55 protein-coding genes (1 of these 55 running past the window's edge) are annotated in these 56,120 nt (G+C 70.0%); 19 read left to right on the top strand and 36 right to left on the bottom strand.

Going from position 1 to position 56,120, the window contains the following annotated elements; genetic code table 11:
* Positions 1 to 151: 151 nt before the first annotated feature.
* Together PUT80_RS06705 and PUT80_RS06710 are read right to left on the bottom strand one after the other, a co-directional pair.
* Positions 152 to 643 (bottom strand): polyadenylate-specific 3'-exoribonuclease AS, encoded by a 492-nt coding sequence (locus tag PUT80_RS06705; RefSeq protein ID WP_037809860.1) that lies wholly within the window; start codon positions 641 to 643, stop codon positions 152 to 154.
* A gap of 20 nt (positions 644 to 663) precedes the next feature.
* The gene (locus tag PUT80_RS06710; RefSeq protein WP_037809856.1) at positions 664 to 1,425 is read right to left on the bottom strand and encodes a lysophospholipid acyltransferase family protein; all 762 of its coding nucleotides are present in this window, start codon (positions 1,423 to 1,425) and stop codon (positions 664 to 666) included.
* Between the two features lie 219 nt (positions 1,426 to 1,644).
* Here PUT80_RS06710 and PUT80_RS06715 point away from each other — a divergent pair, with 219 nt between their 5' ends.
* From PUT80_RS06715 to PUT80_RS06730, 4 genes are read left to right on the top strand one after another with little or no spacing between them, the layout of a single operon-like run.
* The gene (locus tag PUT80_RS06715; RefSeq protein ID WP_134668547.1) at positions 1,645 to 2,412 is read left to right on the top strand and encodes an alpha/beta fold hydrolase; all 768 of its coding nucleotides are present in this window, start codon (positions 1,645 to 1,647) and stop codon (positions 2,410 to 2,412) included.
* Positions 2,409 to 2,954, top strand: coding sequence for a hypothetical protein (locus tag PUT80_RS06720; protein WP_037809852.1), 546 nt, complete (start codon positions 2,409 to 2,411; stop codon positions 2,952 to 2,954). The genes PUT80_RS06715 and PUT80_RS06720 overlap by 4 nt, the downstream gene beginning before the upstream one ends.
* A gap of 10 nt (positions 2,955 to 2,964) precedes the next feature.
* Entirely contained in the window at positions 2,965 to 4,104 is a 1,140-nt protein-coding gene (locus tag PUT80_RS06725) for a glutamate--cysteine ligase (RefSeq protein WP_275291401.1), read from the top strand.
* A gap of 20 nt (positions 4,105 to 4,124) precedes the next feature.
* Positions 4,125 to 4,580, top strand: a complete 456-nt coding sequence (locus PUT80_RS06730) for a YdeI/OmpD-associated family protein (protein ID WP_275291402.1) — start codon at positions 4,125 to 4,127, stop codon at positions 4,578 to 4,580.
* Here the strand turns inward: PUT80_RS06730 and PUT80_RS06735 are convergent.
* Complete coding sequence (locus PUT80_RS06735) at positions 4,577 to 5,143, bottom strand: helix-turn-helix domain-containing protein (protein WP_043829116.1); 567 nt, start codon at positions 5,141 to 5,143, stop codon at positions 4,577 to 4,579. The genes PUT80_RS06730 and PUT80_RS06735 overlap by 4 nt on opposite strands.
* 109 nt (positions 5,144 to 5,252) lie before the next feature.
* Between PUT80_RS06735 and PUT80_RS06740 the strand changes: the two genes are divergently transcribed.
* Positions 5,253 to 6,041 carry an SDR family oxidoreductase gene (locus tag PUT80_RS06740; RefSeq protein WP_275291403.1) on the top strand — a complete coding sequence of 263 codons (789 nt, stop codon included), beginning with the start codon at positions 5,253 to 5,255 and terminating at the stop codon, positions 6,039 to 6,041.
* A gap of 630 nt (positions 6,042 to 6,671) precedes the next feature.
* On the opposite strand, the gene PUT80_RS06745 is transcribed toward PUT80_RS06740, so the two are convergent.
* The 7 genes from PUT80_RS06745 to PUT80_RS06775 form a co-directional block, all read right to left on the bottom strand.
* Entirely contained in the window at positions 6,672 to 7,541 is an 870-nt protein-coding gene (locus PUT80_RS06745) for an NUDIX domain-containing protein (protein WP_275291404.1), read from the bottom strand.
* 115 nt (positions 7,542 to 7,656) lie between these two features.
* Positions 7,657 to 8,583: an ROK family protein gene (locus PUT80_RS06750; protein ID WP_275291561.1), complete on the bottom strand. Its 927-nt coding sequence runs from the start codon at positions 8,581 to 8,583 to the stop codon at positions 7,657 to 7,659.
* 15 nt (positions 8,584 to 8,598) lie between these two features.
* Positions 8,599 to 9,075: a hypothetical protein gene (locus PUT80_RS06755; protein ID WP_043829110.1), complete on the bottom strand. Its 477-nt coding sequence runs from the start codon at positions 9,073 to 9,075 to the stop codon at positions 8,599 to 8,601.
* Positions 9,072 to 10,229 (bottom strand): ArsA family ATPase, encoded by a 1,158-nt coding sequence (locus PUT80_RS06760; RefSeq protein ID WP_275291406.1) that lies wholly within the window; start codon positions 10,227 to 10,229, stop codon positions 9,072 to 9,074. The genes PUT80_RS06755 and PUT80_RS06760 overlap by 4 nt, the downstream gene beginning before the upstream one ends.
* On the bottom strand, positions 10,230 to 10,667 hold the full coding sequence (locus tag PUT80_RS06765; RefSeq protein WP_037809841.1) for an SRPBCC family protein: 438 nt from the start codon (positions 10,665 to 10,667) through the stop codon (positions 10,230 to 10,232).
* Positions 10,668 to 10,694: 27 nt separating this feature from the next.
* Complete coding sequence (locus PUT80_RS06770; protein ID WP_134730186.1) at positions 10,695 to 11,489, bottom strand: metallophosphoesterase; 795 nt, start codon at positions 11,487 to 11,489, stop codon at positions 10,695 to 10,697.
* A 9-nt stretch (positions 11,490 to 11,498) separates the two neighbouring features.
* Positions 11,499 to 11,909: a hypothetical protein gene (locus tag PUT80_RS06775; protein ID WP_037809839.1), complete on the bottom strand. Its 411-nt coding sequence runs from the start codon at positions 11,907 to 11,909 to the stop codon at positions 11,499 to 11,501.
* 112 nt (positions 11,910 to 12,021) lie between these two features.
* Here PUT80_RS06775 and PUT80_RS06780 point away from each other — a divergent pair, with 112 nt between their 5' ends.
* On the top strand, positions 12,022 to 13,818 hold the full coding sequence (locus PUT80_RS06780; RefSeq protein WP_275291408.1) for a long-chain fatty acid--CoA ligase: 1,797 nt from the start codon (positions 12,022 to 12,024) through the stop codon (positions 13,816 to 13,818).
* 76 nt (positions 13,819 to 13,894) lie between these two features.
* On the opposite strand, the gene PUT80_RS06785 is transcribed toward PUT80_RS06780, so the two are convergent.
* The 3 genes from PUT80_RS06785 to PUT80_RS06795 all read right to left on the bottom strand — a co-directional run bounded on the left by PUT80_RS06785 (position 13,895) and on the right by PUT80_RS06795 (position 17,049).
* On the bottom strand, positions 13,895 to 14,353 hold the full coding sequence (locus tag PUT80_RS06785; protein ID WP_037809835.1) for a YbjQ family protein: 459 nt from the start codon (positions 14,351 to 14,353) through the stop codon (positions 13,895 to 13,897).
* A gap of 27 nt (positions 14,354 to 14,380) precedes the next feature.
* Positions 14,381 to 15,475, bottom strand: coding sequence for an FAD-dependent monooxygenase (locus PUT80_RS06790; protein WP_275291409.1), 1,095 nt, complete (start codon positions 15,473 to 15,475; stop codon positions 14,381 to 14,383).
* Positions 15,476 to 15,810: 335 nt separating this feature from the next.
* Complete coding sequence (locus tag PUT80_RS06795; protein WP_275291410.1) at positions 15,811 to 17,049, bottom strand: aminotransferase class I/II-fold pyridoxal phosphate-dependent enzyme; 1,239 nt, start codon at positions 17,047 to 17,049, stop codon at positions 15,811 to 15,813.
* 71 nt (positions 17,050 to 17,120) lie between these two features.
* Between PUT80_RS06795 and PUT80_RS06800 the strand changes: the two genes are divergently transcribed.
* From PUT80_RS06800 to PUT80_RS06810, 3 genes are read left to right on the top strand one after another with little or no spacing between them, the layout of a single operon-like run.
* Entirely contained in the window at positions 17,121 to 17,603 is a 483-nt protein-coding gene (locus PUT80_RS06800) for a hypothetical protein (RefSeq protein WP_037809830.1), read from the top strand.
* Between the two features lie 44 nt (positions 17,604 to 17,647).
* Complete coding sequence (locus tag PUT80_RS06805; protein WP_275291411.1) at positions 17,648 to 18,793, top strand: GDSL-type esterase/lipase family protein; 1,146 nt, start codon at positions 17,648 to 17,650, stop codon at positions 18,791 to 18,793.
* Between the two features lie 23 nt (positions 18,794 to 18,816).
* Positions 18,817 to 19,758: a 5,10-methylenetetrahydrofolate reductase gene (locus PUT80_RS06810; RefSeq protein WP_275291412.1), complete on the top strand. Its 942-nt coding sequence runs from the start codon at positions 18,817 to 18,819 to the stop codon at positions 19,756 to 19,758.
* Here the strand turns inward: PUT80_RS06810 and PUT80_RS06815 are convergent.
* The 13 genes from PUT80_RS06815 to PUT80_RS06875 all read right to left on the bottom strand — a co-directional run bounded on the left by PUT80_RS06815 (position 19,736) and on the right by PUT80_RS06875 (position 31,520).
* A complete protein-coding gene (locus PUT80_RS06815; protein WP_240691349.1) occupies positions 19,736 to 20,224 on the bottom strand; it encodes a hypothetical protein in 489 nt (162 codons plus the stop codon). The two genes, PUT80_RS06810 and PUT80_RS06815, sit on opposite strands and share 23 nt — an antisense overlap.
* Positions 20,221 to 20,736: a hypothetical protein gene (locus PUT80_RS06820; RefSeq protein ID WP_275291413.1), complete on the bottom strand. Its 516-nt coding sequence runs from the start codon at positions 20,734 to 20,736 to the stop codon at positions 20,221 to 20,223. The genes PUT80_RS06815 and PUT80_RS06820 overlap by 4 nt, the downstream gene beginning before the upstream one ends.
* On the bottom strand, positions 20,736 to 21,977 hold the full coding sequence (locus PUT80_RS06825) for an MlaD family protein (protein ID WP_134730198.1): 1,242 nt from the start codon (positions 21,975 to 21,977) through the stop codon (positions 20,736 to 20,738). The genes PUT80_RS06820 and PUT80_RS06825 overlap by 1 nt, the downstream gene beginning before the upstream one ends.
* The gene (locus PUT80_RS06830; protein WP_275291414.1) at positions 21,977 to 23,170 is read right to left on the bottom strand and encodes an MCE family protein; all 1,194 of its coding nucleotides are present in this window, start codon (positions 23,168 to 23,170) and stop codon (positions 21,977 to 21,979) included. Before PUT80_RS06830 ends, PUT80_RS06825 begins: the two co-directional genes overlap by 1 nt.
* A complete protein-coding gene (locus tag PUT80_RS06835) occupies positions 23,167 to 24,363 on the bottom strand; it encodes an MCE family protein (protein ID WP_134730200.1) in 1,197 nt (398 codons plus the stop codon). The genes PUT80_RS06830 and PUT80_RS06835 overlap by 4 nt, the downstream gene beginning before the upstream one ends.
* Positions 24,360 to 25,391, bottom strand: coding sequence for an MCE family protein (locus PUT80_RS06840; protein ID WP_037810110.1), 1,032 nt, complete (start codon positions 25,389 to 25,391; stop codon positions 24,360 to 24,362). Before PUT80_RS06840 ends, PUT80_RS06835 begins: the two co-directional genes overlap by 4 nt.
* Complete coding sequence (locus PUT80_RS06845) at positions 25,388 to 26,425, bottom strand: MlaD family protein (protein WP_275291415.1); 1,038 nt, start codon at positions 26,423 to 26,425, stop codon at positions 25,388 to 25,390. The genes PUT80_RS06840 and PUT80_RS06845 overlap by 4 nt, the downstream gene beginning before the upstream one ends.
* Entirely contained in the window at positions 26,422 to 27,777 is a 1,356-nt protein-coding gene (locus tag PUT80_RS06850; RefSeq protein ID WP_275291416.1) for an MCE family protein, read from the bottom strand. The genes PUT80_RS06845 and PUT80_RS06850 overlap by 4 nt, the downstream gene beginning before the upstream one ends.
* The gene (locus tag PUT80_RS06855; protein ID WP_009075203.1) at positions 27,774 to 28,634 is read right to left on the bottom strand and encodes an ABC transporter permease; all 861 of its coding nucleotides are present in this window, start codon (positions 28,632 to 28,634) and stop codon (positions 27,774 to 27,776) included. The genes PUT80_RS06850 and PUT80_RS06855 overlap by 4 nt, the downstream gene beginning before the upstream one ends.
* A 1-nt stretch (position 28,635) precedes the next feature.
* Positions 28,636 to 29,427, bottom strand: a complete 792-nt coding sequence (locus PUT80_RS06860; protein ID WP_037353718.1) for an ABC transporter permease — start codon at positions 29,425 to 29,427, stop codon at positions 28,636 to 28,638.
* A 123-nt stretch (positions 29,428 to 29,550) separates the two neighbouring features.
* Positions 29,551 to 30,315, bottom strand: a complete 765-nt coding sequence (locus PUT80_RS06865; protein WP_238607592.1) for a glucose 1-dehydrogenase — start codon at positions 30,313 to 30,315, stop codon at positions 29,551 to 29,553.
* A 13-nt stretch (positions 30,316 to 30,328) separates the two neighbouring features.
* Complete coding sequence (locus PUT80_RS06870) at positions 30,329 to 31,210, bottom strand: 3-oxoacyl-ACP reductase (protein ID WP_037809817.1); 882 nt, start codon at positions 31,208 to 31,210, stop codon at positions 30,329 to 30,331.
* 124 nt (positions 31,211 to 31,334) lie between these two features.
* Positions 31,335 to 31,520 carry a ferredoxin gene (locus tag PUT80_RS06875; RefSeq protein WP_037809816.1) on the bottom strand — a complete coding sequence of 62 codons (186 nt, stop codon included), beginning with the start codon at positions 31,518 to 31,520 and terminating at the stop codon, positions 31,335 to 31,337.
* 103 nt (positions 31,521 to 31,623) lie between these two features.
* Here PUT80_RS06875 and PUT80_RS06880 point away from each other — a divergent pair, with 103 nt between their 5' ends.
* Positions 31,624 to 32,787 carry an acyl-CoA dehydrogenase family protein gene (locus tag PUT80_RS06880; RefSeq protein WP_037809815.1) on the top strand — a complete coding sequence of 388 codons (1,164 nt, stop codon included), beginning with the start codon at positions 31,624 to 31,626 and terminating at the stop codon, positions 32,785 to 32,787.
* 116 nt (positions 32,788 to 32,903) lie between these two features.
* Positions 32,904 to 33,932, top strand: coding sequence for an acyl-CoA dehydrogenase family protein (locus PUT80_RS06885; protein ID WP_275291417.1), 1,029 nt, complete (start codon positions 32,904 to 32,906; stop codon positions 33,930 to 33,932).
* Here the strand turns inward: PUT80_RS06885 and PUT80_RS06890 are convergent.
* From PUT80_RS06890 to PUT80_RS06905, 4 genes are all read right to left on the bottom strand, one after another.
* Positions 33,916 to 36,756 (bottom strand): bifunctional GNAT family N-acetyltransferase/acetate--CoA ligase family protein, encoded by a 2,841-nt coding sequence (locus tag PUT80_RS06890; RefSeq protein WP_275291418.1) that lies wholly within the window; start codon positions 36,754 to 36,756, stop codon positions 33,916 to 33,918. The two genes, PUT80_RS06885 and PUT80_RS06890, sit on opposite strands and share 17 nt — an antisense overlap.
* Positions 36,757 to 37,187: 431 nt before the next feature.
* Entirely contained in the window at positions 37,188 to 38,360 is a 1,173-nt protein-coding gene (locus PUT80_RS06895) for an acetoin utilization protein AcuC (protein WP_275291419.1), read from the bottom strand.
* 356 nt (positions 38,361 to 38,716) lie between these two features.
* Entirely contained in the window at positions 38,717 to 39,430 is a 714-nt protein-coding gene (locus PUT80_RS06900) for a DJ-1/PfpI family protein (protein ID WP_275291420.1), read from the bottom strand.
* 72 nt (positions 39,431 to 39,502) lie between these two features.
* Positions 39,503 to 40,342, bottom strand: a complete 840-nt coding sequence (locus tag PUT80_RS06905) for a sulfurtransferase (protein ID WP_275291421.1) — start codon at positions 40,340 to 40,342, stop codon at positions 39,503 to 39,505.
* 109 nt (positions 40,343 to 40,451) lie between these two features.
* Here PUT80_RS06905 and PUT80_RS06910 point away from each other — a divergent pair, with 109 nt between their 5' ends.
* From PUT80_RS06910 to galE, 3 genes are all read left to right on the top strand, one after another.
* The gene (locus tag PUT80_RS06910) at positions 40,452 to 41,174 is read left to right on the top strand and encodes a metal-dependent transcriptional regulator (RefSeq protein ID WP_078870312.1); all 723 of its coding nucleotides are present in this window, start codon (positions 40,452 to 40,454) and stop codon (positions 41,172 to 41,174) included.
* Positions 41,171 to 42,355, top strand: a complete 1,185-nt coding sequence (gene galK / locus PUT80_RS06915) for a galactokinase (protein ID WP_275291422.1) — start codon at positions 41,171 to 41,173, stop codon at positions 42,353 to 42,355. The genes PUT80_RS06910 and galK overlap by 4 nt, the downstream gene beginning before the upstream one ends.
* A 90-nt stretch (positions 42,356 to 42,445) precedes the next feature.
* Positions 42,446 to 43,426, top strand: a complete 981-nt coding sequence (gene galE / locus PUT80_RS06920; protein ID WP_134668602.1) for a UDP-glucose 4-epimerase GalE — start codon at positions 42,446 to 42,448, stop codon at positions 43,424 to 43,426.
* Positions 43,427 to 43,610: 184 nt separating this feature from the next.
* On the opposite strand, the gene PUT80_RS06925 is transcribed toward galE, so the two are convergent.
* Complete coding sequence (locus PUT80_RS06925) at positions 43,611 to 44,723, bottom strand: DUF4192 domain-containing protein (RefSeq protein WP_275291423.1); 1,113 nt, start codon at positions 44,721 to 44,723, stop codon at positions 43,611 to 43,613.
* A 204-nt stretch (positions 44,724 to 44,927) separates the two neighbouring features.
* Positions 44,928 to 45,779: a M23 family metallopeptidase gene (locus tag PUT80_RS06930; RefSeq protein WP_275291424.1), complete on the bottom strand. Its 852-nt coding sequence runs from the start codon at positions 45,777 to 45,779 to the stop codon at positions 44,928 to 44,930.
* Positions 45,780 to 45,870: 91 nt separating this feature from the next.
* On the opposite strand from PUT80_RS06930, the gene PUT80_RS06935 reads away from it, so the two are divergent.
* Complete coding sequence (locus PUT80_RS06935; RefSeq protein ID WP_275291425.1) at positions 45,871 to 47,007, top strand: sensor histidine kinase; 1,137 nt, start codon at positions 45,871 to 45,873, stop codon at positions 47,005 to 47,007.
* Positions 47,004 to 47,645 carry a response regulator transcription factor gene (locus PUT80_RS06940; RefSeq protein ID WP_238608397.1) on the top strand — a complete coding sequence of 214 codons (642 nt, stop codon included), beginning with the start codon at positions 47,004 to 47,006 and terminating at the stop codon, positions 47,643 to 47,645. The genes PUT80_RS06935 and PUT80_RS06940 overlap by 4 nt, the downstream gene beginning before the upstream one ends.
* Here PUT80_RS06940 and PUT80_RS06945 read toward each other — a convergent pair.
* Positions 47,621 to 49,351 (bottom strand): Xaa-Pro dipeptidyl-peptidase, encoded by a 1,731-nt coding sequence (locus PUT80_RS06945; protein WP_275291426.1) that lies wholly within the window; start codon positions 49,349 to 49,351, stop codon positions 47,621 to 47,623. The two genes, PUT80_RS06940 and PUT80_RS06945, sit on opposite strands and share 25 nt — an antisense overlap.
* A gap of 124 nt (positions 49,352 to 49,475) precedes the next feature.
* On the opposite strand from PUT80_RS06945, the gene PUT80_RS06950 reads away from it, so the two are divergent.
* A complete protein-coding gene (locus tag PUT80_RS06950) occupies positions 49,476 to 50,999 on the top strand; it encodes a DUF4139 domain-containing protein (RefSeq protein WP_275291427.1) in 1,524 nt (507 codons plus the stop codon).
* Positions 51,000 to 51,003: 4 nt separating this feature from the next.
* Here PUT80_RS06950 and PUT80_RS06955 read toward each other — a convergent pair whose 3' ends face one another.
* Together PUT80_RS06955 and PUT80_RS06960 are read right to left on the bottom strand one after the other, a co-directional pair.
* Positions 51,004 to 51,435 carry a CBS domain-containing protein gene (locus PUT80_RS06955; protein WP_037809798.1) on the bottom strand — a complete coding sequence of 144 codons (432 nt, stop codon included), beginning with the start codon at positions 51,433 to 51,435 and terminating at the stop codon, positions 51,004 to 51,006.
* Between the two features lie 98 nt (positions 51,436 to 51,533).
* Positions 51,534 to 52,943, bottom strand: a complete 1,410-nt coding sequence (locus PUT80_RS06960) for a PLP-dependent aminotransferase family protein (protein ID WP_275291428.1) — start codon at positions 52,941 to 52,943, stop codon at positions 51,534 to 51,536.
* Between the two features lie 81 nt (positions 52,944 to 53,024).
* On the opposite strand from PUT80_RS06960, the gene PUT80_RS06965 reads away from it, so the two are divergent.
* Positions 53,025 to 53,603 (top strand): TIGR03086 family metal-binding protein, encoded by a 579-nt coding sequence (locus PUT80_RS06965; protein WP_275291429.1) that lies wholly within the window; start codon positions 53,025 to 53,027, stop codon positions 53,601 to 53,603.
* On the opposite strand, the gene PUT80_RS06970 is transcribed toward PUT80_RS06965, so the two are convergent.
* On the bottom strand, positions 53,596 to 54,498 hold the full coding sequence (locus tag PUT80_RS06970; RefSeq protein ID WP_134668620.1) for a neutral zinc metallopeptidase: 903 nt from the start codon (positions 54,496 to 54,498) through the stop codon (positions 53,596 to 53,598). The two genes, PUT80_RS06965 and PUT80_RS06970, sit on opposite strands and share 8 nt — an antisense overlap.
* A 107-nt stretch (positions 54,499 to 54,605) precedes the next feature.
* Here PUT80_RS06970 and PUT80_RS06975 point away from each other — a divergent pair, with 107 nt between their 5' ends.
* Positions 54,606 to 56,120, top strand: partial view of a prolyl oligopeptidase family serine peptidase gene (locus PUT80_RS06975; protein WP_275291430.1) — the 5' portion only. The gene runs 495 nt beyond the window's last position; 1,515 of the gene's 2,010 nt are visible here — the first part of the coding sequence; the start codon lies at positions 54,606 to 54,608; its stop codon lies beyond the right edge, outside the window.

Here is a 56,120-nt window from a genome sequence, read left to right on the forward strand (position 1 = left end):
AACCCCGATACGAAGCTCCCCTGCGGTTCGGGGGTGCTTGTCAAGGCATCTTTCCCGCCTTGACAAGCACCCCCGAACCGTCAGCACAATCAACCTTCGGGGTGCCCCACGCAACCCCAAGCGATGTCGCCGCCAGGCGACGAGCCGACCCTCACCGCCCCCGACGAAACGCCTCCTCAATAACCCCCCACCGCTGCAAATTATGCCGAGCATCAGCCAACGCATCGTGCTGATCCCCAGGCGCAGCAGGCAACTTAGGCTTCCCCGCGTCCTCCCACCGCTGCCTCAAATCCCGGGTGAACCGGGGCAACTGCCGAGGCAACGCAGGCATCGGCCCCCACAGCTGCGCCAACGCCACATGGTCATAAGCCGCGAACCAGGCCCACAGCTCGATCCCCCCAGGCGGCTTCCCGAAGAACTCCAGCAGATCCGCCCGGATCCGCTCCCGGCTCCGCCAAGCCGGATCCGCAGGCGAGGGCAGCTTGGGCAGCACATTCTCCCGCACCCAAGCCCCGGCCCGCCCGGGGTCGAAATCAGTGGACACGGCGTAGAACTCGCGTCCGCGCTCGTCAACGACACCGATCGACACCAGGTCAATCGTCACGCCGTCCTCAATAAACTCGGTGTCGTAGAAAAAACGCACCGGGGAACTCTAGTGGGGCGCTACCCGGCCTTCGTCTCCGGCACCCGATCGGCGTCCAGCGCCCTCGGCTGGGCCGGCACCGCGGGCTTCACCCCGGCCGCCTCGGCGGCGAGCAGTTCCTTGGCCTTGGCCGCGTAAATGTCCACGTACTCCTGGCCGGACAGCTCCATCAGCGCGTACATGATCTCGTCGGTGATGGACCGTTCGATGAACCGGTCGCCGGCCAAGCCCTCGTAGCGGGAGAAGTCGAGCGGCTTGCCGAAACGCACCTCAAGGCGCCGCGGCCACCACATCTTGGAACCGATCGGGTTGACCTTGTCCGTGCCGACCATCGCCACCGGGACCACCACGCCGCGCGATTCGAGCGCGATCCGGGCGACGCCGGTCTTGCCCTTGTACAGCCGTCCGTCCGGGGAGCGGGTGCCCTCGGGGTAGATGCCGAGCAGGTGCCCGTCCTTGACCAGCCGGATCGCGGTGTCGAGCGCGGCCTGCGCGGCGTTGCCGCCGGAGCGGTCGATGGGGAACTGGCCGACGCCGGTGAAGAACCACTTCTTGAGCAGGCCCTTGAACCCGGGCTCGGTGAAGTACTCCGACTTCGCCGGGAAGGTGACCTTGCGCTTGACCCGCAGCGGCATGAAGAACGAATCCGCGACCGCGAGGTGGTTGCCGGCAAGGATGGCGCCACCCGTCTCGGGGATGTTTTCGGCGCCGACGACTTTCGTGGGCCACAGCGTCTTCAGCAGCGGCCCGATGAACACCCACTTCATCAGCCAGTACAGCACCGGGTTCCAGTCCTTTCCTGCCCGCGCGGGCCCCGGCAGGTCAGCGTACGGAACAAGCACCGGCCCGCACAACGCGAGAGCGGGCGGTCACCCGGGGGCAGCGACCGATCTCACAGCGGAACCGGACGGATCCTCGCTTCCGCGACTAGGCCACACAACCCGGCTTCGGCGTGAGAGCATGGAGAGACTCCACCGCTTCGATTCGGAAGGGCGTTCGTGATGGGCGTGCTCGCCGGCGCGGAACCGTTCTCCCACCCGGGTTCCTCCGGGGCCGGCTTCCTGCTCTGCCACGGATTCACCGCGACGCCCGACGGCATGCGCGCCTGGGGCGGGCACCTGGCCGCCGAAGGCTTCGCGGTGCGCTGCCCGCTGCTGCCCGGACACGGCACGCACTGGCGCGACCTCAACCGCACGACCTGGCAGGACTGGTACGCCACCGTCCGCGAGGCGCTGCTGGCCCTGCGCGCGGAATGCGACCAGGTGTTCGTCGGCGGGATGTCGATGGGCGGGACGCTCAGCCTCCGCCTGGCCGAGGAGTTCGGCGCGGACATCTCCGGCCTCGTGCTGGTCAACCCGTCGGTCACCCGGCTGAGCCTGGACGCCAAGGTGCTGCCGCTGCTGTCGAGGGTGGTCCCGTCGATCCGCGCGATCGGCAACGACATCGCGAAGCCCGGCGAGGTCGAACTGGCCTACCCGCGCACCCCGGTGCGGGCCGCGGCGAGCCTCGCCCGGCTGTGGAAGATCGTGCGCGCCGACCTGCCGAAGGTCACGCAGCCGGTGCTGCTGCTGCACTCGCGAGTCGACCACGTCGTCGAACCCGAGAACTCGCAGATCGTTCTGGACGGCATCTCGAGCACGGACGTGACCGAGGTGGTGCTGGAGAACAGCTTCCACGTCGCGACGCAGGACCACGACGCGGAACTGATCTTCAGCCGCAGTGTCGACTTCGCCCGGCAGCTGCGGGCGGGACAGGTGGGTGCCGGATGAACCGGGGGAAAGGCGCGGACGGGCCCGAGGACGTCGACGCCACGTTCGCCGAGATCGTGGCCGACCTCCGGGCCGAGGGCGTGGGCGTGTTCCTGGACGAGGACCCGTTCTCCGGCGCCGGTCCCAAGGCCGCCGAGCCCGAGGCGTCCTCCGGAGCCGAACCCGAAGCGGGCAAGACCAAGCCGAAGCCCGCCGCGGACCCGCCCGCCGCTCCCCCCGTGTCGTCCTCGGAAGGCTGGCGCACCGGCGGCACCGACTGGGACACCACGATGTTCTCCGGCGACCCGGCCGAGGACGACGAGCACTACGTGCCCCCGGAGCCGCCGCCGCTGCCGCGCTGGCGCAAGGGCGCGTTCATCGTGCTGCTGTTCTTCGTCGTCGGACTCCTGCTGCTGATCGTGCCGAGCCTGATCGGGGTCGGCCCGGCGCTCGCCACCCCGCTCGGCATCCTCTCGCTCGCCACCGGCATCGCGCTGCTCCTGCTGCGCGTGCGCCAGGGCCCGCCGCCCGGCGCGGACCCCAGCAACGGCGCCCAGGTCTGACCGGACGGGCATGCGGATCGACTTCCGGGCGTCCCGGCGTTCCACCGTCGGCGCGGAATGGGAACTCGCGCTGGTGGACCGGCGCAGCGGCGAACTGCGGTCGGTCGCGGAGGAACTGCTCGCCGCGGTCCGCCCGGACGGCGCGCCCGAGCATCCCCGGATCAAACAGGAACTGCTGCTCAACACCATCGAGGTGGTCAGCGGCGTCTGCCACACGGTCGGCGAGGTGAAACACGACCTCGCCGAGGCGCTCGACGAGGTGCACCGCGTCGCCGACCCGCTGGGCGTCGAGCTGTTCTCCGCGGGCTCGCACCCGTTTTCCTCGTGGTACCGCCAGAAGGTGACCGACAAGGAGCGCTACGCCAAGCTGATCGACCGCACCCAGTGGTGGGGCAGGCAGATGCTGATCTACGGCGTGCACGTCCACGTCGGGCTCGACCACCGGGACAAGGTGCTGCCGGTGCTCGACGGGCTGCTGCGCTATGCGCCCCATCTGCAGGCGCTGTCCGCGTCGTCGCCGTACTGGTCCGGCGAGGACACCGGGTACGCCTCGAACCGGGCGCTGATGTTCCAGCAGCTGCCGACCGCCGGGCTGCCGTTCCAGTTCCGCGAATGGGCGGAGCTGGAAGGCTACGTCGAGGACATGTTCACCACCGGCGTGATCGACCATTTTTCCGAGATCCGCTGGGACATCCGCCCGGCCCCGCATTTCGGCACCATCGAGATGCGCGTGTGCGACGGCCTGCCGACGCTGCAGGAGGTCGGCGCGATCTCGGCGCTCACCCAGTGCTTGGTGGACGATTTCAGCGACCGGCTCGACAAGGGCGAGACGCTGCCGGTGCTGCCGCCGTGGCACGTGCAGGAGAACAAGTGGCGCGCCGCCCGCTACGGCCTCGACGCGATCGTCATCCTCGACGCCGCCGGCCGCGAACGGCTCGTCACCGAAGACCTCGCCGAACTGCTGGACCGGCTGGAACCGGTCGCCAAGCGGCTGGACTGCGTCCGCGAACTGCGCGATGTCGAGAACATTCTCCGAGTCGGCGCGAGTTATCAGCGGCAGCGGGCGGTCGCCAAGCAGTACAACGGATCCTTGAAGGCCGTGGTCGCCGCGCTGGTCACCGAGATGCGCGAGGGCGTCCCGCACGTTTAGCTGTGCCCCGGGAGGCAGCGATGTCGCATACGTTCAGCACGCTTGTCGAGCTCAACGGCAAGACCGCCACCGGTTTCCGAGTCCCGGCCGACGTTGTCGAGGCGCTCGGCCAGGGACGGCGGCCGAAAGTGCGGGTGACGATCGGCCCGCACACCTACCGCAGCACGGTCGCGGTCTATTCCGGCGACTTCATGCTGCCGCTCAGCGCGGCGAACCGGGAGGCGGCCGGGGTCGCCGCCGGGGAGACGGTCGAGGTCACGCTCGAAGCCGACCTCGCCGAGCGGACCGTCGAGCTGCCGGACGAGCTGGCTTCGGCGCTGGCGGCACGGCCCGGTGCGCGGGCGGCGTTCGACAAGCTTTCCTTTACCGCCCAACGGGAACGGACTGACGCGGTCACCTCGGCCAAGCGCGCCGAGACCCGGGAGCGGCGGATCGCGAAGATCGTCGCCGAGCTCGCCGGGGACGGGCTCCCCTAGCTGATCGTGACGCCGGGTTTGCCGAACCCGCCGAGCACGGTGTCGACGACGCGGGTGGCCAGCGCGTCCGGGTCGGCGGAGTCTTGGTCCTGCGCTGCTTCGTGGATGAGCGCGCAGTAGACGCGACGCGCCCAGACCAGGTCGACGCCGGGCCGCAACGCGCCGCTTTCCTCCAGCCGCCGGAAGAAGACGTCGCATTGGGCGAGCACGTCCGGGGTCAGGACGCCTTCCTCGGCCGGGTGCGCGTTCATCGCGAAGCCCCACCGGAGCTTGACGCTCAGCACCTTCGCGGTGACCTGGTAAAGCGCGACCAACGGCGGCGTGACGTCGGGCCGGACGCTGGCGAGCGCGTTGTGGAACTGCTGCGTCGCCCACAAGGTCATCGCGTCGACCAGCGCCTCCCGGCTGGCGAACCGGCGGTGCACCGTGGTCCGCGAGACGCCCGCGGCCTCGGCGATCTGCTCCATGGTCGCCGCCGGGTTGTCGCTGAGCACCCGTTCGGCCGCCTCGAGGATCGCCTGGGCCGTCCGTTCCGAGTCCGCGCGCAGGGCCCGTTTCTCCATGCTGGCCAGTTTACGCCATGGTTGCCATTCGGTTCATAGTTGCGACACTGATGTTGCAACTGCTAGCTTAGCTGCATCGCCTTTGACACGACTTTTTGGGGGTTTTGCGATGGACCTGCAGCTGACCGACAAGACCGCAGTAGTCACCGGAGCGAGCCGGGGAATCGGCCTGGCCACGGTTTCCGCGCTGCTCGGTGAAGGAATGCGCGTGGTGGCCGCGGCCCGGACGATCACGCCGGAACTCAAGGAAACCGGCGCGGTGCCGATCTCGGTGGACCTCTCCACACCCGACGGTCCCGGACGGTTGATCGACCAAGCCGTCGCGGAACTCGGCGGATTGGACGTCCTGGTGAACAACGTCGGCGGCGGCGACAGCGCCAGCGGACAGGCCGGTGGTTTCCTGTCGATCGCGGACCAGCAGTGGACGGACCTGCTGGAACTGAATTTCCTCGCCGCGGTCCGGGCTTCCCGTGCCGCACTGCCCCACCTGATCGAACGCCGGGGCGCGATCGTCACGGTGTCCTCGAACGGCGCGCGGATTCCGCATTCGGGCCCGATCGCTTACACCACCGCGAAAGCCGCGCTGACCGCTTTCGGGAAGGCATTGGCGGAAGATTTCGGCCCCCAGGGCGTACGAGTCAACACGGTCTCGCCTGGGCCGGTGCGCACCGCGCTGTGGGAAGGCCCGGACAGCTACGGTGCCGAGCTGGCTTCGTCGATGGGGTTGGCGCAGGAGGATCTGCTGGCCGCGCTGCCCGCCGGTGCCGGGATGCTGACCGGACGGCTGATCGAACCGGGTGAGGTGGCTACGTTGATCGCGTACCTGGCGTCGCCGCTGGCTGCGAGCATCACCGGAACGGACCACCTGGTGGACGCGGGCTCGGTGAAGACCGTGTGACGGCTAGCGCTGGCGGGGCGGATGGCTGACTTGGCTGCTCGCGATTTGTCGCTGCCACCACGACACGAGCCGGAAGGCAGCCGCTCTTGGCTAGCTGCTCGATGCCTCGCGAGGGCGCTTTGCCGCGCGATTCACGATCGGCTGCGACGGGCGTGATCACGCGGAGCATTGCCGGGCTATGGACGAGGGCGTGTGGCGTTCGCTCAACCGCCGCTTCCGCCTCGGGATTCCCGACCGGCCACGCCACTCACCACCGCGGAGGCAAGCCCCGCCGCCCCACCGCACAGCAGCCGCATCCACACGACATCCGCTCAACGCCAGCAACAAGACTCCCGGCCCGACCACGCCACGCACCACCACGGAGGCAATGCCCGCAGCCTCACCGGACAGCAACTGCCTCCACGCGACACCCGCTCAGCCCCAGCAACAAGACTCCCAGCCCGGCCACGCCACTCACCACCACAGAGGCAACCCCCACCGCCCCACCGCACAGCAACTGCACCCACGCGACACCCACTCAACGCCAGCAACAAGATTCCCAGCCCGGCCACGCCGCTCTCGACCAACCACCACCACGGAGGTGATCCCCGAAGCCACACCAAACAACAGCCGCGGCCAAGCGAGCCCCGCTCAGCCGCCCAGTTCCCGCAGCAGCGTCCCCGGTCCGAGCACCAACGCGCCGAGATCGCCGACCCGGCCGCGCAGTTCGCGGTCGGCCGTCACCACCACGACGTGGTCGTCCGGGCGTTGGCGGGCGGCGGCGGTCACCTCGACGATCTTCGAATCGCCGTCCGTCTCCGCCGCGACGACCTCGACTCCGGGGATCGGCTCGACTCCCCTGGCCTTGCCCTCCACCACCAGCACCACCCGGGGCCACCAGGACCACGCCGGGCCAGCGCCGATTCCGGTCACGGCGTCGCGCAGACCTTGTTCGGCCGGACCGGTCAGCTGGTCGCGCAGTCGTTCCGCGGCGGCGTGGCGGTCGCGCCACCAGCCGTCGGGGCGGGAGCCCATCACGTTCGCCGCGTCGACGACCAGGACCAGTTCGCGGCCCAGCTGCTCGCGCAGCACCGGCCAGGCGGCGGCGAAATCTCGGTGGAGGTCCAGGGCAGCCACCTCGTCCGGAGGGACCCAGCGCATCTCGGCGCTTTCCTCGTTCGCGACCTGGGCTTGCAGCGCGCTGTCGGCCAGGCCGAGGACCGTCGTGTACTGCCATTCGCCGTGGTCCAGCACGGACGCAGACATCGCGCGGAACGCGGACGCGGGGATGGCGGCCTCTTCCCACGCTTCCCGGGCAGCGGCCTCGTGCACGGTCTCGCCGACTTCGAGCGCGCCGCCGGGCAGGGCCCACGTGCCGCCGTTGTGCACCCACGATGCGCGCTGCTGCAACAGCACCCCGCGGCTGGGATCGCACAACAACAAGCCGGCCGCGCCGAACGCGCCCCAGTGCTGCCTGCCGCAGGAGCACCGCACGAAGCGGTTGGCGGTCATCGGCGTCACCCGGCCCAGCCTTCCACAGAACGTCGTGCGTGTTAATCCCGGTGAGAACCGCACGAGACCCCTCGCCCTGCGGAACCTCGTGCGCGCCTAGGCCGGTTCTAACCGGCGTACGCACTCACAACGTGTCCATCGCCAACGCCGCCGCCCCGACGATCGCCGTGTCGTCGCCCAGGTGCGCGGTCCGGATCCGGGCCAGCGGACGGTGCCGTGCGCCCGTGATCGCTCCGGAGTAGTGCTCCCGGGCCTCGTCCAGGAACAGCGGCGCAGACTCCGACACTCCCCCGCCGATCACGATGATCTCCGGGTCGAAGACGTCCGCCACCAGGGCCAGTCCCTCGCCCAGCCATTTCGCCAGTTCCGCCATGGCGCGCAAGGCGATCGGGTCGCCGTCGCGGGCCGCGCGGGCGACTCGGCGGCCGGTCACCGAACCGGGGTCGCCGGCGATTTCCCGGGACAGCACAGTGGACCGGCCGGGGTACCGGGCGAGCAGTTCGACGGCGGTCGCGGCCAGCGCGGTGCCGCTGCAATAGCGCTCCCAGCAGCCGTACTTGCCGCACGGGCACGCGCGGCCGTTGCGCACCACCGTGAGGTGGCCGAGTTCCGGCGCGACCCCGTGGGCGCCCCGGTAGATCTCGCCGTCCAGCAGCAAACCCGCGCCGATTCCGGTGCCCAGCGCGACCAACGCGGCCACCCCCGCACCGCGGGCGGCGCCGAAGCGGTGTTCGGCGACGACCGCCGAATTGACGTCGTGCTCCAGCGTCACCGAGAGGCCGACGCGCTTCGCGATCCGGTCCGCCACCGGGGCGTTGCGCCACGCGAGATGCGGCGCGAACATCACCGAGCGCCGGTCGCGGGTCACGAAACCGGCCACGGCCAGGCCGACCGCGGCGACGTCGTGCCGGTTGCGCAGGTCTTCGACGACCCCGGCGATGGCGTCTTCGAGCGCGCTCTCCTCGCTCGGCGTCCCGACGCGCGCCGTGTCGAGCAGCGAGCCGCGCTCGTCCACGACGCCGGCGCGCACGCTGGTGCCGCCGACGTCCACCCCTACGGTCAGCAATCAGTTCTCCCGCTCCGGCTGCCAGTCCGCGCGCTTGCGGACGGCGATGTGCTGGACCCGCGACGCCGCCTCCGAAGAGGACGCCGCGGTCGCGGGCGGATGCGCGACAGGCCGGAACCCGGGCATGTGCACGCCCTCCTCCGGCTCCCACCGGTCCGCGAGCACCGCCCGCAGCAGCGCGACGAGCTGGGCGGCCTGTTCGAGGACCCTCGCCACGAACTCCGGCCGCTCGCCGCGCACGACGGCGACGATCGCACACAGCGGGCACCACCCGCATCCCGAAGTGCTGTCCTCCACACCGGACCCGCCCGGCGCGCCCGGTTCCTCCGGCGAGCCGTGCCCGGCGGCCATGACGCCTTCCAGCCACGGCGCGGCCCGTTCGATCACCATCTCGACCAGCAGCCGGATCTCCTCGGCCAGCTTCAGGCCGTCCGAAAAAGACCCCGCCGCGTGGTCGTCGCCGTGTTCTTCGCTCATCCGGCCCCCCGGTTCCCGGCCAGGCTGACCACCAGGCCGTCGGCGTCGGATTCCGCGCCGGTGATCCGGCACGGGCGCAGCGTCTCGGGCAGGGCGACCAGGCGGCGGAACCCGTCCACGGTGATCGCCAGGTCGTCGTCGACACGAGCCAGGTCGACCGCCGAATCCCGGTCCAGCGGGAGCGCGACCCGCAGCCGGAAACCGTCCCCGTCGGCGGCCACCGACAACAGCGGCGTGACCGGTTTCCCGTTGCCGGACAACGGATCCCGGGTGCCGTACAGCTCGCGGGCCAGTTCGGCGAGCGCCTCGGCGCCCACCGGTTCGCTCGCCCGGTGCTCGACGCGGGCCAGCTCGCCGGGGCCGAATCCGGCCTCGGCCAGTTCCGCGAGCACCGCGTCCTGCTGGTCCCGCCGGGTGCGCAGCCATTTCGCCGCCGATCCGCGCCAGAATCCGGGCGCGGGCATGAGCCGGTTGGCGATCAGGCCGTCGACCGCGATGCCGCGCAGCGCCAGCGACGTCAGCGTGCGCCGCGCCTCGGCGACCACCACTCGTTCCGGCGTCAGCACCAGCCGCACTGTGGTCACGCGCGGGTCGGTGAGCAGTTCGCGCAGCGTGTCGAGATGCGCGCCGAGCCGACGCACCGAAGCCGCGACGCGCCGGTTGCCGAACACCCGGCCCAAGTAACCCGATACGGCTTCCGGCAGCGAAAGCAAACGCAGCGTCTCAGCGGTCGGACCGCAGTCGACCACCACGGTGTCCCACGGCCCCTGCGAAGCCAGCCGCCGCACCTCGCTCAGCGCGAGCAGTTCGTCGACGCCGGGCAGCACGGTCAGCTCTTCCGCGTCCAGCACGTCCAGACCGGCTCCGGCCAGCACTTTCCGCAGTTCGCCGCGCAGTTCGTGCCAGGTGCGGTCGGCCAACGCGCGCGAGTCGACCTGCGCCGCCCAGAGACCGGCCGGGGTGCCGTCGCGGCGGAGGTCCACTTCGGAGGGTTCGGCGCCGAGCGGCGTGCCGAACGCGTCGCCGAGCGAATGCGCCGGGTCGGTGGACACGACCAGCGTCTTCCTGCCGCGGCCGGCGAGCGCGGCAGCGGTAGCCGCGGCGAGCGTCGTTTTCCCGACACCCCCCTTGCCGGTGAACAGCAGGATGCGCATCTAGCCCTCAGCCCTGCGCTTGAGCTCCTTGAGCGCGGTGTCCATGACCATCTTCTCCGCCTTGCGCCGCAGCAGCCCGATCATCGGCAGCGCCAGCTCGACCGACAGCGTGTAGGTGACGCGGGTGCGCCCGCCGCCGAGCGGCTCGAGCGCGTACCGGCCGTTCTGCGCCTTCTGCATCTGGCCCTTGACCAGGTGCCAGCTGACGCCGAGACCGGAATCGTCCCAGTCGTATTCGAGCGTGTACACGTCCTTGATCGGCCCGGCGTCGAGGGTGAGCTTCACCTGTTTCGCCCGGCCCGCGTCGTCGGTCGCGAGCACCTCGGTCTCGCGGACCGCCTTGGCCCACTCCGGGTACGCGGGGAAATCGGAGATCACCGACATGACCCGCGCGGGCTCGGCGTCGACCTCGATGGACTGCGTGGACTGCTCGGCCATGGGACGAAGCGTAGCCGGACCGCACGGTCACCAGCGCAGCACGTAGGGCTGCCCGGTCTCCTTGAAGTGACCCACGTTACGGCACTCGGTGTGCCCGACCCGGCGCCGCACGGCCAGCGGCTGGTGCACGTGCCCGAACACCGACCAGCGCGGACGCTGCCGCCGGATCAGGTCCAGCAGCGCCTTCGAACCGAGTTCGGCGCGGCGCGCGACCACGTCGTAGGTCAGTTCGGGCACCGCGGGAGGGATGTGCGTGCACAGCACGTCGACCTCGTCCAGCAGCGAAACCGCCGCGTCGAACTCCTCGCGCGCCCGCAGGTACGGCCGCCACGCCGCGCCCTTGCGCGGACGCGGGAGCACGCCGTCGGGCAGCACCGCGCCGCCCGCGAAGCCGAACCGCAGCCCGCCGATGGTGACGACCTCGCCGTCGACCAGGTGGACGCCCTCGCCGGCGAACTCCGGCCACGCCGAAGGCGCGTCGACATTGCCGGGGATCGCGTACGTCGGCGCCGTCATCGACGCGAACAACGTGGAGTACTGCTCGCGGACCGCTTCGTCGACCGCGGCGGCCGGGTCGTCCAGGGTGGCCCACAGCGTGCGCGAATAGGCGACCGTCTCGTCCCGGGTGCCTTCGCGGCGCAGGCGGGCGAACTCGCCGACCTTCTCCGCGCCGAACAGCACGCCCATGATGCCTTTGTCGTGGTCGTGGTAGTCGACGAAGTCGAGCAGGTCGCCCAGCACGACCAGCGCGTCCGCCCCGTCCCCCGCCCGCTTCAGCGCGTCGGCGTTGCCGTGCACGTCCGAAACGACGTGAACCCGCACAAGAGCCTCCTACTCGACGGGCCGGGGCGGGATCCCCGGCTCGCGCCCGTCCTCGAGGATCTCCTTCAACCCCAGCGCCACGTCCTTCGCCGCGCGCGCCCGCCGGTCGAATTCGCGGCGCAGTTCGCGCGGGCTCAGCTCGCGCGGGACGCCGCCGGGACCGGCAGGCGTGGCCCGCAGGAAGTAGTGCAGCACCGTGCCGTCGAGAACAGGTTCCAGCCAGACCTCCATGGTACCGATCAAGGCGCCCGTGACGGTCCAGCGCAGGCCCTTGTCCCCCCGGTCGGTGTAGACCTGCAACTCCAGGTCGGGCCAGTAGCGCCGCCACGAACGGGGGTCGGCGAAGGCGGCCGCGACGGTCGACGGGGGCACGACGAGGAAGGTCTCGTCGACAAGATCGAGAGCTGGCGGTTCGTGCACCCGGACACGATGTCACGACCTCGCCGCGCGCCCCGTGCCAGCATGGTCTTAAGGTCTACGGCACGCTAAGTTGACTGGCGGGTAACCGCACGCGTCGAACACGGAGGTCCACGTGCGCGAATACAGCGCCCCCGCCGGGAAACCGGTGACCGACGACGAGAACCTGGCCGATGTCGTCTGGGCGAACGCGGAGCGGTTCTCCGACGTGGTCAGCTTCCGGAGGCAGGTCGAGGGCACCTGGCTGGACGTCACCGCGAAGGACTTCGCAGACCAGGTCGCGGCCGTGGCCAAGGGCCTGATCGCGGCGGGCGTCGGGCACGGCGACCGCGTCGCGCTGATGTCCAAGACCCGCTACGAGTGGACTCTGGTCGACTTCGCGATCTGGGCCGCGGGCGCGGTCACGGTGCCGATCTACGAGACCTCGTCGCCCGAACAGGTGTACTGGATCCTTTCCGACTCGGCGGCCAAGGCCGTCGTCGTGGAGACCGGCGCGCACCGCAAGGCGGTCGACGAGATCAGCGGGCGGCTCAGCGCGCTCGAGAACATCTGGCAGATCGAGGGCGGCTCCCCCGCGGTCGACGAGCTGACCGCGCTGGGCGCCGGGGTCTCCGACGAGGACCTGCACACCCGCCGCCGCGGCGTGACCGCGAACGAGACGGCCACCATCGTCTACACCTCGGGCACCACCGGGCGGCCCAAGGGCGTCGAGCTGACCCACCGGAACCTGCTCGCCGAGATCCGCGCGGACATCGAGGCCTTCCCGGAGCTGATGGAGCAGGGCAACTCGCTGCTGTGCTTCCTGCCGCTGGCGCACATCCTGGCCCGCGCGATCGCCATCACCGCGCTCACCGCCCGGGTCACCCTGGGCCACACGCCGGACGTGAAGAACCTGGTCCCGGACCTCGGCACGTTCCGGCCGACGTTCGTGGTCGCCGTGCCGCGCGTGTTCGAGAAGGTCTACAACACCGCCAAGCAGAAGGCGCACGCCGACGGCAAGGGCAAGATCTTCGACGCCGCCGAGGCCACCGCGGTCGCGTACAGCGAGGCGCAGGAAAAGGGCGGCGCCGGACTGGGTCTGCGCGCGAAGCACCTGGTGTTCGACAAGCTGGTGTACGGCAAGCTCCGCGCCGCGTTGGGCGGCCGCTGCATCGCCGCGGTGTCCGGCGGGGCCCCGCTGGGCGCGCGGCTGGCGCACTTCTTCCGCGGCATCGGCGTGCCGGTGTTCGAGGGCTACGGCCTCACCGAAACGTCGGCCGCGGCGAACGTGAACACCAGCGCGGCGTTCCGCGTCGGCACCGTCGGGCGTCCGGTCGCGGGCACCTCGGTGCGCATCGCGGAGGACGGCGAGGTCCTGCTCAAGGGCGACGTCGTGTTCGGCCGGTACTACAACAACCCGGAGGCGAGCGCGGAAGCCCTCACCGACGGCTGGTTCCACACCGGCGACCTCGGCGAGCTGGACGCGGAAGGCTTCCTCAAGATCACCGGCCGCAAGAAGGAGATCATCGTGACGGCGGGCGGCAAGAACGTCGCCCCGTCCGGTCTCGAGGACACCATCAAGGCCTCGCCGCTGGTGAGCCAGGTGATGGTGGTCGGCGACCAGCGGCCGTTCATCGCCGCGCTGGTGACGATCGACGAGGAGTACTTCCCGGCCTGGAAGTCCCAGCACGGCAAGCCGGAAGCGGCGACGGTGTCGGAACTGGCCGAGGACGCGGACCTGCGCGCGGATATCCAGGCGGCGGTCGACGAGGCGAACAAGCAGGTGTCGCACGCGGAGTCGATCAAGAAGTTCACCGTGCTGGCGAACGACTTCACCGAAGTCGGCGGCGAGATCACGCCGAGCCTGAAGCTGAAGCGGAACGTGGTGAACAAGAACTACGCCTCCGACATCGAGGCGCTGTACCGGAAGTGACCCGGCCCCGCGAAAACGGGCCCGCGCCGATCGCCGGCGCGGGCCCGTTTTCCGTCTGTCGCCCGGGCTCCTGGAGTCAGGCCTGCGGCGGCTGAGCCTGGTACTGCTGCTGCGGCGCCTGCGCGTACTGCTGCTGCGGGGCGGCCTGCTGCTGTTGCTGCGGCGGCTGTTGCTGCTGAGTGCCGTCCGGGACCACGTACACCGCAGTGCCGTAGGCGGCGATCTCACTGGCCGTGCCGGCGATCTCGTTGCAGTCGAAGCGCAGCGCGAGCACGGCGTTGGCCCCGTGCTGCATGGCCTCCTGGCACAGCCGGAAAAGAGCTTCGTGGCGCGAGTCGGACAGCAGCTTGGTGAGGCCCTTGAGCTCGCCGCCTCCCATCGCCTTGAACCCGGAACCGATGTTGGAGAACATGTTGCGGCTGCGGACGGTGAGCCCGAAGACCTCGCCGAACACGCGGACGACGCGGTACCCGGGCAGATCGTTCATGGTCGACAGCAGGATCGGGAACTGCTGCGGTGGCGCGGCTTGAGTCATGCGCGGATCGTATCGTCGGCGGGCCGCTCACGCTGTGATTCGCGCGGTCCAGTCCAGATGATGCCGATATGCCCAGCCTCGTTCCTCGCCGACGTCCTGGCCCGCGCTGGCCGCCACGAGCTTCTCGACCCGGGCGCGGCGCAGCCGGTCGTAGGCCGCGAACGCCGCGGGCGCGTCCGGCAGATCGCGCAGGCACTGGCCGAGCACCACCGCGTCTTCCAGCGCCATCGACGCGCCCTGTCCCGCCGCGGGCGACGCTGCGTGCGCGGCGTCGCCGGCCAGCACCATCGACGGCGTCGACCACACGCGGGTAGTCGGCAGGTCGTAGGAATGGCCGCCGTGCACGTCGTCGCCGGTCGCGGCCACGATCGCGGCGCACGGCAGCGGGTCGTCCGCGAACGCGGCGTGGGTGAACTCACGCCAGCCTTCCGGGGTGACGGCGGCGATCTCGGCGCGCGAGCGTTCGGAGTCGGGGACGCGGGCGAACCAGAACGTCGCGCCGTCCGGGTCGGTGGTGTAGCCGAACGCGGCGCGGCTGCCGCGGAACATCCGGTAGCTGCCCTGCGCGGCAGGAAGTCCTTCAGCGCGGGTGTAGCCGTAGACCACGGTGAGGCCGGTGAAGCGCGGCGGCTCGGCCTGCGGGTCGATGAGCGTGCGGACGACGGAATGCAGGCCGTCCGCGCCGACGAGCACATCGCCGGACGCGGTGGTGCCGTCCTGAAATGTCGCGGTGACGCCGTCGGTCGCGGAAACCAAGCGCTTGCCGTGGACGATTTCGACGCCGCGGCGTTCCGCTTCCTGTTGCAGCGCACGGTAAAGCGCGGCGCGGGTGAGGGTGCGCGGGCCGTCGAGTTCGCGGTCGAACTCGTGCGCGCCGAGCGTGGTTCCGTCCGGGCCGACGAGTTCCATGCCGGTCGAGGGGAAGGACGCCTCGATCACCGGGGTGTCGGCGTCGATCGCGCGCAACGCGTTCATGCCGTTGTGCATGACGACGAGGAACGCGCCCGCGTCCGCTCCCCCGCTGGGATGCGCCTCGTAGACGACCGGCTCGTGCCCGGCGCGCTGCAGCGCCATCGCCGCGACCGTGCCCGCGACTCCGCCGCCTGCGATCAAAACCCGCATCGTGCCCCCCTGGAAACGACCGTGCCGCCGCCACCGTAGCGGGTGGCGGCGACACGGAACCAGCGAAGATCAGGCGCGCTGCGCGACCGCGAGCCGCTGGGGCGAGGTTTTGCCGTCCGTGAGGGCCTCCCTGAGGGAATCTGATTCCCTCAGGGAGGCCCTCACCGACAAGCAGAAACGGTCACCCGGGTAGGAAACCGGTCATTTCGCCGCCTGATTGCGTCCTTTGTGGACGGTCAGCATGCCGGGACCGCCCGGGCCAAGTCCCTGGCAGGGGAATCAGATCCCCTCAGACCTGAAGACGCATTTCGCGCGCGGCTTGCGACCAGCGAAGATCAGGCGCGCTGCGCGACCGCGAGCCGCACGCAGACGGCGAGGGCGCGAACGGCCTCCTCCACCTCGGCCAGCTCGGGGAAGGTCGGCGCGATGCGGATGACCGCGTCGGCCGGGTCGTCGCCGTGCGGGTGGGTGGCCCCGGCCGGGGTCAGCGCGACGCCCGCCTCCTTGGCCAGCCGCACGACCTCCTTCGCGGTGCCCTCGGGCACGGTCAGCGAGACGAAGTATCCGCCGGTCGGCTTGGTCCAGGTCGCCAGGTCGCTCAGCTCCTCGGTGAGGATGCGCTCGACGGCGGCGAACTTCGGCGCGATCACCTCCGCGTGCTTGCGCATCAGCGCGCGGACGCCGTCGGCGTCCTTGAGGAACATCGCGTGGCGCAGCTGGTTGACCTTGTCCGGGCCGATGGTGCGCTTGCTCAGCACGCTCTGCCACCAGGCGAGGTTCGCCTCGGACGCGCCGAAGAAGCCGACGCCGGCCCCGGCGAAGGTGATCTTCGAGGTGGAGCCGAACACGAACGCGCGGTCCGGGTTCCCGGCCTCGGCGCAGAGCGCGAGGATGTCGGCCAGCTCCGGCTCGTCCTCGGTGAGGTGGTGCACCGCGTAGGCGTTGTCCCAGATGATCCGGAAGTCCGGCGCGGCGGTGGGCATCGCGGCGAGCCGGCCCGCGACCTCGGCGCTGAAGGTGACGCCGGTCGGGTTGGAGTACTTCGGCACGCACCAGATGCCCTTGACCGCGGCGTCCTCGGCGACCAGCCGCTCGACGACGTCCATGTCCGGGCCGGTCTCGGTCATCGGCACCGGGACCAGTTCGATGCCGAACCGCTCGGCGAGCGCGAAGTGCCGGTCGTAGCCGGGCACCGGGCACAGCATCGCGATCCGGGGCTCGTCGGCCCAGCGACGCGGCGCGCCCGGCAGGGTGCTGAGCATCGCCTGCGCGATCGTGTCGTGCATCAGCTCCAGGCTCGAGTTGCCCGCCGCGAACAGCTGCTCGACCGGCACCTGCAGCGCGTCGGCGAAGATGCGGCGCAGCTCCGGCAGCCCCTTGAGCCCGCCGTAGTTGCGGGTGTCGGTGCCGTCCTCGGCCTTGTACTGGCCGTTCGGCAGCGTCAGGAGATCCGCGGAGAGGTCGAGCTGCCGGGGCGACGGCTTGCCGCGGGTGATGTCCAGGGACAGTCCGCGCTCGACCAGCGCGGTGTAGTCGCGACGGGCAGTGTCGACATCGACAGGAGCTGTGGTCATACCACCACGCTAAACCGCGAGCGCAAGCCAGTTCGGGTGACCCCCGGCTCTCGTGGGCTAGCGTGGGGCCCGTGCGGTACCTGGTGCATGCCGAGCAGCGGCAGTTCTCCTTGCGGGACAAGGACGCCTGGCGTCCCGGCGACGGCGGGTGGACCGACGAGGCGGTGTCGGCGCACCGCGTCGCGGTAGAGCCGTCGTCGCTCTCCGTGGCGACCGCGCGCTCCGACTGGGTCGAGGTCGATGTGTCGGTGAGCACAGCGATGCCGCCGGTGCTGCCGGACGCGTCCCACGTGGTGGAAGCCGATCTCGACGTCCCCGGCGGAGTGGCGACGCTCGCCGGACCCGCCGATTACGCCCGCCAGGAACACCGGATCGCAGTCCCGCCCGGGCGGTACCGGGTCCGAGTGTCCTATGTGGAGAGCGGCCCGCCGGACGCGGAATGGCACGACCACGAGTTCGGCGAGCATTTCCGGTACGTGCTGGACCTGTGGCCGTCCGCCGGGGCCGCCCCGGTCGCGGTGCTGCGCGCGGGCCCCGGGGTCTGGGACGGCTGATATCCCGTTGGCGGCGAGGGGCCGCGGACGGCAGACTCGGCGGCATGCAGTGGATCACCACCGAGATCGGCGAAGAGTTCGTGCGCGGTGCACTCGATCTGGAACGCACGCCGCAGGGCTTGCTGCCGCACCGGCTGACCGCGCGGGCGCGGGCGCAGAACACCGACAGCAGGCTCGCGATGGCGGAGACCCAGCCGTCCGGCGTGCGCCTGGCGTTCCGCACCGAGTCGACGGCGATCGAACTGGACACCCACCGCACGAAGGTCGGCTACGTGGGCGTGCCGCCCTTGCCGGACGGCCTCTACGACCTGGTGCTGAACGGGCGTCCGGCAGGTTCCGCGACCGTCTCCGGCGGCGACGAACTGATCCTCGACATGATGACCGGCGAGGGTGAAACCCGCCCCGGCCCGCCCGGCACGGTCCGGTTCTCCGACCTGCCTTCGGGCGTCAAGGACGTCGAGATCTGGTTGCCGCACAACGAAACCACCCGGCTGGTCGCGTTGCGCACCACCGCCCCGATCGCTCCGCTGCCGCCCGCCCGGCGCGTCTGGCTGCACCACGGCAGCTCGGTCAGCCACGGCACCGGCGCCGCAGGCCCGTCGCAGACGTGGCCCGCGCTGGCCGCCGCTGCCGCCGGGGTCAATCTGATCAACCTGGGTTTCAGCGGGAGCGCGCTGCTGGACCCGTTCACCGCTCGGGCTCTTCGCGACACACCCGCCGATCTGATCAGCGTGAAGCTGGGAATCAACATCGTGAACGCGGACCTGATGCGGTTGCGCGCTTTCGGCCCGGCGGTGCACGGGTTCCTGGACACGATCCGGGAGGGCCATCCGGACGTTCCGCTGGTGGTGGTTTCCGCGCTGCTGTGCCCGATCCACGAGGACACGCCGGGGCCGGGAGCGCCGGATTTCAGCACCGGAACGCTCCGGTTCAAGGCCACCGGCGATCCCGCCGCCGTCGCGGAGGGAAAGCTGACGCTGAAGGTGATCCGGGAGGAACTGGCACGGGTCGTCCGGGACAGGGAGGATCCGGCACTGTCCTACGTGGACGGACTCTCGCTGTACGGGGAAGAGGATTTCGCCGCGCACCCGCTGCCGGACGCGCTGCACCCGGACGCGGCGACGCACCGGTTCGTGGGCGAACGGTTCGCCAAGCAGGTGTTCGGACCAGGCGGTCCCTTCGCCGGCTGAGGTGCGCTGCTAGTTTTCGAACCATGGCAGACCACACTCTCCGGACACAGCTGACCCACCCCGATCGCGGCGTCCTGCTGTTCGGCATCACGCCGCCCCGCCTCAGCAACACCCCCGAGCGGATCCGGGAGATCACCGCCGCCACCCTCGCGCGGCTGAGCGACCTCGACGTCGACGGCCTCGCCCTGTACGACATCGACGACGAGAGCGACCGCAACCCCGAGGAGCGGCCGTTCCCCTACCTGCCGACCCTCGACCCGGTGCGCTACCACGCGGACTATCTCAGCGAGTGGGACCGTCCGGCGGTCATCTACCGGTGCGTCGGCAAGTACCCCGAGGCTGAGCTGCGGGACTGGCTGCGGAACGCCGACGCCGACCGTGTGCTGTCGGTCTTCGTCGGGGCTTCGTCGAAGGGCAAGGAGGTGCACACCCGGCTGTCCGAGGCACAGGCGTTGCGCCGGGAAGTGCGCCCCGACCTGCTCCTCGGCGGCGTCGCGATCACCGAACGGCCCGACGAGCACCTGCGGCTGATCGCCAAACAGCAGGCGGGGTGCGCGTACTTCATCTCGCAGGTGATCTACAGCGCCGACGCGGCGAAGAGCATGGTCTCCGACTACTTCTACGCGTGCCGTGAGCAGGGCCTCGACCCGAAACCGGTCCTGTTCACGCTCTCGGTCTGCGGTTCGGCGAAGACGCTGGCGTTCCTCAAGTGGCTCGGCGTGCACGTCCCGCGGTGGCTGGAGAATTCCCTGCGCCACGCGGACGACACGCTGGCCGAGTCGTATGACCAGTGCCTGGCGAACGCCCGGGAACTGGCGGCGTTCTGCCGCAAGCTCGGGATGCCGTTCGGGTTCCTCGTGGAGAGCGTGTCCATCAGGAAGGTCGAGATCGAGGCGTCAGTGGCTCTCGCGCGCGAGGTGAGCGGGTTGCTCGGCCGCAGCGCTACAGCGGATCCAGCGCGGTGATCTTCCACCGTCCGTCAGTCCGATGCGCAGTCACCGACAACTGCCCCACCGACGACTGAGGCGCACCACCACCCGGCAAGATCGTCTGCTGATCCAGGAAAAGCAGCAAACTCGCATCATCACCGTGCAGCGAACGAACCCCGATCGCCCGCACCGTCGTGGTCCGGACGAGCTTCTCAGTCGCCGCACGCTGCCGAGCCGCGGTGAACTGGCTCTGGTACTGACCGACCGCCGAACCAGTCAGCACGTCAGCCGCCGCGCGCGCAGTACGGTCCAAATTCGCGTAGTCGTAGGAAAAAAGCGCCTTCACCGCAGCACTGACCTGGTCGGTAACCTGCGACGTCGCCTCCGTATCGACCATCGCCTCGTCATCCTCAGGCTGCAGCAACGACGCCTGCACCCCGAACCACACCGCGCACGCCAGCGCGACTGCGGTCACTCCCGCGGCGATCGTCCGCCGGTTCACGAGCCCACCGCCTGGATGCCGCCGATTTTCCACGTGTCGCCGTCTCGCGCGAAGTCCACGGCCAAGCGCGCCTGCTTCGCCGAAGGTGCGCCGTCGCCGGTGCTCACGCGGACGTTCAGGACCGCGATCAGCCGGGCGGTTCCTGCCGAAGGATTCAGGTCGGTGACGGCGGCTTGCACCAGGGAAGCCGTCGACACGGTTTTGGTGCGTTTGGCGCGGTCGATCTGCAGTTGCCGGTCGCCCGAGAGGTCCTTGCCGTACTGCCCGGTCGTCGCGGCGATCCAGCGGTCCACGTCGACCGCGCTCGTGCGGTAGTCGATCGTGTTGAGCGTGACCAGTTCCGTGCTCGCGGCGGCCAGCACGGCGTCCCGCGCGCGGCCGCGGGCGAGGCTGTCGTCCTGCGCCGCGCTCCACCACGACCAGCCGAACCACGCGGCGGCCAGCACCGCGACGACGGCCAGCGCGGTCAGCACCCGTCCGCTCAGGAAGGAACCCTCAGCCGAATCAGCCATCACGAACCGCCCAGCAACGCCCCGAGCCCGCCCTTCAACGGCGCGGTCAGCTGGCCCAGCAGACCCGGCAGCTGCTGCTGCGAACCCTGGTCCGAAGGCGCGGAAGCCTTGGGCGCGGCCGGAATCGCGGGCGGCTTCCCGGCGTACGGCGCGTTCTGCGCACCCCGCACCTCGGTCGGGCTGCCCGGCGGCTCCGCGCAGTAGGCGTTCATGTTGACCGGCGCTTCGCTCGTGTCGTTGGCCGGACGCTGTTTCGTGCCCTCGTACCCCTTCGTGCACGAATGCGGATCGAAGAAGTTGAACACCACGCCAAGGTGCCCGGTGCCGTCCGGCGAGGTCGACGGCGAGAACGCCGAGATCACCGGATACGCCACCAGCAGCTCCTCGATCGCGTCCTTCCGCATCGACGTGACCTGCGCGGTGGTGAGCGAGTTCGCGAACAGCACCCCGAGGTCGGTCCCGGACGTCGCGAGCACGTCGCTGATCTGCCGGCTCAGCTGCGGAGCCTCGTCGATCACCTTGCGCACCGCCGGATCCGACGACTTCAGCTGCCCGGCGATCGTCTTCAACCCGGACGCGAACGCCGTGATGTTCTGCGCCTGCCGCTCCTGCGTGGCGAAAACCGTGCGCGAATTCGCCAGCAACCCCTGCGTGTCCGGCACGTACTGGGCGGCCGTCGCGGTGAGCGAACTGGTGCTGTCCAACAGTTTCTGCAGCTGCGGACCGGAACCGGCGAACGCGTCGTACGTCTCGTCCACCACGGTCTTCAGCGATTCCGGATGGACGCTCGCGACCAGTCCGTCGAGATGCGTCAGCACCGAATCCGGCGTCGCGGGCAGCGACGCGCGGTCCTGCGTGATCACCGCGCCGTCCTCCAGGTACGGCCCGGATTCGCGGTCCGGCAGCAGGTCCACGAACTGCTCGCCCACCGCCGACCGGTTCGCGACCTGCGCGTGCAGCGCCGACGGGATGTCCGGGCCGCCGGAGTCGATGTCGAGCCGGACGTCGATGCCGTGCGGGGTGAGCGTCATCGCCCCGACCCGGCCGACCGTCACGCCGCGGTACGCGACCTCGGAGTTCACGAAAACCCCGCCGGAGTCGGGAAGCTGGAGCGTCACGTGATAGCCGCGGTTGCCGAAAATCCGGTCGAGACCGGCGTAATGCCCGCCCGCGTACGCCACCGAAACGACGGCGATCGCGAAGAACACCAGCAGCTGGATCCGGACCTTGCGCGTGTTCATCAGCCGCCTCCCACCAGACCGCCGAGCAATCCGCCCAGCACCCCGCCGTAGCCGGGCTTCGTTCCGCCCGTGGCCGGGGTGTTCGGCAGCGGCAACGGCAGCTGCGGCATCCCTTGCCCGGCAACGGGCGGGGCGGCGCCGGACGTCGAGGGCGTCGGCAGCTGGAACGGCGGCTGCGACGAGTTCGTGAAGTTCTGCACGAGCTTGTCGAGATCCAGGTTGATCCGCGCGTCGACGTTCGCGTAGTCGCCCTTGATCACGTTGCCCGCGTAGTCCGGGAACGGGTAGGTCAGCAGGATCCGCAGCGCGTTCGGCAGGTCCTGGCCCGCCGCGCTGAGCTGGCGCAGCGTCGGCTCCAGCGCCTTGAGGTTCGCGACGAGCTGGTCGCGGCTGCGGTTCACCGTGTCCACCGCGACGCCGGACAGCTTGTTCAGCGCGTTCAGCATCCCCACCAGCTGGTCGCGCTGGTCGGCGACGATCTTCAGCCCGGGCGCGAGTTTGTCCAGCGCGGTGGCGAGGTTCTGCTTCTGCCCGACGAGCGTGGTGGACAGCTTGTCCAGCCCGTCGATCGCGCGCAGGATCTCGCCCTTGTGCCCGTCGAGCTGGGTGGCGAGTTCGTCCACCCGGGACAGCAGCGCGCGCATCTGCGGTTCGTTGCCCGACAGCGCGTCGTTGAGTTCGTGGCTGATGTTCTGCAGCTGGTCGACGCCGCCGCCGTTGAGCAGCAACGACAACGCGCCCAGCACCTCTTCGATCTCCGGGTTGCGGTTCGTGCGCCCGAGCGGGATCTGCGCGCCGTCGGCGAGTTTGCCCGCGGGTTTCTCCGCGGTCGGCGCGCTCAGCTGCACGAACTTCTCGCCGAGCAGGCTGGACTGGCGCAGTTCGGCGTGCGCGTTGGCGGGCAATTGGACGTCGCCGTTCACCGTCATCGACACGAGCGCGGACCGGGTGTCCGGGGTGAGCGCGATCCGGTCGATCCGGCCGACCGCGACGTCGTTCACCTTCACGTTCGCCTGCGGCACCAGGTCCAGCACGTCGGTGAACAACGCGGTGACGTGGTACGGATGGTCGCCGACGTCCGGGCCGCCGGGCAACGGCGTCGAGTACAGCCCGTTGAACCCGCCGTCGCTGCACCCGGCGAGCACCAGCACCCCGGCGAGCACGCCCGCCAGCCGTTTCCGGAGGCGTTTCACTTGCCACCTCCGGGTTTTTGCGTCAGCACGTCCGACAGCGGCAGCGGCAACGGCGGCAGCTGGCCGTTCTGCAGGGAGTTCAGCGCCTGCGGGATCGACGGCAGCTTGAGCGTGCCGTCGAGCACCGGCGCGAGCTTCTTGCAGATGTTCCCGAGCGTGTCCGGCAACGGTTTCGGCGTGCCCGCGCTGATCAACCGGCAGACCGTGAGGATCGGCGGGTTGGTGATCTCGTTCAGGTTGTCGCGCACCGCGATCGTGCCGGACGCCGCGTCGTAGGTGTTGATGAAGTTCGTCGCCCCGGTCGGCGCGATGTCGAGCACCTCGGCGAGCGCGGCGCGCTGGTCCACCAGCACCTTCGTCAGCGACGCCAGTTTGGCCACATTGGACGAAAGCCCGTTCTTGTTGTCCGCCACGAACTGTTTCACGTCCTGCAGCGACGTCGACAGCGATTCGAGCGCGGCCCCGACGTCGTGCGAATCGTCGGCGAGGAAGCCGCTGACGTCCGCGAGCCGCTGGTAGAACTCGTTCAGCTGACTGTCGCTTTGGGACAGTGCGGAGGTGAAGGAGTTCAGGTTCTTCACCGTGGAGAACAGGTCGTCCTTCGAATCGTCGAGCGTGCCGGCCAGTTCGGCGAGCCTGCTGACGGTCGAGTTCAGGTCCTTGCCGTTGCCCTTGAGGTTGGCCGCGGCCGTGTCCAGGAGATCGGAGAACGCGCCGTTTTTGTTGGCCCCGTTGGGTCCCAGCGCGGTGGACAGCTTGTCGAGGCTCGCGTAGAGGTCGTCCAGTTCGACCGGCGTCGCGGTTTTGTCGCGCGCCAGCACGGTTCCGCTCGCGAGCGTCGGACCGCTGTCGTACGCCGGGGTCAGCTGGACGTACCGGTCGCTCACCAGGCTCGGCGACACGACGACCGCGCCGACGTCCTTCGGGATCGGGACGTCGTCGTTCACCTTCATGTCCACGCGCACCGCTTGGCCTTGCGGCGTCACCGCGGTGACCTCGCCGACCGCGACGCCCAGCACCCGCACGGACGAACCGGCGTACAGGCCGACGGTCTTCCCGAAATACGCCGAGATTTTGGTGCCGCCGGTGTCGCGCAGCACCAGGTAGATGCCCGCGGTGAGCAAAAGCGCTGCCACACAAGCGAAGCCAAGCCAGGTGACCAGACTCCGTCCGGCGCGAGTTTCGACAGTCATCGTCCACCCACCCCCTGGTCAGGCGCGGAGATCGGCGGCGTGCAGCCCTCCGGGTTGATCGAGATCCCGCCCGCCGTGATCGTCGGCGGCAGCAGACCGCACAGATACCCCTCGAACCAGCGCCCGTTGCCGGTCGCGTTCGCGCCGACCCGGGCGAACGGGGCCATCAGCTGCAAGCTCCGGTCGAGGTTGCCCTGGTTGCGCTGCAACACGTCGGTCACCTTCCCGAGCGCGGCGAGCGTCGGCCCGATCTGCGTGCGGTTGTCCGCGACCAGCCCGGACAGCTGCTTCGAGATTTCCTGCGTGCCCTTGAGCAGGGTGCTGATCTGCTCGCGGCGCTGCTGCAGTTCGCTGAGAAGCAGGTTTCCGTCGCTGATCACCTGCTGCAGCTGCGCGTTCCGGTCGGACAGCGTCTTCGAGATCTTGCTCGTGTTGGACAGCAGCGCGTGCAGATCGGCGTCGCGCGAGGACACCGTCTTCGACAACGCCGACAGCCCGGACAGCGTGTCCTTCAAATACTTCGGACTGTCCTTGAGGGAATCCGACAGCGCGGTGAAGCTCTGCGCGAGCTGCTGCGTGTCGATGTCGCCGACCGTCGTGGACAGCTGGTTGAACGCGTCCTGCAACTGGAACGGCGTCCGCGTGCGCTGCACCGGGATCGTGGCGTCGGGCGCCTGCGTGCCGCCGCCCTTCGTGTCCAGCGCGAGGTACTTCTCCCCCAGCAGCGTCTTGATCTCGATCGACGCCGTGGACGCGTCGCCGACCCGCACGCCCTTCACCCGGAACTTCACTAGCACCTGCTTGTGCCCCAGCTCCACCGACGTCACCTGCCCGACCTTGACGCCGGCCACCTGCACCTCGTTGTCCGGCGCGAGCCCGGCGGACTCGGCGAACGCCGCGGTGTAGGTGGTGCCGCTGCCGAACATCGGGATGCTGTCGGAAAAGTACGTCACGGCGGTCACCAGCACGATGAGCACGAGCGTGACCGCGCCGACGCTCGCCTGGTTCCGGTCCTTCAGTCGTTTCACGGGCCACACCTCGGCGCGCGTTCGGTGCCGGGGATCGGCACGATCGGCAGCGTCACGTCCAGCGAGGAAATGCCGATGGTGCCTTCGATCCCGCACAGGTAGTAGTTGAACCAGCTGCCGTAGCTCAGGGTCCGGGTGAACTTCTCCAGGTTCCCCGGCAGCACCTGCAGCAGATGCTCGACGAGCGGCTGCGCGTCGTCGAGGTTGTTCGCCAGCTTCCCGAGCTGGGTCACGTCCTGCTGCACGGCGGGACGGGCGTCGGCGAGCAGCCCCGCGGTCGCGTTGGTGAGGTCGCCGAGCGCGCCCACCGCGTCGCCGATCGGCTTGCGCTGCTCGGCCAGCCCGCTCACCAGCCGCTGCGTCTGGTCGACGAGGTCGCCCAGCTGCGGGCCGCGCGCGTTGACCGTGCTGAGCACCTGGTTGAGGTTGTCGATGACCTGCCCGATCACCTTGTCCTTGCCCGCGATCGACGTCGTGATCGACGCGGTGTGCGACAGCAGGCTGGTGATCGTGCCGCCCTCGCCCTGGAACACCTGCACGATCTCCGCGGAAAGCTGGTTGACCTCCTTCGGGTCCAGCGCCTTGAACAGCGGCTTGAACCCGTTGAACAGCACGGTCAGGTTCAGCGCCGGCTTCGTGCGCTCCGGCGGGATGGTGTCGCCGGGAGACAGCGTGTCGCCGCCGCTGACGTCGGTGCCGAGCGAGAGGTAGCGCTGGCCGACGAGGTTGCGGTACTTGATGGTCGCGGTCGCGAGCGAGGGCAGCTTGTACGCCGATTCGACGAGGAACCGCACCTCGGCGTAGTTCTGCTCGCCCTGGTCGACCCCGATCGTCTCGACCTGGCCGACCTTCACGCCGGAGATCCGCACGTCGTCGCCTGCTTGCAGGCCGGACGCGTCGGTGAACTTCGCGACGTAGGAGGCGGTGTTGCCGAAGTTCGTGTTCGCGATCGTGGTGGCCAGGATCCCGGTGAGCAGCACGGTGACCACGGCGAAAATGCCGATCTTGATCAGCGCGGGTACGAACGACCTCATTTCAGCTCCACCTCCGCCCCGCGGTACAGCGGCCCGACCAGCAGCGCCGACCAGCCCGGCACGTTTTCCGGCGCGGTGTTCAGCGTCGGCGAGGCGAGCAGGTCGAGCAGCTTCTGCTCGTCGGCCGACCCGATGATGCTCGGCGCGCCGCCGGTCGACCCGGACCCGCCGGGCAGCGGGCCGTTCGTGAAGTCGCTGGGCAGCGTCCCGTCCGGATCGTGCGGCGGCGCGGGCTTGCTGGCCCCGTCCTTCACCGCGCCGTCCGGCGGATACTGCGGCCAGCGCCCGGGTTTCGGCACCTGCGGATAGCAGCGCGGCCCGCGTTTGTCGTCGTACTTCGGCTCGTCGACGCCGGGCAGGTACTTGCCGCGGCTCGCCGAGAACTCGATCGTCACGCGGCTGACCTCCGGATGCGCGGTGCCCTTGCCGAACGCCAGCTCCGCGTTCGGCACGGTCCCGGCCAGCTGCTTGAGCAGGCACGGGTACTCCGGCGCGTACTTCGCGAGCACGTCGAGCGTGGGCTGCACGGCGGTGGTGAGGCGGATGATGTTGTCCTTGTTCACTTCCAGGAAGCGCGTCAGGTCGGTGGCGGTGCCGGTGACCGAGGAGTACAGGTCGGTCAGGCCGCGCTGTTTCTTCACGATGGTCTGCGTCGTCGTGGTGAGGTCCGCCAGCGCCTGCAGCGCGTCCGGCGCGGCCTTGTCGTAGATGCCGGAAACGTTGGCCAGCCCGGTGATGTCCGCCTTGAGATCGGGCAGCGACGGGTTGAGCTTGCCGAGGTAGTCCGACAGCTGGGTCAGCGTCTCGCCGAGCTTCTTGCCGCGTCCGTCCAGCGCGGTGGACACGGCGTTGAGCGTGCTGGACAGCTTTTCCGGCTGCACCGCCTGCAACAGCGGCATGACGTGGTTGAGCACCTGCTCCAGTTCGATCGCGGTGCTGCTGCGGTCCTGCGGGATGACGTCGCCCGCCTTGATCGGCCGCTGCGGCCGCTCGGGCAGTTGCAGCGCGACGTACCGTTCGCCGAACAGGGTTTTCGGCAGCAGCCGCGCCGAAACGTTCGACGGGATCACGTCGGTCTTGTCCGGCTGCAGCGCCAGTTCGAGCTCCGCGTGGTCGCCGACCGGCCGCACGTCGCGGATCTCGCCGACGAGCATGCCGCGCACCTTCACGTCGCCGCCGACGCGCAGCTGGCTGCCGACGTGGTCGGTCTCCAGCTTCACCATCGTGACCGGCGTGAACACCTTGCGGTACGCGGCGATCGTCGTGGTGAAGAACAACGCCGCCACGACCAGGAACACCAGCCCCAGCAGCTGGTACTGGAGCCGTTTGCGCAACTCTCGACGGGTGCTCATCCGGATATCCGCACTGTCGTGTTCGCGCCCCAGATCGCGAGGCTCAGGAAGAAGTCCAGCACCGAGATCAGCACGATCGACGTGCGCACCGCGCGGCCCACCGCGATGCCCACCCCGGCCGGCCCGCCGGACGCGGTATAGCCGTAGTAGCAATGGGAAAGGATCACCAGCACGCTGAACACGATCACCTTGGCGAACGACCACAGCACGTCCTCCGGCGGGAGGAACAGCGTGAAGTAATGGTCGTACGTGCCCGCGGACTGGCCGTAGAGCCAGATGGTGATCTGCCGCGACGCGAGATACGAGGACAGCAGGCCCACCGCGTACAGCGGGATCACCGCGGTCACGCCGGCGAGCACGCGCGTGGTGACCAGGTACGGCATGCTCGGCACGGCCATCACTTCGAGCGCGTCGATCTCCTCGGAGATCCGCATCGCGCCGAGCTGGGCGGTGAACCCGCAGCCGACGGTGGCCGACAGCGCGAGCCCGGCCGACAGCGGAGCGACCTCGCGGGTGTTGAAGTAGGCGGAAATGAACCCGGTGAGCGCGGCGGTGCCGAGCTGGTTCAGCGCCGAATACCCCTGCAGGCCCACGATGAGGCCGGTGAAGAGCGTCATGCCGATCATCACGCCGAGCGTCCCGCCGATCACCGCGAGCCCGCCGGTGCCGAAGCAGACCTCGGTGAGCAGCCGCGTGGTTTCGCGGCCGTAGCGGCGGATCGTGCGCGGCGACCAGGCGAGCGCCCGGCCGTAGAACGACAGCTGTTTCCCGAGTCCTTCGAGGCTCGCGCCGGGGCGCGCGATGATCTCCAGCGTCCGGTCGGACGCGCGCGTCTGCTCGATCGGTTCGGCCGTCATGTCACAACGCCTTCGGGGGCACGACTTTGAGGTACACGGCGGTCAGCACGACGTTGATCAGGAACAGCAGCAGGAAGGTGATCACCACCGCCTGGTTCACCGCGTCGCCGACGCCCTTCGGCCCGCCCGCCGGGTTCAGCCCGCGGAACGCGGCGACCACGCCCGCGACGAAGCCGTACAGGAACGCCTTGATCTCGCTGATCCAGAGGTCCGGGACCTGCGCGAGGGCGTTGAAGCTGGCCAGGTACGCGCCGGGCGTGCCGCCTTGCAGGACCACGTTGAAGAAGTAGCCGCCGAGCACGCCGACCACGCTGACCAGGCCGTTGAGCAGCACCGACACCACGATCGCGGCGAGCACCCTCGGCACCACGATGCGCTGCACCGGGTTGACGCCGAGCACTTCCATCGCGTCGATCTCTTCGCGGATCTTGCGCGCGCCGATGTCCGCGCAGACCGCGCTGCCGCCCGCTCCGGCCACCAGCAATGCGGTGATCAGCGGGCTCGCCTGCTGCACGATGGCGAGCGCGCTGGCCGCGCCGGTGAAGGACTGCGCGCCGATCTGCGTGGTCAGCGATCCGAGCTGCAGCGCGATGACCGCGCCGAACGGGATCGCGACCAGGGCCGTCGGAAGAATGGTCACGCTCGCGAAGAACCAGCACTGCTGGATCCATTCGCGGAACTGGAACGGGCGCTTGAAGATCGCCCGCAGGACCTCCCAGGACAGCGTGGCGAGCCTGCCGACCTGGGTCAGCGCCGCGGTGCCCGGGAGAGTGACCGAGCCGCTTCCGCCCACCGCACCTCCCAGTAGTCACCCCCGAGTCTTGCCCATCCCCGCCCGCCGATTTCGGTTAGCGGTGTTCACTCCCGTCCCTTCAGCCCCCGGCGGTCACCCTAGGCGCACCAGCACCCGACCTGCTCACAATTTCAGCGCGTGCGTGGCGGTGGCCCCGCCGTCGGCGACGAACTCGCCGCCGGTGCAGTACGAACTCTCGTCGCTGCCGAGGAACACCAGCAGCGGCGCGATCTCGTCGGCGCGGCCCACCCGGCCGAGCGCGACCTTCTTGCCCACCCAGGACACGTCCACGTCCGCGCCCGCCGCGTCGGACACCATCTTCGTGTCGATCATGCCCGGGTGCACCGAGTTGACCCGGATCCCGCGCGCGCCCAGTTCCAGCGCGGCGACCTTGGTCATCCCGCGGATCGCGAACTTGGTCGCGGTGTAGGCGACGAGGAACGGCATCCCGGCCAGACCCTCCACAGAGGACACGTTGACGATGGAGCCGCCGCCGGCCCCGGCCATCGGTTCAACGACCGAGCGCATGCCGAGAAACGCCCCGATCTGGTTGATCCGCACGACGCGTTCGTATTCGGCGAGCGGCGTCTTCGCGAGCTCCGAGAAATACAGCACCCCGGCGTTGTTGACCAGCACCGTCGGCGGTCCGAACTCGGTCACCGTGGTCTCGACCGCGGCGGTCCAGCCGTCCTCGTCGCTCACGTCGAGATGGCAGAACACCGCCGCCTCGCCGAGTTCCGCGGCGAGCGCTTTGCCCTCGTCGTCGAGGACGTCGGCGATCACCACCTTCGCGCCCTGCGCGACGAACGCTCGCGCGGCGGCGGCGCCCTGTCCGCGGGCCGCGCCGGTGATGAGGGCGACCTTGCCGGACAGCCGGTGCTCAGTCATGCGTCCTCCGGGTTCAGGGGAGCGAAAGCAGATCGGTCGCGGCGAACATCCGCTCCGGGTCGCGGCCGGCGAAGTGCCCGCCGACCTTTTCGGCGAGTTCTGCGGTGGTCCAGGCGCCGTTCGCGGTGTCGAACCGCTCCTCCACCGACGGCGGTTTCAGCAAGGCGACCATGCCGCCGTGCACGACGAAGACCTGGCCGTTGATCGCGTCCGCCTCCGGCGAGGCGAGGAATGCGACAAACGGAGCAACGTGCTCTACCGACAACGGATCGAGCCCGTCCTCGGGTGCTTCGCCGAAGACATCCGCGGTCATCGCGGTGCGGGCGCGCGGGCAGATCGTGTTGGCGCGCACGCCGTACTTCGCGAGCCCGCGCGCCGCGGACATGGTGAGCGCCGCGATCCCGGCCTTGGCCGCCGAGTAGTTGGGCTGGCCGGGCGAACCGACCAGGAACGCCTCGGACGCGGTGTTCACGAGCCTGCCGTACACCGGCTGACCCTCCATTTTGGAGCGATCGCGCCAGTACGCGGCGGCGTTGCGGGACAGCAGGAAATGCCCTCGCAGGTGCACCGCGATGACCTTGTCCCAGTCCTCGTCGGACATCGAGAACAGCATCCGGTCGCGAAGCACGCCCGCGTTGTTCACGACGATGTCGAGGCTGCCGAAGTGGTCGACCGCGGCCGACAGCAGTTCCTTCGCGGTTTCGGCCGCCGAGACGTCCCCGGCCACCGCGAGCGCCTTGCCGCCCTGCTTTTCGATCTCGGCGACGACATCTTTCGCCTCGCCGATGTCGTTGACCACGACGGACGCGCCTTCGCGGGCCAGCGCGAGCGCCTCGGCCCGGCCGAGCCCCGCTCCGGCCCCGGTGACGACAGCGACCTTGCCTTCGAGCGTCATCGAACCGCCCCGGCCCGGTCGCCGTGCGTGTTCCCTGCGGTCGGTTCCACCCGCGAGCCTCCTCGTCGAAGCCTGCCTGACGCAGCACAGACTAGAATCTGTTCTCGTATTGAGCAAGCCCCGATTAACCGGTCGTGAACAGGGCGTTCTTCGGGCAGTTCGTCACCGCTTGCGAAACACGTTCTACTTCTTCCTCCGGAACCGGCCCGATCACCAGGTTCTCGTCGTCGTCGAGATCGAACACCTCCGGCGCGAACCCGACGCAGACCGCGTTCGCCTCGCAGAGCGACCGGTCGACACTGACCTCCATGCTTCCTCCCGTCCGCCACTCCTGGTACAACTAGAACAGGTTCTAGCTTACCGCCGGGGCCCGGTACGACACCACAACGAGACCGGCGGGGTGGAGGTGACGGGTGCGGATCGACTACACGCCGCGGCAGCGGGAACTGGCCGCTGAGCTGCGGGAGTACTTCGCCGAACTGATGACCCCGGCGCGGCGGGAAAGCCTCGCCGCGCCCGGCGGCGAGTACGGCGACGGCTTGGCGTACAAGGAAATCGTGCGGCAGCTCGGCAAGGACGGGTGGCTCGCGCTGGGCTGGCCGCGCGAGTACGGCGGCCAGGACCGCAGCATGCTCGACCAGCTGATCTTCACCGACGAGGCGGCGGTCGCCGGGGTGCCGGTGCCCTTCCTGACGGTGAACACGATCGGCCCCACGATCATGCGGTTCGGCACGCCGGACCAGAAGGCGTTCTACCTGCCGAAGATCGCCGCCGGCGAACTGCATTTCGCGATCGGCTACTCCGAACCGGGCGCGGGCACGGACCTCGCGTCGCTGCGCACGCGGGCGACCCGCGACGGCGACGAGTACGTGGTCAACGGCCAGAAAATGTGGACCAGCCTGATCGAGTACGCCGACTACGTGTGGCTCGCCGCGCGCACCGATCCGGAGGCGCGCAAGCACAAGGGCCTGTCGATCCTGATCGTGCCGACCTCCGCGCCGGGGTTCTCCTGGACGAAGGTGCACACCGTCGCCGGCCCGGGCACCAGCGCGACCTACTACGACGACATCCGCGTGCCGGTCACGTCGCGGGTCGCCGAGGAGAACGCGGGCTGGCCCCTGATCACCAACCAGCTCAACCACGAACGCGTCGCGCTGACCTCGGCCGCGCCGGTGCGGAAAGCGCTGGCCGACGTCGTGGAATGGGCGCGCGCGGAGTCGCTGACCGACCGCGAGTGGGTTCGGACGCATCTCGCGCGCGTGCACGCCTACGCGGAGTATTTGAAGCTGCGGAACTGGAAAATCGCCTGGGCGGCCGCGGCCAGCGAACTCGGCCCGGCGGAGGCGTCGGCGACCAAGGTGTACGGCACCGAGATGGCGATCGAGGCGTACCGGCTGCTGATGGAGGTGGTCGGCGCGGCCGCCGTGGTGCGCGACGGCTCCCCCGGCGCGGTGCTCGCGGGACGGCTGGAACGGCTGCACCGCTCGGCCTTGATCCTCACTTTCGGCGGCGGCACCAACGAAGTGCAGCGCGACATCGTCGCCGCCACCGCCCTCGGCCAGCCCGTGACCCGTTAATAACCCGACCAAAAGTAGGCCGACCCCCCACACGGCACGTAACCGTTGCCACGAAAGCCATTCGGCCGTGGCTGTGGTCGGGTTATTAACAGTCTGCACAGTAAGGAGTTCTCCTGGTGGACTTCTCTCTCACCGAAGCACAAACCGACCTATCCGCACTGACCCGGCGCATTCTCGCCGACCAGGTCACCGCGGAATCGCTGGGCCCGCACGGATCCGGCGGTTTCGACGCTCCACTGTGGACTACCTTGGCCCGCTCCGGCGTCCTCGACGCGGCCCTGCCCGCGACGGTGGGCGGCGGCGGTTTCGGCTTGCTGGAACAGTGTTCAGTCCTGATCGAGATCGGCCGCGCGGTCGCCCCGGTCCCCTATCTGTCGTCCGTCGTCCAAGCTGGCTCGGTGCTCACCGATCCATTGCTCGCCGAGCGCTGGCTGCTGCCGGTTTCGCGCGGTAAAGCCGTGCTCGCGGTCGCTTTGGGCGGTTCGTTCCTCGCTTCAGACGGACGCCTCACCGGTACGCAGACCGCGGTTCCCTTCGCAGCCTTCGCAGACGCCTTACTCGTCGAAGCCAACGACGGCGTGTACATCGTCGAGAAGGACGCTGTCGGGGTCTCTATCGAAGCGCAGTCCACCACGGACCACGCCGACGCGGCTTTGGTGACGCTGTCCGATACCCCCGGAGTCGCTCTCGGTGACGTCGGCGAGCAACTGCGCCTTCGCGGCACTCTCGGCGCTTGCGCGCAGCAGTTGGGCGTGTTGGAACGCGCGCTCGAACTGACAGCTGCGTACACGCGTGAGCGCAAACAGTTCGACAAGGTGCTGGGCAGCTTCCAAGCCGTCCGACACCGGCTCGCCGACGCGTACATCGACGTCGAAGCCGTACGGCTGACGCTGTGGCAGGCAGCCTGGAAACTCTCCGAAGGCCTCCCCGCCGCCGCTGACGTGGCCACTGCGAAGTTCTGGGCCGCCGAAGCCGGACACCGCGTCGCGCATACCGCAGTGCACCTGCACGGCGGCGTCGGCATCGACGTCGAGCACCCCGTCCACCGCTACTTCGCCGCCGCGAAGCGCCTGGAGTTCACCAGCGGCGGCGCAACGGAGCAACTGCTGGGTCTCGGCGAGCTGGTGGTCAGTCCACCGGCGTGATGTGCCGCAGCCGACGCGGTCCGGTATCCGGCCGCGTCGGCGGTGCGCCCACCACCAACCTCGCGTTGGCGACAAACGCCCCGTCCGGCGACGCGAGGATCGGGTCCAACGCCAACGACCGCACCTCCGGGTTGTCCTCCGCGAGCGCCGCGACGCGCAACACCATGTCCTGCAACGCCGCGAGGTCCGCAGGCTCGTCACCGCGATACCCGGTCAACAAGGGCGACGTACGCGGCTCCCGGATCAGCGTCGCCGCGTCAACGTCCGTCAACGGCACCGCCCGGTACGCGCGGTCTCCGAGCAGCGTGCTGACCAACCCAGACAGCCCGAACGAGACCAGCGTGCCGAACGACGGGTCGTCCTGCAGCCCAATGGCGCACGACAGTCCCTTCGGTGCCATCTGTTGCACGTACACGTCTTCATCGCCAGACACCGCGCACAGGTCTCGGTACGCGACACGTACGGACTCTTCGGACATCAGGTCGAGCCGTACGCCAGCGAAGTCCGGCCGCCCGCGCAACCGCTCGTCAACGGCTTTCAGCGTGACCGGATACCCCAGCTCCGCCGCCGCGGCCACTGCCTTGCTTTCGCTGGCCGCCACCCGGAACGGCACCACGTCCACGCCGTAACAGCTGAGCAACCGCACCACGTCGTCGTCGGAGAGCAGCGTCGAACTGCCGTCCTCCGGCAGCAACTCGCGCACGATCTCCTGCGCCTGCTCGACGTGCAGACCACTAGGCCGCACCAACGTCCCCTGCGGCCGCTGCCGCCACGCGGCGTACCGCACGACGCGCGCCAACGCGTTCACCGCACGCTCCGGACTCGAGTACGACGGAATCGACCCACGCGTCGGTACCCCGTCGTCCGAAAGCACCGCCAACTCGTGCGGCACGCCTTCCGCGGCGAGGAACGTCGAGACGATCGGCTTCGACTGCTTCACCTCCGACACCGCTTCGCGCAACGCTCGCGCGTACGCGGCCCCAGGAATCGCTACCGGCGGCGCGAACACGGCGATCAACGCGTCGGTCTCCGGCGAATCCAACGCCTCCCGCACCGCCGTCGCGAACTCGTCCGGCCCCGCCTGCGGCCCGATGTCCACCGGATCGAACGCGAGCCGCAACCCCTCCGCACGGGCGGTGTCGGCGGCCAGCAACCCGATCGCACTGGAGTTCCCGACAATCCCGATCCGCGGCCCCGCCGGCAACGGCTGATGCGCGAACACGAGCGCCGTGTCGAACAGCTGCGCCAACGACTCCACGCGCACGACGCCGGCCTGCTCGAACAACGCCTGCACACTGGCCTCGTCGACCTCCGCCGACGTCGCCGCGAGCTGCGGCCGCACCGCATGCCGCCCCGACTTCACCGCGACGATCGGCTTCGACCGCGCCAACCTGCGCGCCAGCCGCGCGAACTTGCGCGGGTTGCCGAACGATTCCAGATACAGCAACACCAGGTCGGTATCTGGATCGGTTTCCCAGTACTGCAGCAAGTCGTTGCCGGACACATCCGCCCGGTTGCCCGCCGACACGAACGTCGACAACCCCAGCCCACGCGACCCCGCGTCGGCCAGAATCGCCGTCCCCAACGCCCCCGACTGGCAGAAGAACCCGGTCCTCCCCCGCTTCGGCAACCGCGGCGCAAGGGTCGCATTGAGCCGCACGTCTTTCGCGGTATTCAACACGCCCAGCGCATTCGGCCCGACCACGCGCATCCCGTGCGCCCGAGCCTCGCCGACCAGCCGCAACTCCGCGTGCAACCCCAGCGGCCCCGACTCCGCGAACCCGCCGGACACGATCACGAGCGTCTTGACGCCCTTGGCCAAACAAGCGTCCAGCACGGACTCGACGGCCTCCGCCGGAACCGCCACCAACGCCAGATCCACCGGATCAGGAATGTCCAGCACCGACGGATACGCCCGCACCCCGCGCACCGACCGATGCTCCGGATTGACCGGATACACCGCCCCCGCGAAGTCGGCCGCGAGCATGTTCGCGAACGCGACATGCCCGACCTTGGTGGGATCGGCGGACGCCCCGATCACCGCCACCGTGTTCGGATGAAGCAGATTGTGCACACTCCGCGCCTCGGCCGCCTGCTCCCTAGACCGCGCGACCGCGAGCGACTCCTCCGTCGGATCGATGTCGAACTCGAGATGCAGCACACCTTCCTCGATCGCACGGCTGACCTGGTAACCCGCGTCGCGGAACACGCGCACCATCGCCGCGTTCTCGCTCAGCACCTCGGCGACAAACCGCCGCAACCCGCACTCCGATGCCGCGGCGGCGAGGTGCTCCAGCAGAATCGACCCGAGCCCGCGCCCCTGATGCTTGTCGTCGACAACGAACGCGACCTCCGCCGAAGGCCCGTGATCGAGCCGCTCGTAACGCCCCACCGCGACCACGTCGTCCCCGAGCAAGGCCACAAACGCGACGCGATCGTGGTGGTCCACAGTGGAAAACCGCTCCAGATCCCGCGGCGGGATGCGAGGATAGGCACCGAAATACCGGAAATACCGGGTGCGGTCGGAGAGCCTGCTGTGCAGGGCCACGAGCCCGTCAGCGTCGCTCGGCACGACGGGTCGCAAGTGGACAGTGCCACCGTCGGAGAGGACTACGTCGGCTTCCCAATCGCGGGGGTAGTCGTAGGGATCACGCTTCCCATCCGCGGCGGGGCTTGGTGTCTCTCCCGACGGGCCGCTCCCGCCCGCTGCGTCCGGCTTCGCTGGCTGTCCCGACGCGCTGCTCCCGTCCGGCCTCGCTGCCGCAGACTCTCCAGCTGCTGCCTTGCCTTCTGCCGCAACGGAATCAGGCCGTTCCGATGCCACGCCACCCGCAGCCTGGTCCGCGCCGGACTCGCCCCGGGCAGGTCCGCTTGGCGAGCCGCTGTCTCCGTGCCCGCCCTCCGCATCCGATGCCGCCGCTCCGGTCGGCGTCCCGGCTGCGCTGGTCCCGCCCGCGGCGTAGCGGATGTCGCGTTCGGAAGTGGGCGCACCAGTTCCGCCGGGCGCCCCGGCCACGTTGGCCCCGCCCGCCGCGTAACGAGCGTCGCGTCCAGACGAGCCCCCAGGCGTCGGAGCATCGGTTCCGCCGGACTCCGGCGTTCCCGCCGCGCCGGGCCCGCCCGCCGCGTAACGAGCGTCGCTCCCGGGGTTCGGGGCATCGGTTCCGCCGGGACCGCTCGTCGGGTGAGTGCCGGGAGCGGGGTCGCCCGGGCCGGGATTGCCGGGGCCGGGGCGGCGAGGTTGGTCGGGCATGGTCAGTCCCTCGGATCGTCCGGGTCGAGGCCGTGCAGCGGGAAGATCGCGCGGCGGGTGTCGCGGATCGCGATGTCCACCGGGTCGTCCGCGTCGTCGCCCCACGGTTTGAAGGCGGTGTCCTTGCCGTCGGTCATCGCGGCGGGGAGGTCGGCGGCCGGGGCGGCGCGGCGGACCGTCGAGACCCAGCCGGGCGGCAGTGGCGTTTCCGGCGAGACGTCGCGGTCCAGCACGGTCGCCATCAGGTGCGTCCACGAGCGCGGCACGACGCGGATCAGCTGGTATCCCCCGCCGCCGACGGCGAGCCAGCGGCCGTTCGCGTAGCGTTCGGCCAGGTCGCGCAGCGTGGAGTAGATGGTGCGGTGGCCGTCGACCGACAGGGACATGTCGGCCATCGGGTCTTCCTCGTGCGAGTCCACCCCGCACTGGGTGACCAGCAGCTGCGGCTGGAACTCCTGCAGCACAGCCGGAACCACCGCGTCGAACGCCCGCAGCCACCCGGGGTCCTGCGTGTGCGGCGGCAGCGGGACGTTCACCGCGGTGCCCGCTGCCTTGCCCTTGCCGACCTCGGCGGAGTAGCCGGTGCCGGGCCAGAGCGTGAACGGGTGCTGGTGCATCGAAACGGTGAGGACGCGCGGGTCGTCGTAGAACGCGGCCTGGACGCCGTCGCCGTGGTGCACGTCGGTGTCGACGTACGCGATGCGGTCGAAGCCGTGGTCGAGCAGCCACGAGATCGCGATCGCGCAGTCGTTGTAAATGCAGAAACCGGACGCGTGATCGCGCATCGCATGGTGCAGCCCGCCCGCGATGTTGACCGCCCGCCGAACCTCGCCGTCGGCGATCTTGCGCGCGGCGAGCAGCGTCGAGCCGACGACCAGCGCGGTCGCGTCGTGCATCCCGGGGAACACGGGGTTGTCATCGGTGCCGAGCCCGTGCCCGACGTCCCACCCGACATCCGGCGCTTCCCGCACGGCGGCCAGGTACTCGGGTGCGTGCACGCGCAGCAGTTCCTCGTCGCCCGCCGCGGTGGGCACGAGCAGTTCGACGCCGTCGAGCACGCCCAACTCAGTAGCGAGCCGCACGGTGAGGTCGAGCCGGACGGGGTTGAACGGATGCTGCCCGCCCAGGTCGTACTTCAGCAGCGACGGATCCCAGACAACTGCAGGCGACGACATGCTTCGCACTGTACTTCCCCGCCACGCCCCGAGCCGGGTTTCGCGGCGAGGCAGGACTCGCCCGCGCGTCACGTGCCCGCTGCCTGCCGAACCGAGTTACGCAGCAAGGCGGCCTCAGCTGCGCGTCACGTCCCAAGCCGGATTTCGCGGCCAGGTAGGTTTCAGCCGCGCGTCACGTCCCCACCGCGTCCCTCCAAGCTTCGCGGCGGGCCAGGTGTCAGCCGCCCGCCACACAAGCCGGATTTCACAACGGAGCAGGCTTCGCCCGCACGCCACTCCCCCGCCGCCCGAACGGGGTTTTGCAGCGCGCCACTCCCCCGCCACCTCCCGAACCGGGCTTCGCAGCGGGGCAGGGCTCAGCCGCGCGTCCAGACGACGCCTCGTGCTTCGTATTCGAGCATCTCCTCCAGCCCGGCCGCCGCGTCGGAGCCGAGTTCTCGTTTCACCAGCCACAGGGCCAGGTCCAGCCCGCTCGTGATGCCGCCCGAGGTGACCACGTCTCCGTCGTCGACCACGCGGGCTTTCTTGAGCACGCCGCCTTGCTGAACGAGCGTGTCGACCGCGCCGTGGTGTGTCGTGCACGGGCGGCCGCGCACCAGCCCGGCCGCGCCGAGCAGCAGGGTGCCCGTGCAGAGCGACGCGAGCGTCAGCCCTTTGCGCGGCGCGGCCGCGAGCGCGTCCGGCAGCACCTTGCGGTCGATCTCCGCCCAGATGCCCGGGCCTTTCCGCTTCCCGTAACCGCCACCCGGCACGACGATGACGTCGGCGTCCTGAGGCGACCAGCCGCGCTCGACCTCGACCTTCGTCCCGTACGCCGCGCGCACGACGCCCGGCCCGTCCACGCGCACGCATGACACGTCCGTGCCGCGCTTCGCGTGCATGCCCGCTGCGGAGAACACCTCGTACGGACCGGCGAAGTCCTGCTCCTCGACGCCGTCGAACAGCACGACCTGGACCCGCAACGGTCGACGCTCGGCCGTCGCCCCGGTCGTCGCCGCAGCCTCGGCCGGCACCGCCATCGCCGCTGCTCCGGCTGCCGCCGACCCGCGCAGGAATGTTCTCCGCTCCATGAACGCCGCCTCTCGCCTGGAAAAGCCTTCCGGACGAGAAGTCGGTGCACAGCGCGGAAAGTTCCGGCCGAGTCAGCCGCGTTCGGGACCGGTGGCCGCGGGACGCTCCGGATCGCGCGACCAGTGCGACCACGACCCCGCGTACAGCGCGGCCGGCTCCGGATGCCCGGCGACCTCCAGCGCGAGCACCACCGACGACGCCGTGACGCCCGAACCGCAGTAGGCGCCGACCGGGACGCCGTCGGCCAAGCCCAGCGACGCGAACCGCTCGGCAAGCTCGGATGGCGACTTCCAGCGTCCGTCCGCACCGGCGTGCTCGGACGACGGCGCGCTGACCGCACCCGGGATGTGCCCGGCACGCGGGTCGACGGGCTCGGCCTCGCCGGTGTAGCGGACGTGCGCCCGCGCGTCGAACAGCACGCCTTCGCGAGCGAGCGCCGCCGCGTCGTCCGCCGACAGGAGCGGCATCGCGCCCGGCCGGACCTCGATGTCGCCCTGCTCTGGCGAGGGCACTTCGGTCGTCACTTCCCGCCCCTCGGCCAGCCACGCTGCGTAACCGCCGTCGAGCACCGCGACCTCCGGATGGCCGACCCAGCGCAGCAGCCACCAGGCCCGCGCGGCGACCGAACCGTCGGCGTCGTCGTAGACGACCACCGGACGCCCGGCCCGCACCCCGGATTTCCGCAGCTCACGCTGCAGCGCGGCCGGGTCCGGCAGCGGGTGGCGGCCGCCCTCGCCGGGCGGCGCGGCCAGCGTCGTGTCGAGGTCGGCGAACACCGCCCCGGGCACGTGTCCCTCCTGGTAGGACTCGGCTCCCGGCGGTCCGCCGAGCCGCCAGCGGACGTCCAGCACGACGGGACGGTCTCGGTCGGGGAACGCGGCGAGCTCAGCGGGCGAAATCAACGGTCGCATGCCCCCATCCTGCTGGTCCGGACGCGGTTCGCGCATCAGGGCAGGACTTTTCGCCGGGGCCGGGCCGTTACGCCGAGGCGGGCCGTCGCTGTCGGGGCCAACGACTACGATGAGCTACGCGGACGAAGGGGACAGCGTGAACGATCTCATCGACACCACCGAGATGTACCTGCGTACCATCTACGAGCTCGAAGAGGAAGGTGTCGTCCCGCTGCGGGCCCGGATCGCGGAGCGCCTGCAGCAGAGCGGGCCCACCGTGAGCCAGACCGTGGCCAGGATGGAGCGCGACGGGCTGGTCGTCGTCGCGGACGACCGGCACCTGCAGCTCACCGACCACGGCCACGACCTCGCCGTCGCGGTCATGCGCAAGCACCGGCTCGCCGAGCGCCTCCTCGTCGACGTCATCGGGCTCGAGTGGGAGCACGTGCACAACGAGGCGTGCCGCTGGGAGCACGTGATGAGCGAGGCCGTCGAGCGCAAGCTGGTGAAGCTGCTCGACCACCCGACCACGTCGCCGTACGGCAACCCGATCCCCGGCCTCGACAAGCTCGGCGACGGCGATCCCGCGCCGCGCGCCGAGGACGGCCTGGTGCGCCTCGACGAGTTCGCCCGCACCGGCGGCGGCGAGGTGGAGATCCGCCGCATCGCCGAGCACGTGCAGCTGGACGAGTCGCTGCTCACCGAGCTGCGGACGGTCGGGATCGTGCCCGGCGGCCTCGTCACGGTCGGCAAGGCCGTCGGCGGCAGCGTCACCGTCGAGGTCAAGGGCACCGAAACCACGGCTCAGGTGTCCACCGCGGCGCTGCACGCCGTGCTGGCGCTCGCCAAGTGACCCCGGCTGCCGACGCGGCGCGCGCGTTCCAGGAAGTCCACGGGCGGGCCCCGGCAGGCGTGTGGTCCGCGCCCGGCCGGGTGAACCTGATCGGCGAGCACACCGACTACAACGACGGTTTCGTGCTGCCCTTCGCCCTCCCTCACCGGCTGGCCGCGGCCGCGTCCCCGCGCGAGGACGGCAAGCTCCGGGTCGCCACCCTCGGCGACGACGGGCAGCTGCAGCACTCCGGGCCGCACGACATCGCCGCGCTCGAACCGGGTTCGGTCGACGGATGGGCCGCATATCCGGCCGGGGTGGCGTGGGTGCTGCGCGACCAGGGCTACGCGGGCGGCGCCGACCTGGTCATCGCGGGCGACGTGCCGTCCGGGGCGGGGCTTTCCTCCTCTCACGCGCTGGAATGCGCGGTTTCGCTGGCCCTGCTGGGCGTGGCCGGGGTGGAACTCGAAGACGGCGGAGCGGACACTCCCGCACGGCCGGAGATCGCGCGCTGGGTGCAGCGGTCGGAAAACGAATTCGTCGGCGCGCCCACCGGGCTGCTCGACCAGACGGCGTCGCTGTGCTGCGAGGAGTCGCGGGTCCTGTTCCTCGACGTCCGCTCGGGCGAGATGGAGCAGGTGCCGTTCCCGCTCGGCGAGGCCGGGCTCCGGGTGCTGATCATGGACACCCGCACCAAGCATTCCCACACCGACGGCGGCTACGGCGCACGGCGGAGCGGAACCGAGCGCGCGGCGGAACTGCTCGGCGTGAAGGCCCTGCGCGACGTCGCGCTCGACGGGCTCGACGAGGCCCTCGCACAGCTTCCCGAGGACCTGGTTCCGCTGGTGCGCCACGTGGTCACCGAGAATCAGCGGGTGCTCGACGTGGTCGCGTTGCTGCGCGAGAAGAAGCTCGCCGAGATCGGGCCGCACCTCGACGCCTCCCACGTGAGCATGCGCGACGACTACCGCATCTCGACGCCGGAACTGGACCTCGTGGTCGATTCGGCCCGCTCGGCCGGCGCGCTGGGCGCGCGGATGACCGGCGGCGGGTTCGGCGGCTCGGCGATCGCGCTGGTCCGCGACGAGGACCTGGACGGAGTGCGCACCGCGGTCGAAACCGCCTGCGAGCAGGCCGGGTTCCGCCGCCCGCGGATGTTCACGGCGGTGCCGTCGCGCGGCGCGGGCCGCGACGAAGCCTGATTTCCGGAGCAACCCCCGGAGGGTCCGTCGCGTCGCTCTGAGGGGAGACTGTGCCGCAGAGTCGCCACCCCTCAGCAGAAAGGCCTTGACGTGACGGACCAGCAAAGCCCCCTGAAGCTCATCGTGACGGGCGGCGCGGGGTACGTGGGCAGCGTGTGCGCCGCCCGCCTCATCGAAGCGGGTCACCAGGTCACCGTCGTGGACGACCTGTCGACCGGGCACGCGGACGCGGTGCACCCGCAGGCGCGCTTCGTCGAGGGCGACGCCGCCGAGGTCGCTGCGGACCTGCTCGGCGAAGGTTTCGACGGCGTCCTGCACTTCGCCGCGAAGTCGCTGGTGGGCGAGTCGATGGCCGACCCGGCGAAGTACTGGGAAGGCAACGTGGTGACGTCGCTGCGGCTGCTGGAGGCGATGAAGAAGCACGGCACGCCGCGCCTGGTGTTCTCCTCCACCGCGGCGACCTACGGCGAGCCCGACGTGTCGCCGATCCCGGAAACGGCCCCGACGCAGCCGACCAACACCTACGGCGCGTCGAAGCTCGCCATCGACCACGCGATCACCAGCTTCGCCCGCGCCCACGGCCTCGCCGCGGTCAGCCTGCGCTACTTCAACGTGGCCGGCGCGTACGGCGCGTTCGGCGAACGGCACACCACCGAAACCCATCTCATCCCTCTCGTCCTCCAGGTCGCGACCGGCGACCGCGAGCACATCTCCATCTACGGCGACGACTACCCGACGCCGGACAAAACGGCCGTCCGCGACTACATCCACGTGGTCGACCTCGCCGACGCCCACCTCCTCGCCCTGCGCCACGCCGTCGGCGGCGAGCACCGCATCTACAACCTCGGCAGCGGCACCGGGTTCTCGGTGCTGGAGGTCGTGGAAGCCTGCCGCCGGGTCACCGGGCACGCGATCCCCGCCGTGGTGGCCCCGCGCCGCGCCGGCGACCCGTCGGTGCTGGTCGCGTCGAGCGACAAGGCCAACGGCGAACTCGGGTGGACGCCCAAGCTGACGGATCTCGACGGGATCGTGTCGGACGCTTGGCAGTTCACCCAGTCGCGTCAGTCCTGACGGCGGTTTCCGGCCGCTGCGAGCCGGATGTGCTTTTCGGTGCGGGGCGGGGATTCGGAAGGATCCCCGCCCCGGCATCGTTATGGCGAGCGTTGACCGAAAGTCCACTTAGGACTTACCGGCGCGACGGCAACTGGGCGACGCGGGCGGAATTCGCCTCGCGCGCCTCCAGCTCCGGCAACCGTCATCTCATCCCCCTCGGCGGCCCCGATCTTCGCCCCTGGCCAGGATCCTCAGCACTCCCCGGCTCCGGCGGCGGGGACAGACCGAGATCAGCCGCCGTGCTGAAGTCAGCTAGGCCGGTCAGTTTCGCTGGGTCCGTGCCGATGTTCCAGGCAGTCTGCAGCAGCTGCGCCACCAAATGTTCCGGGTCGGCTTCCACGGCGTTCGCCAGTGCCATCCCGGCGAGTGCGCCTTCCCCGCGCATCAAGGCGGTATAGCCGAGATGCAGTGCGGCTTCGGCTCGGTGCGGCGGGGGCAGTTCGCGGACCAGCGTCAGCCATACCTCCTCCGCCTCGCGGGTCAGCGACGTGTGCGGCGGGACCGCGAGGGCCATGCAGGCGTCGCGGATCGGGGTGAGCATCAGCGCGTGGGCGAGGCGGACCGCTTGGTCGTCGTCGGGAGGGCCTTCGCCGTGGCGTTGGCGGAGGAATGCGGCGCGGAGTTCGGTTACCGCGGCGTCCAGGACATCGCTCGCTGACATGTCTTGGCCGCACAACGGTTCTGGGGACGCCGCCAGCAAGTCGGCGCGGCGGGCGATCGCTTCCGGGGAGCGGGGTTCCAGCACCGCGGCCAGTTCTTCGCGGCTGCGGAAGATGACGAAACCAGCCTCGGTGGTCGCGGCGGCGAGGACGGTTTCTTGCGGATCTGGCAGCACACCGCCGCAGTCCGGGTCCCGGTAGCACAACCATGGCGCGCCGGGTTCGATCTCGGGGGTCCACAGTGCGTGGAACAGGCGGAGGTTGTGCCGCGCCAGGCCGCGTTCCAGTTCGGCCGCGAGCGTCTGGTGGGGTGGGCCGTTTTCATCTGCTGAACCGCCGACGATGACGGCGGTGACGCCGTTGTGCTCGGGGTCGTCGAAGCGCGGGATCAGCGCATCCGCCTGCTGTGCTTGGAGTTCTCGCGGCGGGAGGTCGGCGCGCACCATCAGGCCGATCGTCGTGCCGGGGACGCGGTGGCCCAGCAGCACAAGGGAATCAGCCGGACGGAATCCGAGGAGGTACGGGAGCGAGGCGATGAGGTCGGCCGGGTTGCTGAGGGTGGCCCGGGAGATGCCGGGCGGCGTCGAGGTGGTCACGCCTCCACCCTGCGCCGCGCACAAGCGAATCGGGGCCGGCAAGGCAAATCTGTGGACCACAGCAGGCAGTTGTGGACAACCAGGTCCCGAGTGAAGAGGACCGAGGGAAATTGTCGGTGCTGTGTGCATAGCCAGGCACTGTCCACAATAGACAAAAATGCTGCCGGAGCCGATCAGGGCTCCGGCAGCATCGGCAGAGGAAACTCAGCCGCAGTGTTCGAACGGGCTCTCGTACGCGGACGAGCCGACCGAACCGCCCCACCTGACGCAGGTCGAACCGGCGCTCTTCTTCACCGGGCCCGCGTAGTAGGTGAAGTTCCCGGAATCCGTCGCCCTGGTCGAGCCCTTCACCTCCAGGAACGCCGAAACCGGGCTGGCCGTCCCGAGGGAGACCGCCTTCAGGGTCGTCACGCAGTTCTCTTTGGAGGACGAGTTGTACAGCAGGTACGCGGTGCCCGCCGTCCCCAGCGCCTGCTGGTCGATCACCGAGAAGCCCGACCCGCACACCTGCGTCGCCGAGTACGGGTTGCCGCCGCAGCCGTTCTTGCTCGTGAAGTCCTTCTTGCCGTAGTACGGCACCGCGACGCCGTTCAGCACGGCCTTCTGCGTCACGCCGTTCAAGTTCTCCTCGAAATGCAAGTGCGGGCCGGTCACGCCGCCGGTCGCGCCCGCTTTGCCGATCTCCTTGCCCTGCCCGACCCTCTGGCCCACCGAGACTTCCTGCTCGGACAGGTGCGCGTACCGGGTCCGCCAGCCGCCGCCGTGGTCCAGTTCGATCCAGCGGCCGTAGCTGGTGCTGCCCTCGTTCGCGACGCGGGTGACCGTCCCCGGCGCGGCCGCGAGGACCGGCATGCCGGTGATGCCGGACTTCTGGAAGTCGACCGAGTTGGCCGGGTTGTGGCCGCTGAAGGTCGCCGCGGTGACCGTGACGCCGCATTTGAACGGCACCTGGAAATTGGGGGCCGCGGACGCCGTCGACTGGGCGGCGAGCGTCAGGCCGCACGCGGGCAAGGCCACCGCGGCCGCGACCGCCGCGAACCGTCTCAATCTGGACATGGGGCGTACCTCCTGGTGGGGGAAATGTCCGAGCGCCTCCAGCCAAGCCCGAGCCAGTACATTTTCCGTACAAGACGACTCGGGAGGGCCCATGGGCACACCGGCGGCCTCGCTCGCGAAGGCGCGGCGGCGGTTCGAGGGCGCCGACTGGGTGCGCTGGGGCGTACTCGCCGTGCCGGCCCTGTTCGCGATCCCGAACGCGCGCCCCTGGTCGTGGCCGCTGATCGGGCTGGTCCTCGTCCTGTCCGTCCCGGCGCTCTGGCTCACCCGCGAGTCGCGGCCGCGCTGGCTGATGCCCGCGACCATGATCGCCGTCGTCGCGGCGGCGGGCGCGCTCTGGATCCTGCAGCCGGGCAGCTGGACCTCGACGACGATGTTCGGCGCGACCTTCTACGCCCTGCGCGTCTCCGGCCGGATCGCGGCGGCGATCTCGCTCGCCGCGGCTTCGGCGACGATCCTCACCTGGTCGATCGTCTACGACCTCGACTGGCTGAACGCTGTCGCGCTCTTCGCGATCCTCGTCGTGATGGTGCTGCTCGCCGCCAACCGCCGGAGCCGCGCGGAACGGCTGGAACAGACCGAGCTCGCCCTCGCCAGGGCCCAGACCGCCAGCGAGGAGCACGCCCGCGCGGCCGCGCTCGCCGAACGCACGCGCATCGCTCGCGAGTTGCACGACGTCCTCGCGCACTCTCTCGCCGGTCTCGCGCTCAACCTTCAGGGCGCACGCCTGATGATGGTTCGCGACGGTGCGAGCGAAGAGTCTCTCGCGCAGATAGAACGCGCGCAGAAGCTGGCGACCGACGGTCTCGCCGAAGCACGCAAAGCTGTCGCTGCGCTGCGCGAAGACGCCGTACCCGTCGAGCGCTCGGTCTCGGACCTTGTCGCCGCGTACAGGCTCGACACCGGCTCTCGCGCCGACCTCGTGATTGAAGGCGAACCGCGCGAGCTGGACGCAGCTGTCGGCACGACGCTCGTACGCGCCGTACAGGAAGCCCTCGCCAACTCGCGCAAACACGCCGCAGGTCCCGCCGTCGACGTCACGGTGGTCTTCAAGAACGAAGAAGTCGACTTAACGATCATCGACCACCAGGGCCGCCGTCCGCCGGAGCCGCCGTCGCCGGGATACGGTTTGCGAGGCATGGGCGAACGGGTCGCGCTGTTGAACGGGAAGCTCGAATGCGGCCCTGGGGAGGACGGATGGCGGATTCAGCTGACGGTGCCAGCGTGACGCTGCGCGTGGTGCTGGCCGACGATCAGGCTGTAGTGCGCGAAGGCCTCGTCACGCTCCTCGGGCTGCTTCCCGGCATCGAGGTGGTAGGCGCGGCCGTAGACGGCGTACAGGCTCTCGAGCTGGTCTCCGAGCATCAGCCGGACGTACTGCTCGTCGACCTGCGCATGCCGCACCGCGACGGCGTCGAGACGACTGAACTGGTGCGCGCGCAGCATCCGAAGACCGAAGTCGTCGTCCTCACCACGTACGCCGACGACGACTCCCTGCTCGCCGCGCTCAAAGCCGGCGCGCGCGGGTTCCTCACCAAGGACGCCGACGCCGAAGCGATCGCCCGCGCCCTCCGCTCAGCGGCCGCTGGTCAGTCCACTGTGGACGGCGCGCTCCAGCAACGGCTGGTAGCCGCCGCGACGAGCCGCGCACCGGTGCGCACGAAGGAGCTGGAAGGCCTCACCGCGCGCGAGGTCGAGGTGTTGCGGCTGATCGCGGCCGGCCTGTCGAACACAGAGATCGCGCGCACCCTCGTGGTCAGCGAGGCGACGGTGAAGACGCACGTCAACCACCTGTTCTCCAAGGCAGGCCTGCGTGACCGCGCGCAGGCCGTCGCCTTCGCCTACCGCGCCGGGATCGCCGAGTAGAACGCCTTCTTCCCGCCGACGATCGGCAACGTCACCGTCGTCCCGGTCAAGTCCAGCGACAGCCCGGCGCCCGGCTGCGGCCGCAGCGTGAAGTCGTGATCGCTGGACGCCAGCACAAACTCCAGACGGTGTCCGGCGGCCACGATGTAGTCCTTCGGCATCAGCGAAACCTCGATGCGGTACCGCTGTCCGGGGGTGATCGGCGAGGTGACCGACGGGCTGATCCGGTTCTGCGGATCCGTCCAGCCGCGGCTGATCACGTGGGAGGTGCCGTCCGGCGCGCGGTCAAGCAGCACCGCGGTGACATTCGCGGCCGGACGGTCGAACGACAGCCGCAGCTCGGCCTTCGCGGTGCCGGACAACCGGACCGGCTCCGTGGTCGCGGAAGTGCGGTAGCGCAAGCGGTTCCCGGACGACGCCGCGTCGGCGAGCTGTTCGATCTTCTTGCTCGCGTCGTCGGCCAGCGTTTCGACGGTCGGACGGCCGGGCACGGGCTGCCGGTCGAGTGCCCCGGTCGAACGTCCGCCCGGCCACGGGTGCAGCTCGACGTCGGAAGTGCCCGGCGCGGGCCAATCGGCCTCGTCGACCCACGACTTGTCCTCGCGCTGGATGGTCGCCTTCGGCTCGCGTTCGATGCCGTTGTCGACCCCGTAGAGGTAGTGCGACATCCACTTGTTCAGCGTCGTGAGCCAGACGTCACGGCGCAGCGAGATCGGGTCCGCGTGGCCGGACTGGTGCAGCCAGATCTTGTGCTCGACGCCGTGCTTCTTCAACGCTTCGTACCAGGTGGCGACCTGTTCGGTCTTCACGTTCCAGTCGTTCAGCCCGTGCACCGCGAGCACCGACGCGTGCACCTTGCCGACGTCGTTGCGGTAGTTCCGGACGTCCCAGAACTTGCTGTAGTCCCCCGTCAGCCGGTCCTGCGCGGCGGTGAGGCCGTCGAGCACCGGACGGCAGGCCTGCTGGTCAGCGCGCGAGTAGACGTAGCCGGCGAGTACGTCCGTGTCCTCGCCCTGATAGCCGCCGGGTGCCACGACCGCGCCGGCGTTGCGGTAATAGCCGTACCAGCTCGAAATGGCGGCGATCGGCACGATCGTCTCGAGCCCTTCGACGCCGGTGCTGGCCACCGCGTTGGGCAGCGTGCCGTTGTACGACACGCCCATCATGCCGGTCTTCCCGGTGCTCCAGCTCGCCGCGACAGACGCTCCGGCCTGGTTGTGCGCGGAAGCGCGGCCGTTCAGCCAGTCGACCACCGAACGCGCGCCAATCGTCTCGTTCACGTCGCCCGTCGTCGGGCAGCCGGTGGACAGCCCGGTACCGAGGGATTCGCCGTACACGACAGCGAATCCGCGCGCGGTGAAGTAGTTCTGGTAGCTCCAGCCGATCGGTGCCGCGACGTGCGGGCCCGGCACGTACAGCTCGGTGTCGACGTTGTGGTTGGGTACGTCGTTGCCGCCCGCGAAGTACGGGCTCGCTTCGTACACGACAGGCACCTTCATGCCCTGCTCCGTGGCGCGTGGACGCACCACTTGCGCGTGTACGAGGTCAGGCTTGCCGTCGTGGTCACTGTCGACGGGCGCGGTGACCCAGACGTCTTCGCGGATGACGTCAGCCGGATCGAAGACCGGCTGTGCCTGACCGTCGGTGAAAACCGGCGCTGGCGGCGAAGCAGCTTCAGCGACCGCGGGCACGGACAACGTGGCCACTGCGACGAAAACGGCAGCGCCCCGAGCGGCAACTCCCACCAGAACCCCCAAGCTGGACGAAGCAGGCGAGCAAGTTGAGAGTTCCGTCAACCGCAACTCGCGTCAACCGACTAACGTCGGAGCCATGGACGCACCGATAGTCACGGTCACGGTCTATCCGCAGCACGCGCGCGTCACTCGCCGCTGTCAAGTCACTCCGGCCGACGGGTCCCGCGTAGAGATCACGGGTCTCCCCCTGTCGCTTGACGCTGCTTCAGTGCGCGTCAGCGGCGCGGGCGACGCGTTGGTCACGGGCGTCGACGTCGCGTACGCGCAACACGCCGCGCCTGCGGACCCAACGCTGCGCGCGCTCGTGGAGCAGCGTCGCGCGGACCAAGCGACTGTCGACGAGGTTGCGGACGACGAGAGCGCAGCGGCTGCGCGCGTCGACCTGTTGACGGGCGTCTCGCGACGCAGCGGAGCAAGCTTCGCGAAGGCGTTGGCTGGCGGCGATGCAGAACCGGGGCGTGTCCAGGAAGTGAGCGAAGCGCTCAGCACGCAATTAGCCGCAGCGCTCAAGGAACGTCGCGCGCTCGCCACGAGGCTGGAACGGCTGCGCGAAGACCTCGCCGCGCTAGACCGCCAGATCGAAACTCGCAGCGCACAGTCCGAACAGGACAGTTCGACCATCGTGGTGGAGCTGGAATCCCCCGCCACCGCCGAAATCGAACTGTCCTATGTGGTCCCCGGCGCGCGCTGGGAACCCGGGTACGACGTGCGGGTGCGCGGCACCGACGTCACCGTCACCTCGTACGGGCTGGTCAGCCAGCACACCGGCGAGGACTGGCCGGAGTGCGAGCTGACGCTGTCCACCGCGCGCCCGGCGAACACCGTCGTGATCCCGGAACTCCAGCCCTGGTACCTGGATCGGCAGCTGCCGGAACGGCGCTCGATGGTGCCGCCCGCACCCGCCGCGATGGCGGCCTACGGCGGTGCCGCGCCCGCCGGTCGGGACGGCTTCGCCGCGCACCTCTCCGAAGTCGAGCAAGGCGCCACCGCGGTCACCTTCCGGCCCGCCCGTCCGGTCGCGATCCCGTCCGGCGCGCAAGGTCACCGGACGACGCTCGCGCAGCTGGACTTCACCGCGGAACTGGATTACGTCACCGCGCCGACGCAGGCCGAGGAGGCTTATCTGCGCGCGAAGGTGGTCAACACCGGCGAGCACACGCTCCGCGCCGGTCGCGCCGCGGTGTTCCACGAAGCCGAATTCGTCGGCAGCACGCAGCTGGAACTGTGGGCTCCCGGCGAGGAACGCGAACTCGCCCTGGGCGTCGACGACCGGATCCGCGTCGAACGCGAACTGGTGAAGCGCAGCGCCAGCAAGGCGACGTTCTCCGCGCAACGCCGCCGCGAAGCCGATTACCAGACGACGGTGACCAACCACAGCCCCCGTGAAGCCGTGGTGGCCGTGCTCGACCAGGCCCCGGTCTCGCGGGACGACGCGATCACCGTGCGGGACCTGCGGCTCAGCCCGGAGCCGGTCGAGCGCACCGAGCTGGGCCAGTTCACCTGGCGGCTCACGATCGCGCCCGGGGCGTCCGCGACGGTCTCGCTCGGCTACCGGGTGGACGTCGCGAAGGGCGTCGAACTCAGCGGCTGGCGCGAGTGAGCGCTCAGCCCTGCGAGATGTAGGCCTCCAGCTGTTCCTGGCTCTGTTCCAGCTGCTCCATCCGGATCTTCACCACGTCGCCGATGCTCACGATGCCGGCGAGGCGCCCGCCGTCGAGCACCGGCACGTGCCGGATCCGCCGTTCGGTCATCACGACGCTGAGCTGGTCCACCGGATCGTCCGGGGTGCAGCTGGCGACCATGGTGGTCATGATGTCCGCGACCGGCCCTTGCAGGACGGCGGGCCCGTGGTCGTTGAGCTTGCGCACGACGTCGCGTTCGGACACGATCCCGGCGATCCCGCCCTCGGCGTCCACGACGACCATCGCGCCGACGTTGTGCCGGGCGAGTCCCGCCAGCAGCTCGGCGACCGTCGTCCCCGGCGACACAGTGGCGACCGTCGCGCCCTTGCGCTGAAGCACATCCGCAATCCGCATGGCGATGCCCTCTCCTCGGTGAGTCGGGTCACATCAGGTTAGGGCCCCGGTGCCGACTGCGAAAGTCCAGCGGGACGCGTCCGTTCGTGGTAACGGGCTCAGCCGTCGAACACCCGGCGCAACCGGGCGAGACCGGGTCCGATCTCCTCCGCCGCGATCGCGCCGTAGCCGAACAGCAGCCCGTGCCGCCGCGACGCCACGGAGAAATCGCTGAGCGAAAACAGCCGCACGCCCGCCCCGGACGCCTCCCGCGCGAAGCCGCGCAGATCCCGGTCCGCCGACGCGCTCAGGTGCAGACCCGCCGACGCGGGAACCGGCTCCAGCACGTCGGCGAATTCCGCCCGGAGGCGGTCGACGAGGAGGTCGTGGCGGGCGCGGTAGATGCCGCGCATCCGGCGGACGTGCCGGGCGAACCCGCCTTCCGCGATGAACGCCGCGACCACCGCTTGTTCGATGCCCGGGGAATGCCAGTCGGCGAGGTATTTCGCCTTCACGATCGCTTCCGCCAGAGCGGGCGGCGCGGCGAGAAAACCCAGTCGCAGCGCGGGCGACAGGACTTTCGAGAACGAGCCGACGTAGACCACCCTTCCGTGAGAATCCAAGCTGTGCAACGGTTCCAGCGGTCGCCCGGAGTAGCGGAACTCGGTGTCGTAGTCGTCCTCGACCACGACTGCACTGTTGTCCTCGGCCCAATCGAGCAGCTCTCGTCGGCGAGACGGCGACATCGCGACACCGAGCGGGTACTGGTGCGACGGCGTCACGTGCACCAGTCGAGTGCCCCGCGGGATCGCGTCGACCACGAGGCCCTCGTCGTCCACCGGAACCGGCGCGACGCGCACTCCGAGCGTGCCCAGCAGCAGGCGCGGCGGCGGGTAACCGGGATCCTCGACGGCAGCCAGGTCGCCGGGTCGCAAGAGGACGCGGGCGACGAGGTCGATCGTCTGTTGCGCGCCCGAAGTGATCACCAGGTGCTCCGGGCGCACGCGAACGTTCCGGGACACCGCGAGGTGCCGCGCGAGTTCGGTGCGCAGCCGGGGATCGCCCTGGGGTTCGCCGTAAGTCATCAGTTCGGCGTGGGAGCTGCGCAACGCCTGGGTCGTCAGCCGACGCCAGGTCTCGAACGGAAACAGCCGTACATCCGGTACTCCGGCACGGAAATCGAACTCCGGCGGGTTCGTGAACGCTTTCGGCGGCGCGGGCACGTCTGTCCACTCTGGACGCGGTTGGACGCCTTCGGTGAACCTGGCCGGTTCGGCAAGCCGCGGCGCGGCACCGGCGCGCACGTAGGTACCTGCGCCGACTCGGCCGGCGAGGAATCCTTCCGCGGTGAGGCGCTCGTACGCCGCGGTGACGGTGGTGCGCGAAACGGCCAGCTGGCGTGCCAGTTCCCGGGTCGGCGGCAGCACGTCGCCGTCGCGGAGCCGACCGTCGAGCACCGCTTCGCGGATCTGGCGGTAGATCTCGTCGCGGTGGCCGCGAGCGCCGGACAGGTCCAGGTGCAGGTCCACGCGTCCAGCCTAGATTGGTCCACCACAGTTGGCCCGGTTTTGGCTCTCTTCCTGGACCGATCTGGCGGCTAGCGTGAGCCCATGACCACGTTCGACCTCGACCGGCAGTCCCTGCTCGTTCTCGACCCGATCGTCTCGAAGATCACCGCGGCGGACCTCGACCGGCCCACGCCGTGCGCCGGCTGGACGCTCGCCGATCTGCTCCGCCACCAAGTCAGCGAAAACCACGCCTTCGCCGAAGCAGCGCGCAATGGCTCCGCGAAGGACTGGGACAGCGGTCAGCTCAGCGAAGACCCGTACGCCGCGTACGCAGGTTCGGTGACCGACTACCTCGCTGCGTACGGAGAAGCCGACGTCGCGGAACTAGAGATCGCCATCAACACCTTCGGCACCTTCTCGGGCACAGTCGCGATGGCGATGCACCTCGTCGACACCGTCGCGCACGGCTGGGACCTCGCCAAGACCCTCGGCGTCGCGTACCACCCGGTGCCGGACGCAGTGCACGCCGTGTGGAAATCCGCGCTCATGATCCCGACCGACCCGAAGGAACGCGTCGAACGCGGGACCTTCGCGCCGGTGGTGCCCGTCGACACCGGCGAAAGCGAACTGGACCAGTTCCTGGGCCGGCTGGGCCGCGACCCGCAGTGGCGCGTCAGCTGACCTTGTCCGCCGGGGCCGACCAGGTGTCGCAGGCAGCCGGGCCGGCTCCGGTGTAGCCGGCCTTCGCCCAGGCCAGCTGGTTCGCGCGGGTGCCGTGGTCGCCGCTGTCGTCGGCGCGGCCGTAGTCGGCGACGGCGGCGTTCGCGGTGGCCCGGCTGATCGACCCGCGGTCCGCCGCGGCGTTGAGGAACAACGCGCCGAAACAGTTCGCCTGGAGCTCGATCCGGCGCACGACCGCCTTGTCCGCGTCGCTGCTCGGTTCCGGCGAACCCATCTCCGTGCTCGCCGCGTCGAGGATGCCGCTCTCGCGCTGCACGTGGTGGCCGTACTCGTGCGCGAGCGTCGCCAGATGGCGTGCCCGGCTCAGCCCGGCGTCCGACAGCATCCACTCGGTGGGCGCGTAGATCGTGGCGTCGCCGCCGCAGTAGTACGCGACCGCCTCGTCCCGGGACGGCGCGCTGCCGCACGCACTGGTCTTCGGCAGCGTGACCGACACCTTGACCGGCAGATTCGGCTCGTCCGCCTTGTCCAGCGCGGGCTGCCACGCCTGCTTCAGGCAGCCCACGAGCGCGGTGTAGAAGGTCTTGAGCTGCTCCGGGTCCCGGCTCAGGTCCGGCAGGTCGCACGACACCGGGCCGAGCGCGACGCCCTCGGCCAGCAGCGGGTTGCCGCTGAGCTTGCGCACCGGTTTGGCGTCCTGGCGGTCCGGCATCGCGTCGGCGTCCGGGGCCGCGATCGCGTGCCCGGACACCTCGTGCGGCACCACGGCCATGAGCGCGAGCGTGACCGCGACGATGGCCACCGCCGCCACGGCGCCCAGCGCTTTGCCCGCCTTCCGGCGCGGCGGCGGCTGCGGTGCTGCGGGAGGCCACGGGCCCCCGGCGTAATACGTCATTCCTCCCCCTCCCGACCAGCATACGGAGACCGCGCGCGGGCCCGGATCACGAAACGGGAACGCCGGGATCCTGGCCGGATCCGCGAGCGGCAGCGAGACTGGACGCTATGACTGTCGAAGATCCGTACCTGTGGCTTGAAGACGTGACGGGCGACGAGGCGCTCGAATGGGTCCGTTCGCGCAACGCGGAGACGCTCGACGCGCTCACCGCGAGCGAGAGGTTCGGGCAGCTGCGGGACTCGATCCGCGAGGTGCTCGACGCGGGCGGGCGGATCCCGTACGTCGCGCGCCGGGGGACGCACTACTACAACTTCTGGCAGGACGCCGACCACCCGCGCGGGCTGTGGCGGCGCACCACGCTGGAGCAGTACCGCACCGCCGAACCGGACTGGGAGATCCTGCTCGACGTCGACGCGCTCGCCGCGGCCGAGGACGAGAACTGGGTCTGGAAGGGCGCCGCGGTGCTGCGTCCCGGGCACCGGCTCGGCCTGGTCCAGCTGTCGAGGGGCGGCGCGGACGCGACCGTCGTCCGCGAGTTCGACCTCGACGCGCACGAGTTCGTCGAGAACGGCTACGCCCTGCCCGAGGCGAAGCACCGGATCGGGTGGATCGACGCCGACCGGGTGTACATCGGAACGGACTTCGGCCCGGGCTCGCTCACCACGTCCGGCTATCCGCGGCTGGTGAAGGAATGGCGGCGCGGCACCCCGATCGAGGACGCGGTGCTCGTCGCCGAGGGCAAGCCGGACGACGTCGCGGTGATGGCGTACCACGACCCGACCGAGGGTTTCGAACGCGATTTCGTGCGCCGGGCGATCGATTTCTACCGCACCGAGTACTTCGAGCGGACCCCGTCCGGGCTGGCCAAACTGGACCTGCCCGAGGACGTCGAGGTGTCCACGCACCGCGAATGGCTGCTCGTGCACCCGCGCAGCGCGTGGACCGTCGGCGGCACCGAACACCCCGCGGGCACGCTGCTGGCGATCGGCTACGAGGCGTTCAAATCGGGCGACCGCGAGTTCACCGCGCTGTTCACGCCGGACGCGCACACGTCGCTGGACTACTACACGTGGACCCGCAACCACCTGCTGCTCGCGACGCTGCACGACGTCAAGTCGGAGCTGCGCGTGCTGACGCCCGGCCCGGACGGCTGGGCCGAAGCGGAACTGGGCGGCGCGCCGGAATTCGGCAGCGCGCAGATCGTCGACACCGAACCGGACGTCGACGACGAGTACCTGGTGGATTCCTCCAGCTACGTCCAGCCGTCCACGCTCACCCGCGGCGTCGTCGGCGGCGACGTCGAGGTGCTGAAGCAGGCGCCCGCGTTCTTCGACGCGGCCGGAATCGAGGTCAGCCAGTACTTCGCGACCTCGGACGACGGCACGAAGATCCCGTACTTCGTCGTCCGCCCGCCCGGCGCGGAAAACGGCCCGACGCTGCTGTACGGGTACGGCGGTTTCGAGGTTTCGCTGACCCCTTCGTACGGCGGGGTCGTCGGCCGGTCCTGGCTGTCGCGCGGCGGAACGTACGTGGTCGCGAACATCCGCGGCGGCGGCGAGTACGGCCCGGAATGGCACATGCAGGCGGTGAAGGAGAACCGGTACAAGGCGTTCCAGGACTTC

Source organism: Amycolatopsis sp. La24, from assembly GCF_029087445.1.
GTDB lineage: Bacteria > Actinomycetota > Actinomycetes > Mycobacteriales > Pseudonocardiaceae > Amycolatopsis > Amycolatopsis nivea.

What these genes read in the sequence shown, in the direction of transcription:
- PUT80_RS06715 (WP_134668547.1), top strand. Translation starts at nt 1,645, where the DNA reads ATGGGCGTGCTCGCCGGCGCGGAACCGTTCTCCCACCCGGGTTCCTCC.
- PUT80_RS06720 (WP_037809852.1), top strand. Translation starts at nt 2,409, where the DNA reads ATGAACCGGGGGAAAGGCGCGGACGGGCCCGAGGACGTCGACGCCACG.
- PUT80_RS06725 (WP_275291401.1), top strand. Translation starts at nt 2,965, where the DNA reads ATGCGGATCGACTTCCGGGCGTCCCGGCGTTCCACCGTCGGCGCGGAA.
- PUT80_RS06730 (WP_275291402.1), top strand. Translation starts at nt 4,125, where the DNA reads ATGTCGCATACGTTCAGCACGCTTGTCGAGCTCAACGGCAAGACCGCC.
- PUT80_RS06735 (WP_043829116.1), bottom strand. Translation starts at nt 5,143, where the DNA reads ATGGAGAAACGGGCCCTGCGCGCGGACTCGGAACGGACGGCCCAGGCG.
- PUT80_RS06740 (WP_275291403.1), top strand. Translation starts at nt 5,253, where the DNA reads ATGGACCTGCAGCTGACCGACAAGACCGCAGTAGTCACCGGAGCGAGC.
- PUT80_RS06755 (WP_043829110.1), bottom strand. Translation starts at nt 9,075, where the DNA reads ATGAGCGAAGAACACGGCGACGACCACGCGGCGGGGTCTTTTTCGGAC.
- PUT80_RS06760 (WP_275291406.1), bottom strand. Translation starts at nt 10,229, where the DNA reads ATGCGCATCCTGCTGTTCACCGGCAAGGGGGGTGTCGGGAAAACGACG.
- PUT80_RS06765 (WP_037809841.1), bottom strand. Translation starts at nt 10,667, where the DNA reads ATGGCCGAGCAGTCCACGCAGTCCATCGAGGTCGACGCCGAGCCCGCG.
- PUT80_RS06785 (WP_037809835.1), bottom strand. Translation starts at nt 14,353, where the DNA reads ATGACTCAAGCCGCGCCACCGCAGCAGTTCCCGATCCTGCTGTCGACC.
- PUT80_RS06790 (WP_275291409.1), bottom strand. Translation starts at nt 15,475, where the DNA reads ATGCGGGTTTTGATCGCAGGCGGCGGAGTCGCGGGCACGGTCGCGGCG.
- PUT80_RS06795 (WP_275291410.1), bottom strand. Translation starts at nt 17,049, where the DNA reads ATGACCACAGCTCCTGTCGATGTCGACACTGCCCGTCGCGACTACACC.
- PUT80_RS06805 (WP_275291411.1), top strand. Translation starts at nt 17,648, where the DNA reads ATGCAGTGGATCACCACCGAGATCGGCGAAGAGTTCGTGCGCGGTGCA.
- PUT80_RS06810 (WP_275291412.1), top strand. Translation starts at nt 18,817, where the DNA reads ATGGCAGACCACACTCTCCGGACACAGCTGACCCACCCCGATCGCGGC.
- PUT80_RS06820 (WP_275291413.1), bottom strand. Translation starts at nt 20,736, where the DNA reads ATGGCTGATTCGGCTGAGGGTTCCTTCCTGAGCGGACGGGTGCTGACC.
- PUT80_RS06825 (WP_134730198.1), bottom strand. Translation starts at nt 21,977, where the DNA reads ATGAACACGCGCAAGGTCCGGATCCAGCTGCTGGTGTTCTTCGCGATC.
- PUT80_RS06835 (WP_134730200.1), bottom strand. Translation starts at nt 24,363, where the DNA reads ATGACTGTCGAAACTCGCGCCGGACGGAGTCTGGTCACCTGGCTTGGC.
- PUT80_RS06845 (WP_275291415.1), bottom strand. Translation starts at nt 26,425, where the DNA reads ATGAGGTCGTTCGTACCCGCGCTGATCAAGATCGGCATTTTCGCCGTG.
- PUT80_RS06850 (WP_275291416.1), bottom strand. Translation starts at nt 27,777, where the DNA reads ATGAGCACCCGTCGAGAGTTGCGCAAACGGCTCCAGTACCAGCTGCTG.
- PUT80_RS06855 (WP_009075203.1), bottom strand. Translation starts at nt 28,634, where the DNA reads ATGACGGCCGAACCGATCGAGCAGACGCGCGCGTCCGACCGGACGCTG.
- PUT80_RS06865 (WP_238607592.1), bottom strand. Translation starts at nt 30,315, where the DNA reads ATGACTGAGCACCGGCTGTCCGGCAAGGTCGCCCTCATCACCGGCGCG.
- PUT80_RS06870 (WP_037809817.1), bottom strand. Translation starts at nt 31,210, where the DNA reads ATGACGCTCGAAGGCAAGGTCGCTGTCGTCACCGGGGCCGGAGCGGGG.
- PUT80_RS06875 (WP_037809816.1), bottom strand. Translation starts at nt 31,520, where the DNA reads ATGGAGGTCAGTGTCGACCGGTCGCTCTGCGAGGCGAACGCGGTCTGC.
- PUT80_RS06895 (WP_275291419.1), bottom strand. Translation starts at nt 38,360, where the DNA reads ATGTCGTCGCCTGCAGTTGTCTGGGATCCGTCGCTGCTGAAGTACGAC.
- PUT80_RS06900 (WP_275291420.1), bottom strand. Translation starts at nt 39,430, where the DNA reads ATGGAGCGGAGAACATTCCTGCGCGGGTCGGCGGCAGCCGGAGCAGCG.
- PUT80_RS06905 (WP_275291421.1), bottom strand. Translation starts at nt 40,342, where the DNA reads ATGCGACCGTTGATTTCGCCCGCTGAGCTCGCCGCGTTCCCCGACCGA.
- PUT80_RS06910 (WP_078870312.1), top strand. Translation starts at nt 40,452, where the DNA reads ATGAGCTACGCGGACGAAGGGGACAGCGTGAACGATCTCATCGACACC.
- PUT80_RS06930 (WP_275291424.1), bottom strand. Translation starts at nt 45,779, where the DNA reads ATGTCCAGATTGAGACGGTTCGCGGCGGTCGCGGCCGCGGTGGCCTTG.
- PUT80_RS06935 (WP_275291425.1), top strand. Translation starts at nt 45,871, where the DNA reads ATGGGCACACCGGCGGCCTCGCTCGCGAAGGCGCGGCGGCGGTTCGAG.
- PUT80_RS06950 (WP_275291427.1), top strand. Translation starts at nt 49,476, where the DNA reads ATGGACGCACCGATAGTCACGGTCACGGTCTATCCGCAGCACGCGCGC.
- PUT80_RS06955 (WP_037809798.1), bottom strand. Translation starts at nt 51,435, where the DNA reads ATGCGGATTGCGGATGTGCTTCAGCGCAAGGGCGCGACGGTCGCCACT.
- PUT80_RS06965 (WP_275291429.1), top strand. Translation starts at nt 53,025, where the DNA reads ATGACCACGTTCGACCTCGACCGGCAGTCCCTGCTCGTTCTCGACCCG.
- PUT80_RS06970 (WP_134668620.1), bottom strand. Translation starts at nt 54,498, where the DNA reads ATGACGTATTACGCCGGGGGCCCGTGGCCTCCCGCAGCACCGCAGCCG.